Source organism: Achromobacter sp. RT286_PF (genome assembly GCF_059760425.1).
Genome location: NZ_JCBAMR010000025.1, coordinates 1 through 56,189, shown reverse-complemented (window position 1 = coordinate 56,189; position 56,189 = coordinate 1). Strand labels below are relative to the sequence as shown.

General features: G+C 64.9%; 52 protein-coding genes and 4 tRNA genes (1 of these 56 running past the window's edge). 17 read left to right on the top strand and 39 right to left on the bottom strand.

Annotated elements, in window-relative coordinates:
- Positions 1-912 carry the 5' portion of a DNA recombination protein RmuC gene (locus tag AC6LJY_RS18845; protein WP_498136538.1) on the bottom strand. The gene continues 510 nt to the left of window position 1, outside the view, so 912 of the gene's 1,422 nt are visible here — the first part of the coding sequence; the start codon lies at positions 910-912; the stop codon falls past the left edge of the window.
- Between the two features lie 134 nt (positions 913-1,046).
- On the opposite strand from AC6LJY_RS18845, the gene AC6LJY_RS18840 reads away from it, so the two are divergent.
- Positions 1,047-1,775 (top strand): PhoP regulatory network YrbL family protein, encoded by a 729-nt coding sequence (locus AC6LJY_RS18840; protein ID WP_485803898.1) that lies wholly within the window; start codon positions 1,047-1,049, stop codon positions 1,773-1,775.
- Here AC6LJY_RS18840 and AC6LJY_RS18835 read toward each other — a convergent pair.
- The 9 genes from AC6LJY_RS18835 to AC6LJY_RS18795 form a co-directional block, all read right to left on the bottom strand.
- Positions 1,772-2,545, bottom strand: a complete 774-nt coding sequence (locus AC6LJY_RS18835) for a DNA-3-methyladenine glycosylase (protein WP_498136537.1) — start codon at positions 2,543-2,545, stop codon at positions 1,772-1,774. The two genes, AC6LJY_RS18840 and AC6LJY_RS18835, sit on opposite strands and share 4 nt — an antisense overlap.
- Positions 2,546-2,561: 16 nt before the next feature.
- Positions 2,562-2,918: a Spx/MgsR family RNA polymerase-binding regulatory protein gene (locus tag AC6LJY_RS18830; protein ID WP_104143290.1), complete on the bottom strand. Its 357-nt coding sequence runs from the start codon at positions 2,916-2,918 to the stop codon at positions 2,562-2,564.
- On the bottom strand, positions 2,915-3,724 hold the full coding sequence (locus AC6LJY_RS18825) for an ABC transporter permease subunit (RefSeq protein ID WP_046805472.1): 810 nt from the start codon (positions 3,722-3,724) through the stop codon (positions 2,915-2,917). Before AC6LJY_RS18825 ends, AC6LJY_RS18830 begins: the two co-directional genes overlap by 4 nt.
- Positions 3,721-4,641: an ABC transporter permease subunit gene (locus AC6LJY_RS18820; RefSeq protein WP_054428121.1), complete on the bottom strand. Its 921-nt coding sequence runs from the start codon at positions 4,639-4,641 to the stop codon at positions 3,721-3,723. The genes AC6LJY_RS18825 and AC6LJY_RS18820 overlap by 4 nt, the downstream gene beginning before the upstream one ends.
- Positions 4,638-5,765 (bottom strand): ABC transporter ATP-binding protein, encoded by a 1,128-nt coding sequence (locus AC6LJY_RS18815; RefSeq protein ID WP_046805474.1) that lies wholly within the window; start codon positions 5,763-5,765, stop codon positions 4,638-4,640. The genes AC6LJY_RS18820 and AC6LJY_RS18815 overlap by 4 nt, the downstream gene beginning before the upstream one ends.
- Before the next feature lie 3 nt (positions 5,766-5,768).
- Positions 5,769-6,872 (bottom strand): polyamine ABC transporter substrate-binding protein, encoded by a 1,104-nt coding sequence (locus AC6LJY_RS18810; protein WP_046805475.1) that lies wholly within the window; start codon positions 6,870-6,872, stop codon positions 5,769-5,771.
- A gap of 139 nt (positions 6,873-7,011) precedes the next feature.
- Positions 7,012-7,743 (bottom strand): 3-deoxy-D-manno-octulosonic acid kinase, encoded by a 732-nt coding sequence (locus tag AC6LJY_RS18805; RefSeq protein WP_498136536.1) that lies wholly within the window; start codon positions 7,741-7,743, stop codon positions 7,012-7,014.
- On the bottom strand, positions 7,733-8,155 hold the full coding sequence (locus AC6LJY_RS18800; protein WP_082134514.1) for a group II truncated hemoglobin: 423 nt from the start codon (positions 8,153-8,155) through the stop codon (positions 7,733-7,735). Before AC6LJY_RS18800 ends, AC6LJY_RS18805 begins: the two co-directional genes overlap by 11 nt.
- Positions 8,155-10,686 carry an ABC transporter permease gene (locus tag AC6LJY_RS18795; protein WP_498136535.1) on the bottom strand — a complete coding sequence of 844 codons (2,532 nt, stop codon included), beginning with the start codon at positions 10,684-10,686 and terminating at the stop codon, positions 8,155-8,157. The genes AC6LJY_RS18800 and AC6LJY_RS18795 overlap by 1 nt, the downstream gene beginning before the upstream one ends.
- A 101-nt stretch (positions 10,687-10,787) precedes the next feature.
- Between AC6LJY_RS18795 and AC6LJY_RS18790 the strand changes: the two genes are divergently transcribed.
- The 3 genes from AC6LJY_RS18790 (at position 10,788) to AC6LJY_RS18780 (ending at position 13,679) form a co-directional block, all read left to right on the top strand.
- Positions 10,788-11,762: a TRAP transporter substrate-binding protein gene (locus AC6LJY_RS18790; RefSeq protein ID WP_046805478.1), complete on the top strand. Its 975-nt coding sequence runs from the start codon at positions 10,788-10,790 to the stop codon at positions 11,760-11,762.
- A gap of 103 nt (positions 11,763-11,865) precedes the next feature.
- Positions 11,866-12,366, top strand: a complete 501-nt coding sequence (locus tag AC6LJY_RS18785; RefSeq protein ID WP_046805550.1) for a TRAP transporter small permease — start codon at positions 11,866-11,868, stop codon at positions 12,364-12,366.
- Between the two features lie 35 nt (positions 12,367-12,401).
- Positions 12,402-13,679, top strand: a complete 1,278-nt coding sequence (locus AC6LJY_RS18780; protein WP_046805479.1) for a TRAP transporter large permease — start codon at positions 12,402-12,404, stop codon at positions 13,677-13,679.
- Between the two features lie 71 nt (positions 13,680-13,750).
- Here AC6LJY_RS18780 and AC6LJY_RS18775 read toward each other — a convergent pair whose 3' ends face one another.
- The 8 genes from AC6LJY_RS18775 to AC6LJY_RS18740 form a co-directional block, all read right to left on the bottom strand.
- On the bottom strand, positions 13,751-14,779 hold the full coding sequence (locus AC6LJY_RS18775) for an ABC transporter ATP-binding protein (RefSeq protein ID WP_498136534.1): 1,029 nt from the start codon (positions 14,777-14,779) through the stop codon (positions 13,751-13,753).
- Entirely contained in the window at positions 14,769-15,788 is a 1,020-nt protein-coding gene (locus tag AC6LJY_RS18770; RefSeq protein WP_498136533.1) for an ABC transporter ATP-binding protein, read from the bottom strand. The genes AC6LJY_RS18775 and AC6LJY_RS18770 overlap by 11 nt, the downstream gene beginning before the upstream one ends.
- On the bottom strand, positions 15,785-17,305 hold the full coding sequence (locus AC6LJY_RS18765; protein WP_498136532.1) for an amidohydrolase family protein: 1,521 nt from the start codon (positions 17,303-17,305) through the stop codon (positions 15,785-15,787). Before AC6LJY_RS18765 ends, AC6LJY_RS18770 begins: the two co-directional genes overlap by 4 nt.
- Positions 17,302-18,495, bottom strand: a complete 1,194-nt coding sequence (locus AC6LJY_RS18760; RefSeq protein WP_498136531.1) for an amidohydrolase family protein — start codon at positions 18,493-18,495, stop codon at positions 17,302-17,304. The genes AC6LJY_RS18765 and AC6LJY_RS18760 overlap by 4 nt, the downstream gene beginning before the upstream one ends.
- 27 nt (positions 18,496-18,522) lie before the next feature.
- Entirely contained in the window at positions 18,523-19,476 is a 954-nt protein-coding gene (locus AC6LJY_RS18755; RefSeq protein ID WP_052946039.1) for an ABC transporter permease, read from the bottom strand.
- Entirely contained in the window at positions 19,466-20,458 is a 993-nt protein-coding gene (locus AC6LJY_RS18750) for an ABC transporter permease (protein ID WP_046805483.1), read from the bottom strand. Before AC6LJY_RS18750 ends, AC6LJY_RS18755 begins: the two co-directional genes overlap by 11 nt.
- 83 nt (positions 20,459-20,541) lie before the next feature.
- On the bottom strand, positions 20,542-22,119 hold the full coding sequence (locus AC6LJY_RS18745) for an ABC transporter substrate-binding protein (RefSeq protein ID WP_498136530.1): 1,578 nt from the start codon (positions 22,117-22,119) through the stop codon (positions 20,542-20,544).
- Between the two features lie 95 nt (positions 22,120-22,214).
- A complete protein-coding gene (locus tag AC6LJY_RS18740; RefSeq protein WP_498136529.1) occupies positions 22,215-22,952 on the bottom strand; it encodes an aspartate/glutamate racemase family protein in 738 nt (245 codons plus the stop codon).
- A gap of 265 nt (positions 22,953-23,217) precedes the next feature.
- Here AC6LJY_RS18740 and AC6LJY_RS18735 point away from each other — a divergent pair, with 265 nt between their 5' ends.
- Complete coding sequence (locus AC6LJY_RS18735) at positions 23,218-23,937, top strand: GntR family transcriptional regulator (protein ID WP_104143274.1); 720 nt, start codon at positions 23,218-23,220, stop codon at positions 23,935-23,937.
- Between the two features lie 120 nt (positions 23,938-24,057).
- On the opposite strand, the gene AC6LJY_RS18730 is transcribed toward AC6LJY_RS18735, so the two are convergent.
- Entirely contained in the window at positions 24,058-24,348 is a 291-nt protein-coding gene (locus tag AC6LJY_RS18730; protein ID WP_013392635.1) for a DUF3579 domain-containing protein, read from the bottom strand.
- Positions 24,349-24,548: 200 nt separating this feature from the next.
- Here AC6LJY_RS18730 and AC6LJY_RS18725 point away from each other — a divergent pair, with 200 nt between their 5' ends.
- Together AC6LJY_RS18725 and argF are read left to right on the top strand one after the other, a co-directional pair.
- Positions 24,549-25,730 carry an aspartate aminotransferase family protein gene (locus tag AC6LJY_RS18725; RefSeq protein ID WP_046805487.1) on the top strand — a complete coding sequence of 394 codons (1,182 nt, stop codon included), beginning with the start codon at positions 24,549-24,551 and terminating at the stop codon, positions 25,728-25,730.
- 56 nt (positions 25,731-25,786) lie between these two features.
- Positions 25,787-26,728, top strand: coding sequence for an ornithine carbamoyltransferase (argF, locus tag AC6LJY_RS18720; protein WP_046805553.1), 942 nt, complete (start codon positions 25,787-25,789; stop codon positions 26,726-26,728).
- 126 nt (positions 26,729-26,854) lie between these two features.
- On the opposite strand, the gene AC6LJY_RS18715 is transcribed toward argF, so the two are convergent.
- The 5 genes from AC6LJY_RS18715 to AC6LJY_RS18695 are packed head-to-tail and all read right to left on the bottom strand — an operon-like array spanning position 26,855 to position 30,721.
- On the bottom strand, positions 26,855-27,706 hold the full coding sequence (locus AC6LJY_RS18715) for an alpha/beta fold hydrolase (protein WP_314364460.1): 852 nt from the start codon (positions 27,704-27,706) through the stop codon (positions 26,855-26,857).
- A gap of 34 nt (positions 27,707-27,740) precedes the next feature.
- On the bottom strand, positions 27,741-28,304 hold the full coding sequence (locus tag AC6LJY_RS18710; protein WP_082134516.1) for a DUF4286 family protein: 564 nt from the start codon (positions 28,302-28,304) through the stop codon (positions 27,741-27,743).
- Between the two features lie 11 nt (positions 28,305-28,315).
- Positions 28,316-28,846: a carboxymuconolactone decarboxylase family protein gene (locus tag AC6LJY_RS18705; RefSeq protein WP_314364465.1), complete on the bottom strand. Its 531-nt coding sequence runs from the start codon at positions 28,844-28,846 to the stop codon at positions 28,316-28,318.
- Between the two features lie 2 nt (positions 28,847-28,848).
- Positions 28,849-29,802, bottom strand: coding sequence for a Bug family tripartite tricarboxylate transporter substrate binding protein (locus tag AC6LJY_RS18700; RefSeq protein ID WP_046805490.1), 954 nt, complete (start codon positions 29,800-29,802; stop codon positions 28,849-28,851).
- Between the two features lie 52 nt (positions 29,803-29,854).
- Positions 29,855-30,721, bottom strand: a complete 867-nt coding sequence (locus tag AC6LJY_RS18695; protein WP_498136528.1) for an amidohydrolase family protein — start codon at positions 30,719-30,721, stop codon at positions 29,855-29,857.
- Positions 30,722-30,829: 108 nt separating this feature from the next.
- On the opposite strand from AC6LJY_RS18695, the gene AC6LJY_RS18690 reads away from it, so the two are divergent.
- On the top strand, positions 30,830-31,738 hold the full coding sequence (locus tag AC6LJY_RS18690; RefSeq protein ID WP_120154537.1) for a LysR family transcriptional regulator: 909 nt from the start codon (positions 30,830-30,832) through the stop codon (positions 31,736-31,738).
- Between the two features lie 124 nt (positions 31,739-31,862).
- Complete coding sequence (gene argG / locus AC6LJY_RS18685) at positions 31,863-33,203, top strand: argininosuccinate synthase (RefSeq protein WP_046805493.1); 1,341 nt, start codon at positions 31,863-31,865, stop codon at positions 33,201-33,203.
- Positions 33,204-33,285: 82 nt separating this feature from the next.
- Here the strand turns inward: argG and AC6LJY_RS18680 are convergent, their stop codons facing one another.
- The 12 genes from AC6LJY_RS18680 to rnr all read right to left on the bottom strand — a co-directional run bounded on the left by AC6LJY_RS18680 (position 33,286) and on the right by rnr (position 45,960).
- Positions 33,286-35,214: a KUP/HAK/KT family potassium transporter gene (locus AC6LJY_RS18680; RefSeq protein WP_314364474.1), complete on the bottom strand. Its 1,929-nt coding sequence runs from the start codon at positions 35,212-35,214 to the stop codon at positions 33,286-33,288.
- Positions 35,211-36,236, bottom strand: a complete 1,026-nt coding sequence (locus tag AC6LJY_RS18675; RefSeq protein ID WP_104143268.1) for a sensor histidine kinase — start codon at positions 36,234-36,236, stop codon at positions 35,211-35,213. Before AC6LJY_RS18675 ends, AC6LJY_RS18680 begins: the two co-directional genes overlap by 4 nt.
- A gap of 156 nt (positions 36,237-36,392) precedes the next feature.
- Positions 36,393-37,064, bottom strand: a complete 672-nt coding sequence (locus tag AC6LJY_RS18670; protein ID WP_006218435.1) for a response regulator transcription factor — start codon at positions 37,062-37,064, stop codon at positions 36,393-36,395.
- 65 nt (positions 37,065-37,129) lie between these two features.
- A complete protein-coding gene (locus AC6LJY_RS18665) occupies positions 37,130-37,627 on the bottom strand; it encodes an ExbD/TolR family protein (RefSeq protein ID WP_104143267.1) in 498 nt (165 codons plus the stop codon).
- The gene (locus tag AC6LJY_RS18660) at positions 37,627-38,565 is read right to left on the bottom strand and encodes a MotA/TolQ/ExbB proton channel family protein (protein WP_120154533.1); all 939 of its coding nucleotides are present in this window, start codon (positions 38,563-38,565) and stop codon (positions 37,627-37,629) included. The genes AC6LJY_RS18665 and AC6LJY_RS18660 overlap by 1 nt, the downstream gene beginning before the upstream one ends.
- Position 38,566: 1 nt before the next feature.
- Positions 38,567-39,367 carry an energy transducer TonB gene (locus tag AC6LJY_RS18655; RefSeq protein WP_104143265.1) on the bottom strand — a complete coding sequence of 267 codons (801 nt, stop codon included), beginning with the start codon at positions 39,365-39,367 and terminating at the stop codon, positions 38,567-38,569.
- A 373-nt stretch (positions 39,368-39,740) separates the two neighbouring features.
- Positions 39,741-39,816 (bottom strand) — tRNA-Val (locus tag AC6LJY_RS18650).
- Positions 39,817-39,985: 169 nt separating this feature from the next.
- A complete protein-coding gene (locus tag AC6LJY_RS18645) occupies positions 39,986-40,258 on the bottom strand; it encodes an HU family DNA-binding protein (RefSeq protein WP_003812968.1) in 273 nt (90 codons plus the stop codon).
- 359 nt (positions 40,259-40,617) lie between these two features.
- Positions 40,618-41,298: a Fe2+-dependent dioxygenase gene (locus AC6LJY_RS18640; RefSeq protein WP_314364616.1), complete on the bottom strand. Its 681-nt coding sequence runs from the start codon at positions 41,296-41,298 to the stop codon at positions 40,618-40,620.
- A 20-nt stretch (positions 41,299-41,318) separates the two neighbouring features.
- Positions 41,319-42,563 carry a cystathionine gamma-synthase family protein gene (locus AC6LJY_RS18635; protein ID WP_498136527.1) on the bottom strand — a complete coding sequence of 415 codons (1,245 nt, stop codon included), beginning with the start codon at positions 42,561-42,563 and terminating at the stop codon, positions 41,319-41,321.
- A gap of 52 nt (positions 42,564-42,615) precedes the next feature.
- Positions 42,616-43,353, bottom strand: coding sequence for a 23S rRNA (guanosine(2251)-2'-O)-methyltransferase RlmB (gene rlmB, locus AC6LJY_RS18630; protein ID WP_046805500.1), 738 nt, complete (start codon positions 43,351-43,353; stop codon positions 42,616-42,618).
- A 141-nt stretch (positions 43,354-43,494) separates the two neighbouring features.
- Positions 43,495-45,960 (bottom strand): ribonuclease R, encoded by a 2,466-nt coding sequence (gene rnr / locus AC6LJY_RS18625; RefSeq protein WP_498136526.1) that lies wholly within the window; start codon positions 45,958-45,960, stop codon positions 43,495-43,497.
- Positions 45,961-46,234: 274 nt separating this feature from the next.
- Between rnr and AC6LJY_RS18620 the strand changes: the two genes are divergently transcribed.
- A tRNA-Leu gene (locus AC6LJY_RS18620) sits at positions 46,235-46,319 on the top strand.
- A 131-nt stretch (positions 46,320-46,450) separates the two neighbouring features.
- Positions 46,451-46,535, top strand: a tRNA-Leu gene (locus AC6LJY_RS18615).
- Between the two features lie 258 nt (positions 46,536-46,793).
- On the opposite strand, the gene AC6LJY_RS18610 is transcribed toward AC6LJY_RS18615, so the two are convergent.
- On the bottom strand, positions 46,794-47,405 hold the full coding sequence (locus tag AC6LJY_RS18610) for a tRNA-uridine aminocarboxypropyltransferase (RefSeq protein ID WP_498136525.1): 612 nt from the start codon (positions 47,403-47,405) through the stop codon (positions 46,794-46,796).
- A gap of 161 nt (positions 47,406-47,566) precedes the next feature.
- Here AC6LJY_RS18610 and AC6LJY_RS18605 point away from each other — a divergent pair.
- Positions 47,567-47,651, top strand: a tRNA-Leu gene (locus AC6LJY_RS18605).
- Between the two features lie 124 nt (positions 47,652-47,775).
- Here AC6LJY_RS18605 and AC6LJY_RS18600 read toward each other — a convergent pair.
- Complete coding sequence (locus AC6LJY_RS18600; RefSeq protein WP_046805555.1) at positions 47,776-48,219, bottom strand: GNAT family N-acetyltransferase; 444 nt, start codon at positions 48,217-48,219, stop codon at positions 47,776-47,778.
- A gap of 120 nt (positions 48,220-48,339) precedes the next feature.
- Here AC6LJY_RS18600 and AC6LJY_RS18595 point away from each other — a divergent pair, with 120 nt between their 5' ends.
- The 5 genes from AC6LJY_RS18595 to AC6LJY_RS18575 all read left to right on the top strand — a co-directional run bounded on the left by AC6LJY_RS18595 (position 48,340) and on the right by AC6LJY_RS18575 (position 54,645).
- Positions 48,340-49,233 carry a DMT family transporter gene (locus AC6LJY_RS18595; protein ID WP_046805556.1) on the top strand — a complete coding sequence of 298 codons (894 nt, stop codon included), beginning with the start codon at positions 48,340-48,342 and terminating at the stop codon, positions 49,231-49,233.
- A 34-nt stretch (positions 49,234-49,267) separates the two neighbouring features.
- Positions 49,268-50,212, top strand: a complete 945-nt coding sequence (locus AC6LJY_RS18590) for an AEC family transporter (RefSeq protein WP_498136524.1) — start codon at positions 49,268-49,270, stop codon at positions 50,210-50,212.
- A 9-nt stretch (positions 50,213-50,221) separates the two neighbouring features.
- The gene (locus AC6LJY_RS18585; protein ID WP_498136523.1) at positions 50,222-51,502 is read left to right on the top strand and encodes an arsenic transporter; all 1,281 of its coding nucleotides are present in this window, start codon (positions 50,222-50,224) and stop codon (positions 51,500-51,502) included.
- A 163-nt stretch (positions 51,503-51,665) separates the two neighbouring features.
- Positions 51,666-52,889 carry a YeeE/YedE family protein gene (locus AC6LJY_RS18580; protein ID WP_498136522.1) on the top strand — a complete coding sequence of 408 codons (1,224 nt, stop codon included), beginning with the start codon at positions 51,666-51,668 and terminating at the stop codon, positions 52,887-52,889.
- A gap of 115 nt (positions 52,890-53,004) precedes the next feature.
- A complete protein-coding gene (locus AC6LJY_RS18575; RefSeq protein ID WP_046805505.1) occupies positions 53,005-54,645 on the top strand; it encodes an FMN-binding glutamate synthase family protein in 1,641 nt (546 codons plus the stop codon).
- Between the two features lie 53 nt (positions 54,646-54,698).
- Here AC6LJY_RS18575 and AC6LJY_RS18570 read toward each other — a convergent pair whose 3' ends face one another.
- Positions 54,699-56,180 (bottom strand): phospholipase D-like domain-containing protein, encoded by a 1,482-nt coding sequence (locus AC6LJY_RS18570; protein WP_498136542.1) that lies wholly within the window; start codon positions 56,178-56,180, stop codon positions 54,699-54,701.
- Positions 56,181-56,189: the final 9 nt, after the last annotated feature.

The following is a 56,189-nucleotide window of genomic DNA, read 5'->3' as shown; positions in this document are numbered from 1 at the left end:
AATCAGCCGCGCTTGCAGTTCCACGGCGCGGCCCAACGCGGCGCCCGCGGCCTTCACGCCTTCCGCGTCGGCCGCGTCCTGCGCATCCATCAGGCGTTCGTATTCTTCCTTGGGAAATTTGGCGTCGATCGGCAACCAGACGGGCTCGCCGCCATCGCCACGACCCGGCAAGCGGATGGCGAATTCGACCACCGCGTCGCTGCCCGGCACCGGCTTGATGTTGCTGGCGTATTGGTCGGGCGTCATGTTGTCTTCGATCAGCCGGGCCAACTGCACTTCACCCCAGGTGCCGCGCGACTTCACGTTGGTCAGCACGCGTTTCAGATCGCCCACGCCGGCGGCCAGGGCCTGCATTTCGCCCAGCCCCTTATGCACGGCTTCCAGGCGGTCGGACACCAGCTTGAAGGATTCGCCCAGGCGCTGCTCCAGCGTGGCGTGCAGTTTTTCGTCCACGGTGCGACGCATCTCGTCCAGCTTGGCGCTGTTGTCGGTTTGCAGGGATTGCAGGCGCTGGTCGACGGTGGCGCGCACCTCCATCAGGCGGCGTTCGTTGATCTGGATCAGCCCTTGCAACTGCTCGCCAAAGCCGGCCGCGAAACGGGCCAGCGACTCGGCCGATTCGGCGCGCGCGGCCTGCGCGTCGCGCGCCAGGCCGGCGCGCAGTTCGCCCTGCGACTGCCCCAGTTCCACTCGCAACGCGCGGGTCGACTCCGAAAATTCGCTGCGCAGGCCACGCTGGCCTTCCGCGATATCCGCGCGCAGCGCGCGTTCGGTTCTTTCCAGGCCTTCCAGCAGCGCATCCAGCCGCGCATGATCGGCCGACGGCCGCAGCCACGCCAACAAGGCCGCCACACAAGCCAGCACCGCGCCACCCGCGGCGACCCAAAGCAGAATGTCATTCAAAACAGGCATCTCCAAAGGCGCAAATTGTAGGCCGCATCATCGTCGCGTTGTAACCAAACGACAAGCGGTGTCGCATGCCGCCCAACGCCACCGTCCCAACGGGATTAAACTTCCCGAACCCTGAACACAACGTTCGACCCAATTTGAATTCCGCCAACCCCTTCTCCGCTCAGTCCGGTTCAAGCTTCCAATCCGTATTCGGCCCCCTGGACCTGGATACGCAAAAGCCGCTGGTCACCGGCGGTGATCGCCACATTTTCCAGCACCCGAACTTTCCCGCCTTGCTCGTCAAGGTCATGGACATGCAGGCCCGAGCGGTCTACCTGGAAACGCGGCCGTTCAAACGTTGGTACAAGCAGTACCAGCGGGAAAGCGCCTACCGCGTCTACCTGAACGAGATTGCCGAATACGTCACCACCACGACGCGCCCATCGGGCGTCTGGCAGGTGCCGATGGCGCGCATTCTGGGCGTGGCGCAGACCTCGCTGGGCCTGGGGCTGGTCGTCGAGAAAATCACGGACGCCGACGGCAATATGGCGCCCACCGTGGCGGACCTGGCCAGGCAAGGCCGCGTGGACGCCAAGTTTTTCGAGCAGCTGGACGAATTCTTCGACGACCTGGCCGACGCGCACGTCGTGCTGCACGACATATCGGCCAGCAATATCGCCTGTGGCCTGAACGCCGATGGCAAACCGGGCATGTATCTGGTGGACGGCTTCGGCGTGTTGCCGCTGGTGCCGGTCTACGCGTGGAGCAAAAGCCTTAACCGCAAGCGCATCGCCCGCAAGTACGGAAGAATGCGCAAGTCGTTGCAGGCGCGCATCGAGGCGGCAAACAAAGCCCGGGCCGCCTCGGGCACCCCAAACGCCTAGCGCACTCCGGCCGTTCCGGCCGTTCCGGGCATTCCGGGCGCTTCGGGCAGCACGATGCCCTGGCGATCCACCCACACATAGTCATGGCCGGCGCGCTGGCCCCGTCGCAACGGGTTGCGCGTGCAGAACGCGGCGTACGCCGGGTCCACAAAACGGTAATGCAGATGTTCGTCGCGCCCCGGCGGAATGCCCAGGCGCGTGGTGCAGATCAGCGCGTCGGGCGAATCGCCCACGTCTTGCACATACAACGCATCGGGATCAAACCGGCGCGCATCCCATTGCGGCACCTTCAGCCCCAACGACCGGCACAACAGCGTCTGCCCTGCGCACAGCCGCGATGGCGGGCGAGGCTGGCCTTGCGCATCGGGGTTCAACGCCTGCATCCGGGCCAGCGCGTCCGGGCCGGATAGTGCGTCCGTCCAGGGATACCCGGACTTGATCAGCACGGCGTTGCCCGGCCCCCCGGCGCTGAAATTGAGCGAATCGCCGCCCCGCGCGTAATACATATAGATGACGCCCCCGTCCATGAAGAGCGCGCGGCGTTTGTGGGTGTAGCCCAGGGACGCGTGGCTGCCCTTTTCTTCCAGGTAGTAAGCCTCGGTTTCAATGATGCGCACCGACAGCCACAGCCCGTCAACCCGATGGCGGATGACCTTGCCCAACAGTTCACGCGCCAGCGTGCAGGCATCGCGGTCAAAAAACGCATCGGGCAGCGCCTGGCCGGCGCCGCGCGATACCGAGCTGGGGGAAGCCGACTTTGCAGCCGTCATCACAAGCCGCCTGGCGTCAGGCGAAGCGCTCGCCGTAGCGCTTTTCGCTGAAGCCCACGGTGACTTCGCCGTCGGGTGTCACGGTGACGGGGCGGCGCACCAGCGCCGGGTATTCGGCGATCAGGTCGCTCCACTGCTTGTCGGTATGGGCCGACTTGCGGTCTTCCGGCAAGTTGCGCCACGTCATCGACGAACGGTTGACCAGCTTTTCCCAGCCGCCGACCTGCTCGGACCACGATTTCAGCGTGGCCGCATCCACGGGGTTATCCCGGTAGTCCACAAAGGCGTGGTCAACGCCATGTTCGGACAGCCAGTCGCGCGCCTTGACGCAGGTGCTGCATTTGGTCAGGCCATACAGGGTGGTTTGCTTCATTTGGATTCAGACTCCTTGCGCCATTGCAGGCGGTTGGCCAGGATCACGCACGTGCCCACGGCCAGGATGAACAAGGTGGCCAGCGCGTTGATCTCGGGCTTGAGCCCCAGCCGCACCCGCGAAAACACTTCCATCGGCAGCGTGCTGGAGCTGGGGCCGGACAGGAACGAGGCCAGCACCACGTCGTCCAGCGACAGCGTGAAAGACAGCAGCCAGGCCGACGCCAACGCCGGTGCGATCAAGGGCAGCGTGATCTTGAAAAACACGGTGATGGGGGTGGCGCCAAGATCCAGCGCGGCCTCTTCCAACGAACGGTCCAGGTCGCGAATACGGGTCTGGATGACCACGGCCACGAACGCCATGCACAGCGTCACATGTCCGACCCAGATGGTGAACACGCCGTTTTCCGACGGCCATCCCAGGCTGCCGCGCAGCTCCACGAACATCAGCAGCAGCGAAATGCCCAGCACGACTTCGGGTATGACAAGCGGGGCGCTCAACATGCCAACGTACAGCGCAAAGCCGCGAAACCGCCCCATGCGGCCCAGCACGTAGCCGGCCCACGTGCCGATGATGACGGCGGCGGTGGCCGTCATCGCGGCGATGCGAAACGACAGCCACGCCGCGCGCAGCAGCGCATCGTCATTGGCCAGCGCGTGATACCAGCGGAAAGAAAAGCCTGCCCACGACGTGACGGTGGGCGACTCGTTGAACGAGAACACCATCAGGCTGATGATGGGCACGTACAGGAAGAAATATCCCAGCCCCAGCACCACGGCGCGCAACGTTTTGTTGGGGCCCTTCATTTGCGGCCTCCGTTGGCCAGTTCCTGCTGCTTGACCTGGTTGTACTGGAAGACGACCAGCGGCACGAGCAAGAGCAACACCATCACGCAGGTCACCGCGGACGCCATCGGCCAATCGGCGTTGTTGAAGAATTCGTTCCACATGACGCGGCCCATCATCAGCGTATTGGCGCCACCCAGCATTTCAGGAATGACGTATTCGCCCACCGCAGGAATGAACACCAGCATGGCGCCGGCGATGACACCCTGGCGCGACAGCGGCACGGTGATTTGCCAGAACGCCTGCCACGGCTTGGCGCCCAGGTCGTAAGCGGCTTCGAGCAGGCGCAGGTCCATCTTCACCAGCGTGGCGTACAGCGGCAGGATGAAGAACGGCAGATACGCATAGACCATGCCGATATACACCGCCACATCGGTGCGATAGATTTCCAGCGGGCTGGAAATGATGCCCAGGCTTTGCAGCAGGTTGTTCAACAGCCCGTCGTTGCGCAGGATGCCGACCCAGGCGTAAACGCGCAGCAGCAGCGACGTCCAGAACGGCAGGATCACGCCCAGCAACAGCAGGTTGCGCACGCGCGGCGAAGAGCGCGCGATGTAATAGGCAATGGGGTAGCCGATCAGCACGCAGATCAGCGTGGTGATGCCGGCGATCTTGACCGAGCTGAGGTAGGTCTTGAAATACAGGCTGTCGGTGAACAACAGGATGTAGCCGCGCAGGTGCAGGCTGAACTGCACGGCTTCATCCTGGAATTCAGCCAGCGACGTATACGGCGGAATACCGAATTTGACTTCGGCAAAGCTGATCTTCAATACCAGCAGGAAGGGCAGCAGCAGGAACAGCACCAGCCAGGCAAACGGCGGCACCACCGCCAGCGCCCGGCCCGACGGCAACCAGTCGCGGGGCGAAAAACGAATCATGACGCCAGCACCGTCGCGCTGTCGGCGCCCCAGCTGACGAAGATTTCTTCGTCGATACCCGGGGCGTCCATCTGGGCCAGCAGCAGGCTGGGCACGCTGGCCTCAACCGTCTTGCCGGAATCCAGCCGGATCTGATACAGCGCGTAGCTGCCCATCCAGGCCATGTGGCTGACCATGCCGTGGGCCCAGTTGTATTCGCCGTCGGGTTGGTCGCGCGAGACCAGCAGGCGCTCGGGCCGGATGGACACGTGCACTTCCATGCCCAGCGGTTCGCTGACGCCGTGGTTCACGAAGAGCGGCCGCGTCAGCTCGGCGCATTCGATGGCGACGTGGTCGGGTTCGTCCACCACGATGGTGCCGGTGAACATATTGGTCGACCCGATGAAGCTGGCCACGAAACGCGAATTCGGAAAGGCGTAGACATCCTGCGGCGTGCCGCACTGGACGATCTGGCCTTCGGTCATGACGGCCAGGCGGTGCGCCATGGTCATGGCTTCTTCCTGGTCGTGCGTGACCATGATGCAGGTCACGCCCACCTGCTCAAGGATCTTCACCAGTTCAATCTGCGTCTTCTGGCGAATCTGCTTGTCCAGCGCGGACATCGGTTCGTCCAGCAACAACAGCTTGGGGCGCTTGACCAGACTGCGCGCCAGCGCCACGCGCTGCTGCTGGCCGCCGGACAGCTGGTGCGGCTTGCGGCGCGAATAGCCGGCCATCTGGACCAGGTCCAGCGCTTCGAACACGCGGTCGTGGATTTCGGCGCGGTCCACGCCTTCCTGCTTCAGCCCGAACGCCACGTTGGCCTCGACCGTCATGTGCGGGAACAACGCGTACGACTGGAACATCATGTTCACGGGCCGGCGGTAAGGCGGCACGCTGGTGATGTCCTCGCCGTCCAGCAGGATCTGACCCGAGGTGGCGTCCTCGAAACCGGCCAGCATGCGCAGCAAGGTCGACTTGCCGCTGCCGGAGCTTCCCAGCAGCGCGAAGATCTCGTTGCGCTTGACGGACAGGTTGACGGAACGCACGGCGACCACATCGCCAAAAATCTTGACCACATCGGACACCCGGACGAATTCGTCCGGGTCCACCGTATGCGGCGCCGAGTAACGGCTATCGCTCATGACTTATCTTCCAGACTTCAGCTCGGACCACATCCGGTTTTGCAGGCGTTGAATGTTCAAGGGCAGCGCCTTGATCACATACAAGGTCTTGGAGACCTCGGCCGGCGGATAGATCATGGGGTTCTCGGCCACGTCTTTCACCACGTACTGCCGCGCCTCTTTATTGGCGTTGGGGTAGAACATGGTGTTGGTGATGGCAGCGTGCACCTTCGGCGTTTCGATGTAGTTGATGAACGCCAGGGCCTCTTCGGGATGCGGCGCATCCTTGGGGATGACCATCAGGTCGAACCACGCGGGCGCGCCGCCCTTGGGGATGAAGTAGTTCACTTCATACGACTTCTTGGCTTCTTGCGCGCGCTTGCGGGAAATCATCACGTCGCCCGAAAACCCGTAGACCATGCACAGGTCGCCCACGGCAAGTTCGTCGATATAGCCCGACGAACTGAACTGGCGGATGTACGGGCGGATCTGCTTGAGCACGTCCAGCGCGGCCTTGTAGTCGTCCGCGTTGGTGCTGTTGGGGTCTTTGCCCAGGTACTTGAGCACGGCGGGGAACACCTGCGCTGCTTCGTCCAGCATCGAGATGCCGCACTCTTTCAGCTTGGCGGCGTTCTCGGGCTTGAAGATCATGTCCCAGTTGGCCAGGTCGACGTTGTCGCCCATGATCTGCTTGACCTTGGTGACGTTGTAGCCCAGGCCATTGGTGCCGTAGCCCCACGGAATGGCGTACTGGTTGCCGGGATCGACGGAGGCGACCAGCGCCATCACTTCGGGGTCCAGGTATTTCCAGTTGGGGATCTTGGACTTGTCCAGCTTCTGGAACAGCCCGGCCTCGATCTGGCGCGAGGCGTAATGGGTGGACGGTACAACGACGTCGTAACCGGACTTGCCGGCAAGCAGCTTGGCTTGCAGCGTGTCGTTGCTGTCGTAGACGTCATAGCGGACCTTGATGCCGGTTTCTTTTTCGAAACCCGGAATCGTGTCCGGCGCCGTGTACTCGGCCCAGTTGTAGACGTTGACGACCTTGTTCTGCGCGACCGCCGACGATGCCGATGCCGCGACCAACACCGCCCCAAGCGCCCAGCGCATTCCCGCCCTTAGTTCCATTACATGCCCCTTGCCGTATGCCGTGTATGTCAGGACTACCAAAAGGCGAAATGATAAAGCTTTTTAGCGATGACCTGCCCAACTTTACCGGCGAGTTCGCGCAATTAGCGGCCGACCGCGGGCGGGGCCAAGCCCTGGGTCAGGGCTGCACGCCCACGCCCCAGGCGGTCCAGTAGCTGTCGCGCAATTTCATCCAGTAGCGGTCGCCCTCTTCGCCGGCCACCTTGACGAGTGATCGGCGCAGGCGATCCAGGTTGCCCTGGCGCTGGCGCTCGAACAGGGCGCCCTGCGTGCCACGGTCGAAGTCGATCAGCCAGACCTGGTTGTCGGCGCCGATCAGGATGTTGAACGCATTGAGGTCCGCGTGCCAGACGCCCGCGCGATGCATGCGCACGATGGCCTGCCCGACGGCGCCCCACAGCGGCTCGGCCAGCGCATGGGCCAGGGGCCGCACGCCGGGGATGCGTTCCACGATGATGGCCGCGCGGTAGATGGGGCCCTGGCGCCAGTAGGCGGCGGCAAGCGGCGCGGGCACGGCCAGGCCCTGGGCGCGCATCGCGGCCAGCAGGCGGAATTCGCGGAAGCTGCGGGTGCGGTCTTCGCCGTTCCAGAGGTAAGCGTCGCGGCTGATGCGGGCGATCATGCCGCCGCGTCGGTAGCGCCGCAACACGCCCTGCCAGCCCTGCCCTTGCACGAACCAGGCTGCCTGGCGGCCGCCCGCGTCCACGGGCCGGGCGCGGTCGCCATAGTGGCCGGGGTTGAAGATGTCGGGCCCGGTGTTGCCCAGGCGCGCGTCGCTCAGCATGGCGCCGGCCAGCGGCGCGGGCCAGGCCTGGCGCACCGCGCCCGAGCGTGCGCCATCAGCCTTCACGATTGCGCATCCAGTCAGCCACGCCGTAGAACGATTCCAGCAGCCGCTCCACCAGCGCCGGGTCGATGCCCTGGTCTTCCATGGCGCGCCCGATGCACGTCACCCACTGGTCGCGTTCGACCTGGCCGATGGAAAACGGCAGGTGGCGCGCGCGCAAACGGGGGTGGCCGAAGCGTTCGATGTAATGGTCGGGGCCACCGAAATAGCCGCAGAGGAACCAGAACAGCTTGTTGCGGGCCTCGTCCAGGCTGGGGCCGTGCGCGGCGCGCAGTTCTTTCAGGTCAGGCTCCATGTCCATCAGGTCATAGAAGCGGTCGACCAGCGCGCGCACACCGGGTTCGCCACCCAGAAGGTCAAAGATACTGCGGGAATTTTCCACGGGTTCGCTAATGGTATGGACTCGGGTTGTCATCAGGTTTCTCGAAGGGTGACCAGCGGCGGTGTGCGCAACACGCCGCGCAGGGCCAGGGCGCCGCCGGCCCAGGCGCCCAGCATGCCTGCCCCGATGCCGGCCAGCCACGGCCACAGGCTCAGGGTAATGGTGAAGTCAAACACCTGGGTCGACAGCGCCCAGGCAATGGCGGTGGCGCCAGCGGCCGCCAACAGGCCGGCCAAGCCGCCCACGGCCCACAGCTCGATACGCTGCGACCGGGCCAGTTGCGAGCGCGTGGCGCCCAGCGCGCGCAGCACCGCCGCTTCCCGCATGCGCTCGTCGCGCGTGGCCGTCAGCGCGGCCGACAGCACCAGCACGCCCGCGGCCAGCGTGAACAGGAACAGCAGTTGCACGGCCTTGCCCACTTCGTTCAGCACGGATTGCAGCTGTTGCAGGATGGCGCCCACGTCGAACACGGTCAGGTTGGGAAACTGGCGCACCAGGGCGGGCAGCACGGCCGCTTTGTCGGGCGGCAGGTAAAAAGAGGTGATCCAGCTTTGGGGCATGTCGGCCAGCGCCGAGGGGGTCAGGATGGCGAAAAAGTTGACGCGCATCGTATCCCAATCCACCCGCCGGGTGCTGGTGACGGCGGCTTGGACCTGCTGGCCGGCCACGTCAAAGGTCATCTTGTCGCCCAGTTTCAGGCCCAGCGACTTGGCCAGTCCGGATTCCAGCGAGACCTCGGAAGCGCCTGGCTTCAGCCAGCGGCCTTGCTCGATCTTGTTGGACGACGGCATCTGGTCGCCGTACGACAGGTTGAATTCGCGGTCCACCAGGCGCTTGGCGCGCGGTTCTTCGTAGTCGTCCGGGCCGACCGGCTTGCCGTTGATGGCGATCAGCCGCCCGCGCACCATCGGTGACAGCGTGATGCCGCCCAGGCCTTCGCGGGTCAGCGCGTCGGTGACGGGCTGGCGCTGGTCGGGCTGCACGTTGATCAGGAAACGATTGGGCGCATCCGCCGGCATCGTGCGCTGCCAGCCCTGGATCAGGTCGGTGCGCGTCATGGTCAAGAGCAGCAGCGCCATCAGGCCCACCGCCAGCGCGCACACCTGCGTGATCGTCGCGGCGCGACGGCGCACCACGCCCGCCAGCGCAAAGCGCAGCGCGGGCAGGCCCGAGGCCAATCCGCGCACACGCGCCAGGCCCAGGATGCACAGCCAGGCCACCAGCGCGAACACGGCAAAGGCGCCCAGGAAGCCCCCGGCCACCACGGCGCCCAGCTTTGCATCGCCCGCGAACCACCAGATCAGCAAGGCGAAGCCGACCGCGCCCACCGCGTAGCCGACCGCGCTGCGGGCGCTGAGCGTGTCCGCGTCGCGGCGCAGCACCCGGGCGGGCGGCACATGGCGCAGCTGCGCCAGCGCGGGCAAGGCAAAACCCAGCAACAGCAACAGGCCCGTCAGCACCCCTTGCAACGCGGGTATCGCGGACGGCGCGGGCAGGCGCGTGTCGATCAGTGAGCCCAGCAGCATCACCAGCACCTGGTGCACGGCAAAGCCCAGCAGGCAACCCGCCGCCGACGCAAACAGGCCCACCAGCGCGAACTCCAGCGTCAGCATGCGCGAGACCTGCGATTGCACCGCCCCCAGGCAGCGCATGACGGCGATGCCGTCCCGGTGCCGCGTCATGTAGCGGCCGGCCGCCAGCGCGACAGCCACGGCCGAAATCAGCACCGCCAGCAGGGCGACCAGCGACAGAAAGCGCTGCGCGCGGTCCAGCGTGCGGCGCACTTCAGGCCGGCCCGATTCCAGCGTGGCCACTTTCTGGCCGCGCTTGATGTTCTGGTTCAGCCAGGTGGCATAACCGGCCACGGCGTCCGGCTGGCCGGCCACCAGCATGGCGTAGCCGATGCGGCTGCCGGGCGCGATCAGGCCCGTGGCGGGCAGGTCGCTGGCGCGCAGCAGCACGCGCGGGGCCACGTTGACGAACTGCATGCCACGATCCGGCTCGTACGTGATGACGCGGTCCACGCGCAGATGGGCGTCGCCCACGTTCAGCGTGTCGCCCACTTTCAGGTTCAACAGGGCCAGCAACTGGGCATCGACCCACACCGCGCCCTGGGGCGGGATGTCGCGAGTGGGCGCGTCCGGCGCGAACGGGGCGTTGGCCACGCGCAACGCGCCGCGCAGCGGGTAGCCGGGTTCCACGGCCTTGAGCGCGGCCAGCTGGGCGCCGTCGCCCGCCCCCACCATGGACGGAAACTGCCAGGTGCTGGACAGCGTCAGGCCCCGTTCGCGCGCCTGGTCCAGAAACGCGGCAGGCACGGGCTCGTCGGCGTCCAGCACCAGGTCGGCGCCCAGCATCTGGCCCGCATCGCGTTCCAGCGCCCGGCCGACGCGGTCGGCCAGAAAGCCCACGCTGGTCACGGCGGCCACGGCCACCACCAGGGCCAGCACCAACAGGCGCAGTTCGCCCGCCCGGGCGTCGCGCATCATCATCCTGGCGCCCAGGCGCAGGGTGGACCAGAAACCGGGGCGCTTGGCCTGTGACATATCAGGGAAATCCATCATTCATCAATGTTAAAAACCGCTTATTGGCCGTCCGAATCCCGATATCATCCCGGGGCGGGCGGCAACGCCGCCCATAAAGATACCTAATACCGGAGAAGACAATGCGTAAATCCTGGCTTGCGGCCACGATTCTGGCCGCCTGCGCGGCCGCCACCTCCCTGCCCTCGGCAGCCCAGACCACCCTGAAGATGGCCTACGCCCTGTCGACCTCGTCGCACTACGGCGCGGGCGCCGACGCCATGGCCAAGTCCATCGAGGCCTCGTCGAACGGAAAATACAAAGTACAGCAATTCGCCAACAGCGCGCTGGGCGGCGAACGCGAAGTGATCGAAGGCTTGCAGATCGGCACGATCGACCTGGCCATCGTTTCGACAGGGGCCACCCTGAACTTTGTTCCCGAGACGGGGGTTTTCGATATCCCCTTCCTGCTGCGCGACCTGCAACACGCGCGCGCCGTGCTGGACAGCAAGATCGGCCAGGACATGCTGGCCAAGTTTCCCAGCCGCGGCATCATTGCCCTGGCCTGGGGCGAGCAGGGCTTTCGCCATCTGACCAACAACGTGCGCCCGGTCAAGACCCCGGCCGACGCCAAGGGCCTGAAGATCCGTACCACGGAAAACCCGATCCACATCACGGCTTTCCGCCAGATCGGCATCCTGCCCACGCCCATGGCCTGGCCCGAAGTGGCCACCGCCTTGCAGCAAGGCACCATCGACGGCCAGGAAAACCCGTTGTCGGTCATCACGTCGGCCAAGCTGTCGCAAATGCAGAAGTACCTGTCGCTGACCGGCCACGTGTACGGCCCGGCGCTGGTGCTGATGTCGGCCAACGTCTATGACGGCCTGTCGGCCGCCGACAAGGCCAATTTCGACAAGGCCGGCAAGGAATCCGCCATGGCCATGCGCGCCTACGTGGACAACATCGAGAAAACCGGCGTTGAACAGCTGAAGAAAGAAGGCATGCAAGTGTCCGAAGTGGACCGCGCCGCCTTTGCCGCCGCCGTCGAGCCCGCCTACCCCGAGTACTACAAGAAGTTCGACAAGAAGCTGATCGACGCGATCCGCGACACCAAGTAAGCGGCGCGCGCCCCGTGCGGGCGCGGCGCCATCAGGCGGCGGGATGCTGATCCCGCCGCCTGCCGTTTTCCACCCTGTGCGTATCACGCCATCGGGATTCATCATGCGTTTGCTCTGCGCTTTCGACCGCGGCCTGTTCAAGCTGGTCTCGGTTCTTGCCCAACTTCTGCTGGTAGCCGCCGCGGCTGCCGCCTTCTACCAGGTCATTGCCCGCTTCGTCCTGCATTCGCCCGCCGACTGGAGCGAGGTGCTGACCCGCGCCCTGCTGATCTGGACCGTGCTGTTGGGCGTGGCGCTGGCCTTTCGCCACGGCGCGATGATCAGCGTTGAACTGCTGCGCAACCTGCTGGGCGGCGCCAAGCGCCGCGTGCTGGAAACCGTGATCGGCCTGATCTGCGCAAGCTTCCTGGGCTTTTTGGCCTGGATCGGCGGCAACATGACCTATCGCGTGCGCTTCCAGACGGTGCCCAGCCTGGACATCTCGATTTCCTGGATCTACCTGGCGATTCCCGTGGGCGCCACGCTGGCCGCCATCGCCGTGCTGGCCCGCTGGTGCGCCGGCGAAGAAGACGACGTGCCCGTGCGCAACGACGCACAAGGCTAAGCCGCCCCCATCGAACCTACGCAGCAGATATCGCCATGTCCCAATTAATGATTGTCTCGATGCTGATCTTCTTCGGGCTGTCCGTACCGGTCGCCGTGTCGATCGGCCTGGCCAGCCTGGCGGGCGTCGGCAGCTCCGGCCTGCCCTGGGTGGTGGTTGCCCAGCAGCTGTACGCCGCGCTGGACAAGTACCCGCTGGTCGCCATTCCCTTCTTCATCCTGGCCGGCAACCTGATGGAAGCCGGCGGCATTTCCGAGCGCATGGTGGAATTTGCCAAGAGCGTGGTGGGCGGCATCCAGGGCGGCCTGGCCTGCACCTGCGTGCTGACCTGCATGATCTTCGCGGCGGTGGCCGGCTCCAGCGTGGCGACCACCTTCGCCGTGGGCGCCATCCTGATCCCCGCCATGGTCCGGCACGGCTACCCGGCGCCGTTTGCCGCGTCGCTACAAGCCAGCGCGGCCGAATTAGGCGTGATCATTCCGCCGTCGATCCCGATGATTCTGTACGCCGTGTCCACCGACACATCCACCGGCGAACTGTTCATTGCCGGCGTGATGCCCGGCATCCTGATCGGCCTGGCGCTGATGTTCTACGTGTGGTTCTACGCCAAGCGCAACAACCTGGGCAAGCGCGACGGCGAAGGCCGCCTGCCGCTGTGGCCCGCGTTCAAGAGCGCCTGGCTGGCGCTGATGATGCCCGTCATCATCCTGGGCGGCATCTACGGCGGCGTGTTCACGCCGACCGAAGCGTCGGTGGTGGCCGTGATGTATGCGGTGGTGGTCGGCAAGTTCATTTACCGCCGCCTGAGCTTCAAGCAGCTGTCCGTTACGCTGCACAAATCCGTGGTGTCCACGGCCGTGATCATGTTCGTGATCGCCAACGCGGGCGTGTTCAGCTTCCTGCTCAATCGCGCCGGCATTCCGGATGCGCTGGGCACGTGGCTGTCGCAGATCTTCGAAACCAAGTTCTCGTTCCTGATGGGCGTGAATGCCGCGCTGTTCCTGATCGGGATGTTCATCGAGACGTCGGCGTCCATCGTCGTGCTGGCCCCGTTGCTGCTCCCCGTGGCGCTGAAGTTTGGCGTGGAACCGGTGCACTTCGGCATCATCATGGTGGTCAACCTGGCGCTGGGCATGATCACCCCGCCCTTCGGCGTGAACCTGTTCGCCGCCTGCGCGGTGGCCAAGCTGCCGCTGGAGCGGATAGTCAAGCCGCTGATTCCGTTCGTGGGCGTGGTGATCGTCTGCTTGCTGGTGATTACGTATTGGCCGGGCCTGTCGCTGAGTCTGCGCGACCTGGTCTACGCGAAGTAAAAAAAGGCGGGGTTACCGCCATCACCGCCCATCACCGCCCATCACCGCAGCGTGCGTGATGGGCGGGTCCTTCAGGCCGCCACCGCGCGTTCCCAGCGCACCGCGTGGCAGCGCAATTGCCGGCCACCGGTTTGCCGGCCACCGGTTTGCCGGCCACCGGTTTGCGTCCCCCCCGTTTGCGTGACCTGCGGCGCTTCGCTGCGGCATTCATCGCGCGCCTCCGGGCATCGCGGATGAAACGTACAGCCCGACGGCGGCCGGATCGGGTTGGGCACCTCGCCACCCATGGGTTCACGGTCGCGGCGGGGCTCGTCCAGGTCGGGAATCGTGTCCAGCAGCATCCGCGTGTAGGGATGCCGCGGCGATTCGAACAATTGATCGGCCGGCGCCTGCTCAACGATTCTGCCCAGGTACATCACCGCCACGCTGTCGGACACGTGCCGCACCACCGACAGGTTGTGGCTGATGAACACATACGTCAGGCCGAATTCCTTTTGCAGGTCGCCCATCAGGTTCAGGATTTGCGCCTGCACCGACACGTCCAGCGCCGAGGTCGGCTCATCGCACACCAGGAATTCCGCCTGGGTCGCCAGCGCCCGTGCAATCGAAATGCGCTGGCGCTGCCCGCCTGAGAACTCGTGCGGAAAGCGGCTGGCGTCACTGGCGGACAGGCCCACCAGCTCCAGCAGTTCGTCCACGCGTCGGCGCGTGTCGGCGGGCGTGCGGCGCAGGCCCAGGGTGATGATGGGTTCAGCCACGATGTTGCCGACGCGCCAGCGCGGGTTCAGGCTGGCGTAGGGATCTTGAAAAATCATTTGCGGATACAGCACGCCGCCCGCCCGGTTGCGCCCGTATTGCAGCGTGCCGCGCGTGGGCGCGACCAAGCCGACCAGCAGCTTGGCCAACGTGGATTTGCCGCAGCCAGATTCCCCAACGATGCTCAGGGTCGTGCCGCGCGGCACCGCCAGCGACACGCCATCCACCGCCTTCAACGTCTGCATGGGCTGGCGCGACAGCGTGCGTTCCAGCCAGGGTGGCGACACGTCGAACCAGCAGGCCAGGTCGTCGGCCCGCAACAGCACATCATCGTTACGCGGCATGGGCCACTCCTTCCTGGTGCAGCCAGCAGGCGCTGACGGTAGCGCCCGAAGGCGAAGCGGCCAGGGGCGGCCGGGAGTGGGCACAGCGCGGCCCGGCGGACGCGCAACGCGGGTGAAACGCACAGCCATCGGGCATGGCGTGCAGGCGCGGCATGGCGCCGTCGATCTGGTTCAAGCGGGCGGCTCGATGGCGCAGGCCCGGAATGGCGTTCATCAAGCCTTGCGTATAGGGGTGCCCGGGCCGACGCAGCACGTCCAGCACCGGCCCGATCTCGACGATGCGGCCGGCATACATCACCGCCACGCGGTCGGCGGTTTCCGCGATCACGCCCATGTCGTGCGTAACCAGCAGCACAGCCGTGCCCTGCTCGCGGCACAGCCGGCGCAGCAGCGCCGTGATCTGCGCCTGCACCGACACGTCAAGCGCGGTGGTGGGTTCGTCCGCGATGATGAGCTTGGGGCGCGCGGCCAGGGCCAGCGCGATCACCACGCGCTGGCGCATGCCGCCCGAGAACTGGTGAGGATAGTGGTCGATGCGCTTGTCGGCCGCCGGAATGCCCACCGCCAGCAGCAGCTCCAGCGCGCGGGCGCGGGCGGCCGGGGCGGACACCTTGTCGTGATGGCGGATGGTTTCGATCAGTTGGTCACCCACCGTGAACAGCGGGTGCAGGCTGGTCAGCGGGTCTTGAAAAATCGCGCCGATTTCTTTGCCACGCAAACGCTGCCGCGCCTTGGCTGGCAGGTTGTCGATGCGCTTGCCCGCCAGCAGGATTTCTCCGGCGCCCAGGCGGCCGGGCGGCTCCAGCAGGCCGATCACCGCCATGCCGGTCAAGGACTTGCCCGCGCCGGACTCGCCCACCATGCCCAGGATTTCGCCGGGCTGAATGTCAAAGCTGATGTCGCGCGTGGCCACCAGCGTGCCGTGGCGCGTGGGAAATTCCACCGACAGGCCGCGCACCGACAAGGTCGGCACGCCGACCGGCGCGGCGTTAAGGTCGATTGCCATCATGACGGGCTCCTGCTCCTTGCGGGACGCGGATAGCTGGAAGAGAAAATCTGCTGCACCGGGGGATGGCCCCAGGTGCGGTCGGGGTAGCGCGCAACCAGGCCGTCGAATTGCCGCTGTGCCTGCTCTTGCGCCAGGCGCGCGTCAAAGCCGGGAATGCGCCCGTCCACCATGACGAAACGCCCGTCGATGATCACTTGCGACACATCGCGGCCGCTGCCGCTGATCATCAGCGTCTGGATCGGGTCGATCATCTGGCCGTTGCGGTCATGCGAAAAATCGAAGACGGCGATGTCCGCCTTGGCTCCCACGGCCAGGCGGCCCAGGTCCGGCCGACCCAAGGCATCCGCGCCGCCGACGGTGGCAGCGTCGTAGTAGTCTTCGGCGCGCACGGCTTCGGTGGACCCTTCGAGCACGCGGCACAGCATCATGCCCACCTGCATGTTCTGCACCATGTCCGGCGGCCACGTGTCGGTGCCCATGCCGACGTTGATACCCAGCCTGCGATAACGCGCAAACGAGTCCAGCGTGGCGCCGTGCCGCGCCGACACCAGCGGACAGTGCACGATGCTGGCGCCCGCATCGCGGATGATGTCCAGGTCATTCCCGGGGCGAGCAATGTGACGCGAACCCGAGACATAGGTGCCATGCGGCAGCAAGGCGCGCGGCGACAGGAAGCCCAGGCTTTGCAACCATTCCGGCGGACTCATGCCGTGCTGTTCCAGCACCAGGTCGTATTCCAGGCGTGACTGGCAGCAATGCAGCCGGATGGGGATATCGCGTTCTTGCGCGGCTTGCGCCGATGCGCGCAGCAGGTCCGGCGTGCAGGTTTCGATACGGTCCGGCGCCAGCATGGCGCGCACCCGGCCGTTGTGACGTCCGTCGATCTCATCGCAGAACGCAACGGCGTCGGCCAGCCCCGCCATGCCGCGCGCCTCGTCGTAATGGCAGCGGATCTTGCCGTCGGCATCCACATAGGTGTGCCCGCTGCGGTAGGCCGGCCCCAGGTACACGCGCAGGCCAAGTTCGCCCGCCGCGTTGGCGGCCAACAGGAATTCGTCGCGCGTTTCGCCCCACACGCGGTAGAACAGCGACGCAATCGGCAAGGCGGTGGTGATGCCGTTGCGGATCAGCTGCGCAAACGCGTAGCGTTTCTGAAAGGCCAGTTCGGCGGGCGTGTACATCTCGTACGGCCCCTTCTGCATGTACGTCTCGGGCCAGATACGACCTTTGCGCCAGGCGGGTGAATTGTCGAAACCCAGGATGGTCGTGTCCAGGTCCGACAAGGCATCCAGGTCCACGAAGCCGGGGCCGATCACCGCGCGGCCGTAGTCATGGCGGCGCGCAACGCTGCCCGGATAGCGATGGCCCACGTAGACGATGCGGTCGCCGTCGAACACGACTTCGCCGTTCTCGTAGAGGCAATGGCGGCCGTTTTCATGGCCGACCACCCAGCGCGCGGTCAAGAGGATGGGGCCTTCCCTGTTGGGCATCATCGCGGACATCATCGGAGGCATCATGGCGCGCTCGCCAAGGCGCGTCCGTCGCGCGCCACCACGTGGCCGCGCTTGACGACCAGCTTGCGTACGGGCCGGGCCACGATGGCCTCGGCCACGGTCTCGGCATCGACCAGCACAAAGTCGGCATGGCAGCCCGGCGCCAGGCCATAGTCCTGCAACTGCATCACGCGCGCATTGCCGTAAGTGGCTACGTCCAGCGCCATCGCCAGTTCGTCGTCGCGCCGGAAGTTGTTGCGCAGGCCCACCAGCATGGTGCGCTCCAGCATGTCGGGCTTGCCGTACGGGCCCCAGGTATCGCGCATGCCGTCGTTGCCGGTGCAGACGGTGACGCCGGCCTGGCGCAGCCGCGCCACATTGGGCACCGGCCGCGACGCGGACCCGGTGGTCATGATGTGGATGCCGGCGGCCAGCAGCCCGTCCGTCAGCGCTTGCACCGCCTGCGTGTCCGGCATTCCCAGGCAGAACGAATGCGACAAGGTGACCTTGCCCTGCATGCCCAGCGCCAACACGCGGTCGATCGTCATCTGCATCGAAAACGCCCCCAGCTCGCCGGCCTCGTGCAGGTGGATGTCGATTGGCTTGCCATGCTTGTCGGCCAGCCCGAAGATGGCATCCAGGTGACCCTTGGGATCGCGGTCCATGCCCGCCGGGTCCAGCCCGCCCACCACCTCCGCGCCCATGCGCAGCGCCTCGTCCATCAGCGCCAGCGTGCCGGGCCGGATCAGCAGTCCGCTTTGCGGAAAGGCCACCAGTTCCACGTCGATCTGGTCGCGGTACTGCTCGCGCGCGCGCATCACGCCTTCGATGGCGCCCAGGCCGATGTCGGTGTCCACGTCCACATGGCTGCGGATGTGGCTGGTGCCGTCGGCAATCGACATCACCAGCTGCCGCGCCGATTGCCGATACGGGTCGATGCCCAGGCGCTTCTTTTCAGCGCGCTCGTTCTCGATCTTGTCGATCAGGCGCGGGCCGACCTCGTTGCGATACCAGGGCATGCCGTACATCGTCTTGTCCAGATGCGCGTGGGCGTCGATCAGCCCCGGCAGCATCAGCGCACCGCCCCCGTCCACCACCGGCACGCCTGAGGGCGCCTCAGCCCCCAGCGCGTGGATGCGGCCGTCCTTGACCAGCACCGTGGTGATCTCGCCACCCGCCGGGCGGACGTGGGTGTACAGCGTTGCGTTTTCCATGCTTGACCTCTATTGAAGATTGCGCCGTCAGCGCAGACGGGGATTGAGCGCGTCGCGCAGCCAATCGCCCAGCAGGTTCACCACCAGCACGATCAGGCTCAGATACAGCGCGGGGAACACCACCACCCACCACTGCCCCGAAAACAGGAACTGGTTGCCCAGCCGGATCAGCGTGCCCAGCGACGGTTCGGTAGGCGGCATGCCCACGCCCAGGAAGCTCAGCGTGGCCTCGATCAGCACGGCCAGCCCCAGGTTCAGCGTGGCCGTCACCATGACGGGGGTCAGCGTGTTGGGCAGGATGTGCGTGAGCATGATGCGCAGCGAACTGACCCGGATCAGCCGGGCCGCCTGCACATATTCCTTGCCACGCTCGACCAGCGCGGACGCCCGCACCGTGCGCGCGTACTGCACCCAGTTGGTCATGGAGATGGCCAGGATGAGGATTACGGCGGACAAGGTTTCGCGCAGGCCCGGCGGCAGCAGTTGGCGGAACACCGCGGTCACCAGAATGGCGACCAGAATGGTGGGAATACTGAGCAGCGTGTCGCCCACGCGCATCAAGGCGTTGTCGACCCAACCGCCGAAATAGCCCGCCGCCAGGCCCACAAGCAAGCCGATGGCCAGCGACAGCACCACCGTGGCCAGCCCGATCGCCAGCGACATGCGCGAGCCATACAGAATGGCCGACCACACATCGCGGCCCTGCGTGTCGGTGCCCAACAGGAACTGCGGGTCGGCCCCTTCCACCCAGAACGGCGGCAGCTCGGCGTTCAACAGATCCAGCTGCGCCAGGTCATAAGGATTTTGCGGCGCGATCCACGGCGCGAACACCGCCAGCAACACCACCACCAACAGCACGATGCCCGCGCCCATTGCCACATAATCGTGCCGCAGGCTCCACCACAAATCGCTTTGCAAAAAGCGCGACAGCCGGCTGCGCGCACCGCCCGAATACGGCGTAGAGAAAGGTTTAGTGGCCACTGGCGCCTCCTTTGACGTGCTGGCTGCGCAGGCGCGGATCGACCACGCCGTACATCATGTCCACCAACGTGTTCAGCGCCACGAAGATGAAGGACACGATCACCAGATAGGCGGCCATGACGGGAATGTCCACGAACATGACCGATTGGATGAACAGCAAGCCCATGCCCGGCCACTGGAACACGGTTTCGGTAATCAACGCGAAAGCGATCAGGTTGCCGATCTGCATGCCCGTCACGGTAATGACCGGCATCAGGCAGTTGCGCAGCGCCAGCCGAAAATGCACGATGCGATCCGGCAGGCCGCGAGCGCGCGCGAACTTGATGAATTCCGTGCGCAGCGTCTCCAGCATTTCGGCCCGCACCAGCCGCATGATCAATGTGATCTGGAACAGCGCCAGGGTGATCGACGGCAGCACCAGCGCGGCGCGGCCGGACGGCGTCAACAAGCCCGTTGACCACCCGCCGATCTTCACCGTGTCGCCCCGCCCGAAGCCCGGCAGCCAGCCCAGCTGCACCGAAAAAATCAGGATCAGCATGATGCCGACGACGAAGCTGGGCAACGAGATACCCAGGATGGACACGAACTGCAAGGCCTGCGCCATGCGTGACTTGCGATAGATGGCCGTCAGCACGCCCAGCGGCACGCCGATCGCAAGCGACAGCAGCGTGGCCATCATCACCAGTTCGAACGTGGCCGGGAAACGTTCGGCCACCAGCGCGAACACGTCTTGCTGGTTGCGGTAAGAAATGCCGAATTCGCCTTGCGCGGCGTTGGTGACGAAGTGCACGAACTGCATGCCCACCGACGCGTTCAAGCCCAGGCGTTCGCGCAGCTCGTCGCGCTGGGTTTGCGAAGCCTGCTCGTTAAGCATCATGTCGACGGGATCGCCGACAAAACGAAATATCACGAAGGCCAGCAACGCCACCGCCAGCATCACGCCGACTGCGTTAAAGACCCGTCTAACAATGAATGCCAGCATGTGCGGCCTCCTTCAGACCCGATGTCGGACTGTTGCAACCGCCGCCCTCGACCGGGGCGCGGCGGTCGCATGAACAGCTCGTGCTACTGCATGCGCACCGTCCACAGCCGCGCCTTGTTGTCCGGCATTTGCAGCACGTCGCCCACCTTGTCGCCCACGGCCCAGGCCATGGGCTGCTGGTGAAGCGGCAGGAAGCGCACATCGCCATGCAGCGTCTGCAACACTTCGGCCATCATCTTGATGCGCTTGTCGCGGTCCATCTCGGCGGCGGCCGCGTCGATCTTCGCGTCCAATGCCGGGTCGCCCCACTGCCCCCAGTTGAAGACGCCCGCCGGGCCGGTGCGGCTATGCATCACTTGCAGCAGGATCGACAGCGCATCGATCTGCGGCTCGTTGGCCCAGCCGTGGATGGTGATGTCGAACTCGCCACGCGAGCGCTTGGGGTTCTGCAACGACCGCGGCCCGCTGGCCAGCGACGCCTTGACGCCAATACGCGCCCACATCGACGCGGCGGCCTGACACAGTTCTTCTTCGTTCACGAACATGTCGTTCGAACACAGCAGCGACAAGGTGAAGCCGTCGGGGTAGCCGGCATCGGCCAACAACTTCTTGGCCTTGGCCGCATCGAACGGCAGGCGCTCTTCCTGCTTGATGTCGTAGCCGGGAATGGACGGGGCCACCAGCGCGCCGGTGGTGCGCGACAGGCCGCGCATGACGCGCTTTTGCAGCAGATCGGGCGACAGCGCCATGTACAGCGCCTGGCGCACGCGCAGGTCTTTCAGCGGATTCTTGTCGTTGATGTTCGAGCCGACCAGCTTGTCGCCCAGGTTCATGCCGAAGTACAGCGTGCGCAATTCCGTCGCCGCCAGCACCTTCACGTTGGACGCGGCGCGCAGGCGGTCCAGGTCTTGCAGCGGCGCGTTTTCGGTGAAGTTGATGTCGCCGGAAAGCAGCGCGGCCACGCGCGTGGGCGCCGACGCGATGGGCGTGAATTCGATGCGGTCCAGATTGTGGCGGGGCTTGTCCCACCAGTCTTTGTTCACGACCAGCACGGTGCGGGTATCGGGCCGGTATGACTCCACCTTGAAGGGGCCGGTGCCGTTGGCGTTGTGCGTGGCATAGCCTTCGATCTTCTTGGCGGCGTCGGTCGGACGCGTGCTGTTGTTATCGACCAGCCATTGGCGGTTGAAGATGAAGATATTGGTCAGGTCGTTGAGCATCAGCGGGTACGGATGCGTCATTTCGATGTCGACGGTCAGGTCGTCTACACGGCGCACGGCCTTGAACGCCGGCAGATTGCCCTTTAGCGGCGAGGCCTCGTCCGACACGCGCGTCATCGACGCCACGACGTCGTCCGCCGAAAAGGGCGCGCCGTTGTGGAACTTGACCCCCGGGCGCAGCTTGAAGCGCAGCACCGTGGGCGACACGGATTCCCAGGATTCGGCCAGCGCGGGCGTGATGTTGAACTTGTCGTCGTAGCGGATCAACGCTTCGTACACATGGTTCAGGAAAGCCAGGTTGAAGGTGCTGCCGTAGGAATACGGGTCCAGCGAATCCAGGTCGCGCGCGGCGCCCCACTTAAGCGTGTTGGCGGCCGAAGCCCCCGTGATGGCCGAAAGCGCGATCACCGCGCCGGCGGTCCATTTAAGCAACGTTTTCATGGCTGCAACTCTCCCTTGTCTATCGGGTTGATACCCGGTTTGATGTCGCCGGGTCGGGCCCGGCGCGGTAGGCATGGCGATCGGACCCGGCGGGGTCAGTTCAATGCGCACAAGCGCTGCGCGCGGTCCAGCGAGGCCAGGGCCAGCATTTGGGCCAGCGCGGCGCGATAGGAATCGATGATTGGAACGAGGGGCCGGCGCGGCAGCACCGGCAGGTAACCGGCCAGGGCGGCCCCGGCCACGATGACCACGTCGGCGCCCTGCGCCACCGCGGCTTCCAGCGCCAGGCTGACTTGCGCGGCGGATTCGGGCGAGCGCGACACGTAATCCAGCGCGTTGCCGGGCAAGGCGATGATGGCGGCGCAGCGGGCTTCCAGGCCTAGTTGGCGGATCTGTTCGCGCAACATGCCGGGCCAGCGCTGCCCAACGGTGACGATGGCGTAGCGGTCGCCGCGCTGCATGGCGGCCATGATCGACGCTTCGGCCATGCCCACGACGGGCACGTTCAGGCATTCGCGCACGGCGCCGATGCCGGGTTCGCCGAAACAGGCCAACAGGCAGGCATCGAACGGCGCTTCGGCCCGGGCCACTTCCTGCTCCACGGTTTCCAGCACGGCATGCGCGGCCACGGCGGCCTCGACGCGGCTGGCGATATAGGCGGGTCCGAACACGGCGGTGACGGCGTGTATGTGGGCCGCGCCATCGAAAAACGTGCGCGCCTGGGCGGCCAGGCTGCGGGTCAAGTCGGCCGTGGTGTTGCCGTTGACCACCAGCAGGCGGTATGGCGTGAAGGCGGGCCGGTCGACGGTGACGGCGTGGGGCATGGCGGGCATTGCTGGCATTGCTGGCATCAAACAACCTCGGCGGTTTGTATACAAACAATCCGTACGGATTCGTTCAACGAATTCCGTTTCGTATAAATGTTTGTATACGATTTATGCCGACAATGTACGCGCTTGAAATCTGGCTTCAAGCTATCGCTAACCCTTAGCGGGCGTTGTAGTATGCTTGCCCACACCCGCAGTGCGCAGCGGCGGCCGGTGCCGCGGCCTATCCCATTACAATGAAAACGCGCACGTCCAGGAGCCAAAGAAGACGATGAAACCTCTCGCGCCGCCGGCCAACGAGCCCGCCAAGAAAGACGTAAACCGCAGCGAAATCGTATACATAAATTTACGCCGCGCCATTATCGAACAGGCCTTGCTGCCGGGCGACAAGCTGCCCGAAGACATCATTGGCGAGCGTTTCGGGGTCAGCCGCACGATTGTGCGCGGCGTGTTGACGCGGCTGTTCAGCGAAGGGCTGGTGGATTTGCGCCCCAATCGCGGCGCGGCGGTGGCGCGGCCCAGCCTGGAAGAAGCGCACGATATCTTCGAGGCCCGGCGCTGCCTGGAACGCGACGTGGCCCGCCGGCTGCTGCAACACATCACCGAAGCCGGCCTGACGCGCCTGGCGCGTCACGTCGAAGAAGAGGAAGCGGCCCGCAAGCGCAACAGCACGAATGAATCCATCCGGCTGTCGGGCGAATTCCACATCCTGATGGCCGAGCTATCCGGCAACGCGGTCTATGCCCGCTACGTGAACGAAATCGTGTCGCGCTGCTCGCTGATCCTGGCGCTTTACGGGCGGCCGCATTCCAGCGAATGCGCGGTCAGCGAACACATGGACATAGTGGAAGGCCTGCGCGCGCGCGACGAAAAGCACGTGCTGCATCTGCTGGAACATCATCTGGAATCAGTGACGGCGCGCGCGCTGCTCAGCACCGACGGGTCGGGCGTGCGCGACATCCGCAAGATTCTTGACCGCTACGGCACCTGAGCCGCGCGGCCGACCTCGCCGCGCGCAGGCGCGGCGTAGGCGCTGGCCCGCCCATTCGGGCGTGCCGGTCCGGCACGAATGAGAAAAGCGCCCGGTCGGGGCGCTTTTTCGTTCGGGCACTTAGATTTCGCGTTCTTCCGTCTTGAGGTTGTTGTCGCGAGCGAAATCCACCACGAACTTGTACGCCAGCGGTTCCAGGTCGCGCAAACGCAGGTCGACCACGATTCCGCGCACGCCGTCGATCACGACAGGCAGCACATAGGGCGAATAAGTGAGGTGGTTACCAGCACAGCCGGCGGGCCGGAACTGTGCCATTACGCCAGCGAGCCGCTCCGCCCAATCGCTGGGGCGGAATCGGCTACCGCTTTCGGTAACGCCATGAATTACGAATTGTCTGACGCGAGTTGCCATGAGTTCTTCACTACAGCGCGCCTTTCACGAAAGCCGGATCTTCGGCGTGATCAAACATGCGCCCTGCGCCGCGAATTGTATATGATTGATCCTTTGCCCTCTTCCAAAAGCCGATTCCGCCCCGCTTTCGCCCGGGGTCCATCGAATTGAAGGCGGCTTTTTGAAGGCGGCTTTTTGGTAATCCCCCAGGAGGATCCGCAATGACCTCGCCTCTGGCCAATATCTATGCCCGCCTGCCGGTTGCGTTCACGCACGGCCACGGCGCATGGTTGTGGGATGCCCAAGGGCGCAAATACCTGGACGCACTGGCCGGCATCGGCGTGTCGTGCCTGGGACACGCCCATCCGAAACTGGTGGCGGCCATCAGCGAACAGGCCGCGCGCGTCATCCACACGTCGAACATCTACGAAATTCCCCAGCAGGCCGCGCTTGCCGCCCGCCTGAGCGCTTTGTCGGGCATGCAGGAAGCGCTGTTTTGCAACAGCGGCTCGGAAGCGAACGAGGCGGCCATCAAGCTGGCCCGCTACTACGCCTACCAGCGCGGCAACAAGCACGCCCACATCATCACCATGGATTCGTCCTGGCATGGCCGCACGCTGGCCACGCTGGCGGCCACGGGCAGCGACAAGGCCCGCAAGGGCTTCGAACCGCTGCCCAGCGGCTTCATCCAGGTGCCCTATAACGACCTGGACGCCGTGCGCGCCGCGGGCGACGCCGAGCCGCGCACCACCGCCGTGTTGCTTGAAGTGCTGCAAGGCGAAGGCGGCATCCGCCCATCCGACATCTCGTACCTGCAAGCGGTGCGCGCGCTGTGCACCGAGCGCGGCTGGCTACTGATGATCGACGAAGTGCAGTCCGGCATCGGCCGCACCGGCAAGTGGTTCGCGCATCAATGGGCCGACATCAAGCCTGACGTGATGACGCTGGCCAAGGGGCTGGCGGGCGGCGTGCCGATTGGCGCGATGCTGGCCGCAGGGCCTGCCGCCGGGGTGTTCACGCCCGGCAGCCATGGCACCACGTTCGGCGGCGGGCCGCTGGTCTGCGCCGCCGGCCTGGCCGTGCTGGACACGCTGGAAGACGACAAGCTGCTGGACAACGCCCACACGGTGGGCACCTACCTGAAGGACGCCCTGGCGCAAGCCTTGGCAGACACGGCGGGCGTTACCGAGGTGCGCGGGCGGGGCTTGATGCTGGGCATAGAACTGGCGCGCCCCTGCGGCGTGCTGGTGCTGCACGCCCTTGAAGCCGGCCTGCTCATCAACGTCACGCGCGACCGCGTCATCCGCATGCTGCCGCCCCTGATCCTTACCCAACAAGAGGCGGACCAGATCGTCGCCACCCTGGTCCCGCTCATCCAACGCTTCCTGTCCGAAAAACCATAATCAACGTACCGACCGGGCCACCAGCCCGGCCGGGCTCAATGACCTGCGACAACACCATGACTCCTCCCACGACTCAAAACGGCCCGTTGCGGCATTTTCTCCAGTTCAAGGATTTCTCTTCCGCTGAAATCGCCTACGTGCTGGACCGCGCGCGCCTGATCAAGGAAAAGTTCAAGCGCTACGAACCCCATATGCCGCTGCACGACCGCACGCTGGCGATGGTGTTTGAAAAGGCCAGCACCCGCACCCGCGTCTCGTTCGAGGCCGGCATGTACCAGATGGGCGGCTCGGTCATCAACCTGACCTCCAACGATTCGCAGCTGGGCCGCTCCGAGCCCATCGAAGACACGGCGCGCGTCATCTCGCGCATGGTCGACATCGTCATGATCCGTACGTTCGAGCAGACCCGCATCGAGCGCTTTGCGTCGCATTCGCGCGTGCCGGTCATCAACGGCCTGACCAACGAATTCCACCCCTGCCAGATCCTGGCCGATATCTTCACCTACATCGAACATCGCGGCCCGATCGCGGGCAAGACGGTGGCCTGGGTGGGCGATGCCAACAACATGGCATACACCTGGCTGCACGCAGCCGAGATGCTGGGCTTTACGCTGCACGTGTCCACGCCCGCGGGCTACGAACTTGAAGCCTCGCGCATCGGCTCGCCGTCGGACAAGGTGCTGCGCCAGTTCAAGGACCCCATGCAGGCGTGCCAGGGCGCGCACCTGGTCACGACCGACGTGTGGACCAGCATGGGCTACGAAGCCGAAAACGAAGAGCGCCGCGCGGCGTTTGCCGACTGGTGCGTTGACGCCGAAATGATGGCGGCCGCCGACCCCGAAGCCGTGTTCATGCACTGCCTGCCCGCCCACCGTGGCGAGGAAGTTACCGGCGAAGTCATCGACGGGCCGCAAAGCGTGGTCTGGGACGAAGCCGAAAACCGCCTGCACGTACAAAAGGCATTGATGGAATTCCTGCTGCTGGGCCAGATCAACTAAGCCTGCCGGGAAGCGCAAAGGGCCTGGATATCCTCGGATATCCAGGCCCTTTCATTTGGGCTGCCCTGGCGGCAATGCTACGGCTGGGTTGCGTGGCCGGCCCGCGCCGCATTCAATACACGGCAATCAACGCAGCGTACGTTCCCACGCCGCGATGGCGTCCACCACCGCCTGGGGCTTTTCGGGCACCAACGCGTGGCCCGCGCCGGGAACCACGACGACGGACACGCGGTCACCGAACTCATCGCGGATTTCATTGCGCGTAGCCGGCGGCTTGAACAGATCCAGCTCCGCTTGCAGGTCCAGCAACGGCTTGGCCCCGCCCGACCACCAATCGGACTGGCGCGTGGCCTTGCCGGCCAGGCGCTGGCTCTCGCTGACGTCCGGGTACCAGCCGTTCAACCAGACGCGCGCGTCGTTGCCGGGCGCAAAGAACGCGTACTGGATCGACTTCAGGCGTTCGGCGTCGGGCAACGACAGTTCGGCGCTGCGATCCACGTGTTCGCTCAGACCCTTGGGATATTGCTTGGCCGCCGCCGCCACAATCACCACGCCACGCACCAGCTCGGGGTGGTCGACGCCCGTGGCGCGCGCCACCCAGTTGCCGAAGGCATGACCCACCATCACCACCGGTTGGCGCGCCACGGTGCGAATCACGGCGGCCTGGTCGTCCGCCAGATCATGCAGCGTGATGCCCGACATCGGCCCGGTACTGCCGCCGATGCCGCGCGGCTGCGGACGCAGCACGCGATAGCCCGCTTGCACGAAGCGTTCGGCCAGTTCGTCGAAATCCTGCGCGCCGCGTCCCCGTGACGGCAGCAGCACCAGCGCGGGCCCCTGCCCCTGGTCCAGCACTTCAATCGACGCGCCGTTGCCGACCAGCACATTGACGCGTTTGGGTGCATCCGCCAGCACAGGCGTCGACGCCACGACCGCGCAGCCGATCGTCAGCCCCGTCAGCAGCTGTTTCATTTTCATCATGCCTCCTTGCCGGCCCATCGCCGGCCCGCCGTCACAGGATTTTCTTGAACATCGTGCGGCGCGTGTTGCGAAACGAAGGCCGCACGCGGCTGCTCCAGTCGGTGGCGCGCACGGCCAGCCACGGCGGGCTGCCGAAGGTTTCGCGGGTGTGCAAGTCGTAGCACGCCAGGTATCGCGGTGATTCATCGCGACATTCAAAGCGCATCGCGCGCACCGTGCCGGGCACGGACGCCAGCCCCGGCAGATGTTCCTGGTCATACCAGGCGTTCAAGTCCTGCTCGGCCTCGGGCAGCACATCGGTTTCAACGATGTAGTGCCACGGCGCGTCCTGGCCTGCCGACGCCCCCGGCAGGTCCAGCGTTTGATGCAACACGCGGGCGCGAGCGCCAGGGAAGCTCTCGGCCAGACGCGCCTGGATTTCGGCCAGCGCGTGGCTTGCGCCGCGCAGGTACACATACGTGTCCGCCTCTTCAACCGCGGCAAACGCGCTGACCTCAACCTTGTCCAGCCCGGCCGTCAGACGCTCTGCCATGTCGGCCGCGCGGGCCTTGTCAAAGCGTTCGCCCAGCGACACCAGCAATACGGATTCCTGCACTGTCATCTCCTTCAATGTCCGACGCGTAGCGCCACCAGGAAGCGCGACACCATGTTGTACGCGCCCACGGTGGCGGCCAGCTCGACCAGTTGCGCGTCATCGTAGCGTGCGCGCACGGGCGCGAACACCGCGTCGGGGACCTCGATGTCGCGCGTCATGGCGTCGGTCAACGCCAGCACCTCGGCTTCGCCGGGGGCCAGCCCCTGCACGTCGTGCGGCGCCGGGTTGGAGCGCAAGGCGTCAATCACCTCCTGCGGCATGCCGCCCGCCAAGGCGTGCGGCACGTGCGCGTCAAATTCGTAGGGCGCGTTGTTCAAGGTCGCCACGCGCAAGATGATCAGTTCACGCAGACGCGGCGACAGCGACGTCTTCTGGCGGATGGCGGTCAGCATGGCTTCCCAGCCATCCACGACGGCGGGGCTGTTCAGCAGCACCTGGTATAGCGGCGAGATCCGGCCGCGCGCGGCGCTGATACGCGCCTCGATCGCAGCCAGTTCCTGGCGGGTGCCCGGGACCACGGGGGTGACTCGGCTGGCGCTCATGCTTACTCCGGACGGATGTTCTTGCGCTGGATCAGCGCGGTCCACTTGTCGCGGTCGGACGCGATCAGCGCGGCCAGTTCCTGCGGCGAGCTGGGCGCTGCCTGGGCGCCAAACTTTTCCAGCTTGGCGCGTACGGCTTCATTGCCCAAGGCGGCGCGCACCGCCTGATTCAGCTTGTCGATGGTGGCGGCGGGCGTGGAGGCAGGCGCGACGATGCCGTACCAGTTATTCGATTCCACGCCGGCAATGCCCTGTTCGGCCAAGGTCTTCACATCGGGCAGCAGCGGGTGGCGCGTGGGCGCGGCGATACCCAAGGCCTTGAGCTTGCCGCCCTGGATATGGCCGATCAGGCCGGGCACGTCGCCGAAGAAGCCCGACACCTGGTTGCCCATCACATCGTTGATGACCGGCGCGGCCCCCTTGTACGGCACATGCAGCACGTTGGCCTTGCTGGCGTCGGCGAACATTTCCATCGTCAGGTGCGGAATGCTGCCAATGCCCGACGAGCCGATCGCCACGGATTGCGACGCCGCCTGCGACTTCTTCACGAAGTCCGCCGCGTCGCTAGCCGGGTTGGACGGGTTCACCACGAACACCGTGGCGTTGTTGACCACCTTGGACACCGGCGCAAAGTCGCGCACGGGGTCGTACGGCAGGTCTTTGTACAGCGCCGGGCTGATCGCCACCGCCCCCACGCTGGTCAGGAACAGCACCGAGCCATCGCCCGGCGCCTTGGCCACATAGGCGGCCGCGATGTTGCCATTGGCGCCCGCCTTGTTTTCGACAATGACGTTTTGCTTGAGCTCTTTGCCCAGCTGTTCGGCCAGCACGCGTCCGACCAGGTCCACCGGCCCGCCGGGCGGGAACGCAATGATCAGGCGCACCGGGCCGTCGGCATGGGCCGCGCCGAAAGCGGACAGACTCAGCACGGTGGCCGAAAGCAATTTCTTGAACATGGTGTCTCCTCGTTGAATCGAATTTTTTTAAGCGACGCGCAAGGTCGGGTGTCTACGCGAATCCGTACAGCTTTGCGGGGTTGTCCACCAGCACCCGCTGGCGTACGGCGGCATCGGGGCAGGCTTGAAAGAAGGTATCCACCAGCTCGCCGTCATCGGGCATATCGCCCGCCACGTTGGGATGTGGCCAGTCGGTGCCCCACAGGCAACGATCGGGCATGGCCTGCACCAACGCGCTCACAAAGGGTATGCCTTCGGCAAACGGGCGCTTGCCCGACGCGATGCGGTCGATGCCCGACACCTTGACCCAGGCCTGCGGCACATCGGCCAACGACAGCAATGCGCGCATCGCGGGCGAATCCAGGCCGTCGGCCGCCTTCAATCGGCCCATGTGATCCACCACGAAAGGCACGGGCAATGCCAACAGGCGCGGCAGCAGTTCGGGCAGCATCGCGCCGTCCACATGCAGGCACAGATGCCAGCCCAGCGGCGCAATCAGCGCCACCACGTGGTCGAACACGGCCGGGTCCGGCGCGCCGCCCAGGTGCGGCACGAAGTTGAAGCGCGCGGCGCGCACGCCGCCGTCGTGCAGTTGCCGGACACGCGCCGCCGTGGCATCCGCGCCCAGCAGCGCCACGCCGCGATAGCGGCCACCGCTTTGCGCCAGCGCATCCAGCAGCGCGCTATGGTCCGAGCCGTGGCAGTTGGCCTGCACCACCACTGCGCGCTCGATGCCCAGGTGCGCATGCAGCGCGGCCATGGCGGCATAGGGCGCATCGGGCGGCGTGTAGGAACGGCCCTCGGCATAGGGAAACACGTTGCCGGGCCCGAAGACATGGCAATGCGCGTCGCAGGCGCGGGGCGGCATGGCGCGGCGCGGACGGGACGGGGACGCAAGCGGTGGGCGGCAATCAGGCACAGTCGGTTCCTGCTGGGAAAACGACATCCTCGCGGATTGCGAGCCGACTAACAATGCTATATCTTTGATTTCAGATATAGAACATATACATAACAGCGCAGATGCATCGTGGATTTAAAGCAGATCGAATATTTCGTCAGCGTCGCCGAGCGGCGCAGCTTTTCGCGCGCGGCCGAGCTGCTGGACGTGGCCCAGCCCACCCTCAGCCGGCAGGTACGGCTGCTGGAGCTGGAGCTGGGCCAGCATCTGCTCTACCGCAACGGCCGCGGCGCCGAACCCACCGAGGCCGGACTGCGCTTTCTGGAACATGCGCGCGCGCTGCTGACGCTGGCCGAACGCGCCAAGGAAGACCTGCAAACGCTGCGCGCCACGCCAACCGGCAAGGTGGTGGTGGGCCTGCCCCCGCGCATTGCGCGCGTGTTGACGCCACCCTTGGTGCAGGCGTTTCGGCGTGGCTTTCCAGAGGCGTCCATTGCAGTGGCCGAAGGCCTTAGCGCCCAGGTGCGGGAATGGCTCTTGGCCGGCCGGGTCGATCTGGCCCTGCTTTACGATCCCGCGCCCTCGCCCCAGCTTGCGTATGAATCGCTGTTCCGCGAAGACCTGGTGCTGGCCGCTGCCGCCGGCCATCAACCGCCCCTGCCCGCCCGCGTTGCCGTGGCGCAGCTGGGCGACTACCCGCTGGTGCTGCCCAGCCTGCCCAACGCGATCCGGACCCTGGTGGAAAGCGTGTGCCGCGCGCAAGGCGTGCGCCTGAAGGTGGCGGCCGAGGTCGACGCCGTGCAGACCATCGTGGAACTGGCGGCGCAAGGCGACGCGTACGCCATCCTGCCGCGCTCGGCCGCGCGCGGACCTGCCGCCGAGCACGCCCTGTCCCTATCGGATATCGGCTCGCCCCGCATCACCAACAACCTGGTGCTGGCCAGCGCCCGCCACCGCCCCGCCACGCGCCTGGCCACCGCCACCGCGCAACTGATCCGACAACTGAAGCTTTCCGAACTGTTTGCCCCGGCCACGTGATGCGCCCGGCGGCCAAAAAGGCGCCGCGTCTGGCCGCACAAGGCAAAAGAGTTAAAATGCCGGCTACCTTTCTTGTTTGGCGGCTCGTTGCTGTCAAAGTCCTGTTGGCGTCTCACCTCAAACAATGACCACTATCCTCCCGAACCTTCCTACCGGCCAGAAGGTCGGCATCGCCTTTTCCGGCGGTCTCGACACCAGCGCAGCCCTGCTGTGGATGCGCAATAACGGCGCCATCCCCTACGCCTACACGGCAAACCTGGGCCAGCCGGACGAGTCCGACTACGATGAGATCCCGCGCAAGGCCTTGGCCTACGGCGCCGAAAATGCCCGCCTGATCGACTGCCGCGCGCAGTTGGTGGCTGAAGGCATCGCGGCCCTGCAATCGGGCGCGTTCCATATTTCGACCGCCGGCATCACGTACTTCAACACGACGCCCATCGGCCGCGCCGTCACCGGCACCATGCTGGTGGCCGCCATGAAGGAAGACGACGTCAACATCTGGGGCGACGGCAGCACGTTCAAGGGCAACGACATCGAGCGTTTCTACCGCTACGGCCTGTTGACCAACCCCGACCTGAAGATCTACAAGCCCTGGCTGGACCAGCGCTTCATCGACGAGCTGGGCGGCCGTTCGGAAATGTCCGAATACATGCGCCAAGCCGGCTTCGACTACAAGATGTCGGCCGAAAAAGCCTACTCGACGGACTCCAACCTGCTGGGCGCCACTCACGAAGCCAAGGACCTGGAACAGCTGAACTCCGGCATCCGCATCGTCAAGCCGATCATGGGCGTGGCGTTCTGGCGCGACGACGTGGCCGTCAAGGCCGAAGAAGTCACCGTGCGCTTCGAGGAAGGCCAGCCGGTCGCCCTGAACGGTGTGGAATACAGCGACCCGGTTGAACTGCTGCTGGAAGCGAACCGCATCGGCGGCCGCCACGGCCTGGGCATGAGCGACCAGATCGAAAACCGCATCATCGAAGCCAAGAGCCGCGGCATCTACGAAGCCCCGGGCCTGGCGCTGCTGTTCATCGCCTACGAACGCCTGGTCACCGGCATTCACAACGAAGACACCATCGAGCAGTACCGCGAAAACGGCCGCAAGCTGGGCCGCCTGCTGTATCAGGGCCGCTGGTTCGACCCGCAAGCCATCATGCTGCGCGAAACCGCCCAGCGCTGGGTGGCCCGCGCCATCACCGGCGAAGTCACCATCGAACTGCGTCGCGGCAATGACTATTCGCTGCTGAACACGGAATCGGCCAACCTGACGTACGCGCCCGAGCGCCTGTCGATGGAAAAGGTCGAAAACGCGCCGTTCACCCCGGCGGACCGTATCGGCCAGCTGACCATGCGCAATCTGGACATCGTCGACACGCGCGAAAAGCTGTTCACCTACGTCAAGACGGGCCTGCTGGCTTCCAGCGGCACGTCGCTGCCGCAGCTGAAAGACGCCGCGAAGAAGAAGTAAGCATTCTTGTCTTGCAGGCAAGGCAACAAAAAACCCCTCGGTCATCACACCGAGGGGTTTTTTTATGCCGCCGCGCCGGGGCCTAGAGCTCGACCTGCATCCCCATTTCCACCACGCGGTTGGCCGGGATCTTGAAGAACTTGGTGCTGCGCGTGGAGTTCCGGGCCATGAACGAAAACACCGCTCGGCGCCAACGCCATAGCGCCGGCTTGCGCGCCGCCACCACGGTCTGGCGCGACAGGAAGTACGACGTGCGCATCGGCTCCAGGTCCAGCTCCGGATACGCTTCGGCCACCAGGCGCAAGGCCTCGGGCACGTCCGGATCTTCCTTGAAGCCGTAGTTCACGGTGGCGGTCCAACTGGAGGCCGACAGCTTCTTCACCACGAAGCGTTCTTCAGGCGAAATGTAGGGCACGTCCGCCACCAGGATGGTCAGGAACAGCACGTGGTCGTGCAGCACCTTGTTGTGCTTCAGGTTATGCAGCAACGCGGGGGGCACGTTGCCGGAATTCATCGTCATGAAGATGGCGGTGCCCGGCACGCGCGATGGCGGATATTGTTCCAGCTGCTCCATGAATTCCTTGAGCGGCTGGCGGTCGCGCTGCTGCATGTCGGACAACAGGCGACGGCCACGGCGCCACGTCATCATCAGCGTGAACACAACGATGGCGACCAGCAGCGGCAGCCAGCCACCCTCGTGGATCTTGAACACGTTGGCCGAAAACAGCAGCACGTCGAACAGCAACAGAAAGCCCAGCACACCGAACCACAGCATGCGCTTCAGGCCCGTGGACCCGCGCGGCAAGACAGCAAACGCCAGCACCGAGGTGGTCAACATCGTGCCCGTCACCGCGAACCCATAGGCGGCGGCCAGGTTGTCGGAGTTGCGGAACAGCAGCACCAGCACCAGCACGGCGCACAGCAGCAGCGCGTTGACCTGCGGCAGATAGATCTGGCCCTTTTCCACCGCCGAGGTATGCAGGATCTGCATGCGCGGCCAGAAGCCCAGCTGCACCGCCTGGCGCGTGACCGAGTACGCGCCCGAGATCACGGCTTGCGATGCGACGATGGTGGCAATGGTGGCCAACGCCACCAGCGGCACCAGGCCCCAGTCGGGTGCCATCAGGAAGAACGGATTGCGGATGGCCTCGGGGTCGCGCAGCAGCAGCGCGCCCTGGCCGAAGTAGCACAGCGTCAACGCCGGCAACACCATGCTGAACCACGCGCTGCGAATCGCGGGGCGGCCAAAGTGGCCCATGTCGGCGTACAGCGCCTCGGCGCCCGTCAATGCCAACACCACGGCGCCCAGCAGCACGAAACTGATCAAGGGAAATTCAACGACGAACCGCAGGCCCCACATCGGGTTCAACGCCGCCAGGACTTCGGGCGTCTGCCAGATCTGCCAGCCGCCCAGCGCCGCCAGCGTGCCGAACCACACCAGCATCACGGGGCCAAATAGCTTGCCCATCAGGCCGGTGCCATGCGACTGGATGGCAAACAGCCCCACCAGCACGACCAGCGCAATGGGCACGACCCACGCGTCCAGGGTGTGGGACACGATGCCGATGCCTTCCAGCGCGGACAGCACCGAGATGGCGGGCGTAATCATGCTGTCGCCGTAGAACAGCGCCGCCCCGAAGATGCCCAGCACGATCAGCACCCACCGCATCTTGCCGTCGCGGTTGCGCACCGCCAGTTCCAACAGCGCCAGCGTGCCGCCTTCGCCGCGGTTATCGGCGCGCAGGACCAGCGTGACGTACTTCAAGGACACCACCACCATCAGCATCCAGAAAAGGATGGACAGCACCCCCAGCAAGTGCGCGGGCTCCAGGTCGGTGTGCACGCTAAGGCCCGTCAGGCAGGCGCGCAGCGTATACAGCGGGCTGGTGCCGATGTCGCCGTACACCACGCCCAACGCGCCCAGGATCAACGCGGCGCGCGACGACGGTGCATGCACGCCCCCCGCGTGGGGGCCGGTGGGAAGGGGGGCACCCGCCGTGGCTTGGCTCATGATGTGGGTTCTTGACGAGTTAGTTGCGCCCCTTTGCGGGGGCCGGGGAACACGACGGACAGCCGGGTTCCGGAGAAGTCGGGGCGACTGGTCAACTTCCACCAGGCGCCATGCGCGTGCGCGATCTCGCGCACGATGGCCAGGCCCAATCCCGAGCCGCCCGCCGTGGCGGTGGGCGATCGGTAAAAGGCTTCAAAGACGCGGTCGCGTTCTTCGGAGGGAATGCCGGGCCCGTCGTCCTCGACCGTCAGGGACGGCGGGTTGGCGCCCACAATCAACGTGATGCGGCCGGTCTCGTTGCCGTAGCGCAGCGCGTTGTCGATCAGGTTGCCCAGCAGTTCGGCCAGCAGCAAGGGGTCTGCATCGATCCAGATGGGCGCATCGGGCGCCACCAGGTCCAGCTCGTAGCGCGCCTCGCGCACCCGGGGAAACCATTCGGCGCCGTGCACGCGCACCCATTCACACAGGTCGATGCGCACAAAGCTGTCTTGCGGGCGGGCATTGGGGTCGGCGCGCGCCAGCACCAGCAACTGCTGACCCAGGCGGATCATCCGGTCGCTGACGGCCTTGATGCGTTCCGCCCGCGCCCGCACGTCGTCCGGCAGTGGGCGGGCCAACATCAATTCGGATTCCAGCCGCAGGCCGGACAAGGGGGTGCGCAGCTGGTGCGCCGCGTGGCCGATGAATCGGCGCTGGGCCGCCAGCGAGGCGTCCAGGCGCAGCAGCAGGTCGTTGGTGTGCGTGACCAGCGGTTCGATTTCGACCGGCACGCCCGCCACTTCCAGCGGCTGCATGTCGTCGATGGAACGCTGCCGGATCTCTTCGGACAGATGGTTCACGGACCGCAATCCGGATCGCACGCCCTGCACGACCACCCAGGTGAACAGCGCAATCAGCGCCACCTGCCCCACCACCATGAGCCAGAAGAAGTCTTCCAGCATCCACAGCGACATATCGATCTTGTGCGTGATCACCCAGGTTGCCGCCAGGTCCAGCAGGACAAGCAGCAGAATGGGCGGCATCAAGCGGATGACCAGATGCCGGGCAAGCGAGCGGGAGGGGAGCAAGGGGCGGGACGCCGTAGGAGCGGAAGGAGTGCGATCGTGCATCATGACGCGATACCCTCGCTTGGGTGCATGCAGAAGCGCAGCCGGCGCATACCGGCGGCGCCCGGGCCGTCAGGCCGTTTCCACATCCAGCATGTAGCCGAAGCCGCGCACCGTCTGGATGCTGGCGCCCGTACCTTCCAGGCGCTTGCGCAGGCGGTACACATAGACTTCGACGGCGTTTTCGCTGAAATCGGCATCCCAGGCGGACAGCGAATTCACGATTTGCCGCTTGGTGACGACGCGGCCCACGCGGGCCATCAACATTTCCAGCACGGAAAGTTCGCGCACCGACAGCGACAGGCGCTGGCCATTGGCGCGGACTTCGCGGCCGACCGTGTCGAACACCAGGGGGCCGACTTCGATCAACGGCTGTGCCTGCCCCGCGCGCCGCCGGCCGAAGGCACGCACGCGCGCCGCCAGCTCGGGCAGTTCAAAGGGTTTGGTGACGTAATCGTCGGCGCCGGCATCCAGGCCCGCAACGCGGTCTTCGATGCCGTCGCGCGCGGTAAGGATCAGGACCGGAACCTGATTGCCGTCTTGGCGCAATTGCCGCAGCACATCAAGCCCGCTCATGCCGGGAAGGTTCAGGTCGAGCAGCATCAGGTCATACGGCTGGCCAGCCAGGGCGCCCAGGACTCGGTCGCCTTCCGTCAGCCAGTCGACCGCATAACCCTGGTCGGCCAGGAATTCCTGGAGCGCATGGCCCAGGGTGGTGTCGTCTTCGATTACCAGAACTCGCATGCCGCGATTCTAGCGCGATCCGAAAAAAAAGGGGCGCGAAATGCGCCCCCTTCCGTGGGATTCGTTCACCGGCCGGACGGCGCCCCGGCGGGAGCCGGGGTTGCGGCGCCGGCGGCGGGTGCCTGGCCGCTCGCTGCGGCGCCCCCCGAAGGCGGCGTCGTGACAAAGCCGATGCGCGACATGCCCGAACGGCGCGCCGAGGCCATGACCTTGGCCAGGGTTTCGTAGCGCGTGTTCTGATCGGCGCGAATGCGGATCTCGGGTTGCGGCTTGGTGCCGGCGATCGACTTGAAGCGGTTGGGCAGGTCATCGATATTGACCGGCTTTTCGTCCCAGAACAATGCGCCGCTGGCGTCAATCGCCAGGTCGACCGTCTTGGGTTCTTCTTCGATCTGCTCGGCTGCCACCTGGGGCATGTTGATCTTGATCGAGTGCGCCAGCAGCGGCGCCGTGATGATGAAGATCACCAACAGCACCAGCATGACGTCGATCAGGGGCACCATGTTGATCTCGGAAACCGTATGGCTGCCGGATCCTTTTCCCTCGAAGCTGCCAAAGGCCATTATTCGCTCCCGCGTTGAACCGCGGCGCCGTTACCGTTCTGGCGGCGCAAGGCGCGAACCTTGCCGTCGGACAGCGCAACCTGCTGGCCGGTGGTCAGGAACGCGAACAGGTCGTGCGCGAAGGCGTCCAGGCGCGACAGGAACACGCGGTTGTTGCGCACAAACGTGTTGTACGCCAGCACGGCGGGGATGGCCACGGCCAGACCCAGGCCCGTCATGATCAGCGCTTCGCCCACGGGGCCGGCGATGCGGTTGATGGTCACGCCGTCGGACAAGCCGATGCCGACCAGCGCGTGGTACACGCCCCACACCGTACCGAACAGGCCGACGAACGGCGCCGTGGAACCCACCGAGGCCAACACCGTCAGGCCGTTTTCAAGCTTGGCGGTTTCTTCGTCGATCACCTTGCGCATCGTGCGCGTGACGAAGTCGGAATTGCTGCCGGACTCTTCCAGCTTGGTCGCGCCGAACTTGTTGTGGTGCGCCTGCGCGTGCATCGCGTGGCTGGCCAGGTGCGAGAACGGATCGCGCGCGCCGTGCGTGCTGATCTCGTGCTCGACCTGCTCCAGCGAGCTGGCGTTCCAGAACTTGTTCAGGAAATCGGCCGAACGCCTGCGCATGCTGACGTTGCTGGCGGCCTTGACCAGGATCAGGTACCAGGTCACCAGCGACATCAGGATCAGGATGATGAACAGGCTCTTGCCCACGAAGTCGCTCTGCGCGACAAAGTGCAGAAAGCCCATGTCGGGGGTCGCGATGGGCGCGGTCGGCGGCAGCGCGGCGGCGGCGCTTTGCAGCGCGTCAGCCGATTGCTGGACGACACCGGCACCGGTCGTGGCGGCTTGTTGGGCTGCGGGCGCAGCGGCGGCGGCAGCCGGAGCAGCCGGGCTGGTAGTCGCCTGCGCCACCAGGGTGGCGCCATGCAGTGCGTTGGACATCTCAGTTCCTCATTACGAAATCGAACGGAATTTTGGCTTTGGCGGGATAGGCCACGCCGTTACGGGTATAGGGCTTGAACTTGGCCTTGCGAGCCGCGGTCAACGCGGATTCGTCCAGCCTCGGAAAGCCCGAGGACGTGTCGATCGTTGCGCGGTCCACCAGACCCTGCGTGTTGATCTCCACCAGCACCAGCACCCGCCCTTCTTCCCGCATGCGGCGCGAGGCCATCGGGTAGCTGGGCATGGGGCGCGCGCCCTGGAATTCAATGCTGGACACCAAAACGGGCTGATCGGGCGGCGGGCCTTGTTGCGGGCTTTGCGTCGCCTGCGCGCCATCCACGGCGCCGGCGGGCGGCGTCTGCACGGGCGGCGTCTCGGGTTTGACTTCCTGCTTGGGCTGCGGTTTGGGTTGGGGCTTGGGTTTGGGCTTCGGCTTGGGCTTGGGGGCCGGCATCGGCGGCTTTTCAACCACGGGTTCCGGTTCCGGTTCAGGCTCGGGCTTCATTTCCGGTTCGGGCTCGGGGTCGGGCTCGACCACGGGTTCGGGCTCGGGCGGCGGCGGTTCCACGACGGGTTGCGGCGGCTCGGGCGTAGGCTCGGCCTTGGCCACCTGCGGAACGGGCGCGTCGATGAGGCTGACCATGACAGCCTCGGGCTCCTCAAGCTCAGGACGATTCGCGGGTGCCATGAAAATGGCCCCGATTACCGCCGCGTGTAGGGCGACAACCGCCAGACCGGCGCCAGCGCGTATACCAAATGAAGACGGCGAAGAAGAAGTCCAACCGCGTTGAAAACTAGGCATGAATCAGCCAGGGTGCATTGACTTATCCGGCCAGCTTGACGAAAACGCGCGCCAAAAAAAAGCGGCGTGAGCCAGCCGGTACAAGCCGATCATAATATCTTAAATGCGAATGATTCGCACGTCCTATTTCGTCTGGAATAGCGTAACACTGCCCTACCGGGCTCAACCAGAAAGCACAAGACGGCATCAAGAAAGCTTGCGCCAGCGCAAGGCCGCAGCGCGTGGAGCGCGCAAGGAACGGGGGGGGCGAGAAGGGGCGTGCAACGCGCGCGGGAAACGCCAAAACAAAAAACCCGCCACGGTAAGGTGTGCGGGTTTTGCGGGTGATCTGCAAGAAGTACGTTCAAATTCGCGAACGCAACGCATGGGCTTTTGGTGGGTGCTACAGGGGTCGAACCTGTGACCTACGCCTTGTAAGGGCGCCGCTCTACCAACTGAGCTAAGCACCCGATCCTGACACTTTCAGCGCCGCTTCAATGCGATGATTCGCTTGAAGCAGTGACTAACTCGCAGCCAACTCGGGGTACTCAAAAGCAATACGCGGGCCGGAGTATACCGGACCGCGTCATTGTCGGCAAATCGCTTCGGGCCGATGCCCCGCGATCGCCATGCCGTCCATTAGTTGACGGCGTCCTTCAGGGCCTTGCCCGGACGGAACTTCGGCACCTTGGCCTTCTTGATCTTGATCGTTTCGCCCGTACGCGGGTTGCGGCCAGTGCGAGCTGCGCGAGCCGACACGGCAAACGTGCCAAAGCCAACCAGCGTTACCGTACCGCCCTTCTTCAGCGTGGTCTTGACGGCACCGATCAGGGCGTCGAGCGAACGGCCGGCGGCAGCCTTGGAGATATCGGCCTTGCTGGCGATGTGATCGATGAGTTCGGTTTTGTTCATTCAGGAGTACCCCTCACAAGGTATTGAGTCTGGCGAGGCCGTGCGGTTCATGGCTGTCATGCAGGGACGCCACCAACAAAACGCAAGGCCCGGCAAACGACGAACAGACAGTGGATGGACTTTTTTCTTGCGCTGCAAAGCACAACTTTTAAACTGCTGCGCCGCTTAGGATTCGATGGCATAAATGCCTTCAAACCGTCAGCGACGCAGACGTGTATTAGGCCTTGGCGTAGAGCGGCTGTCAAGCAAAAACCTCACCACAACCCGCGCCAATACTAGCTTTTAGCCATTTTCGCAATAAACAAAAACGCGCATTTCGGGGTTTGCGCGACACCGAAAAAAATCACTTCAAGCCTGAATCAAACATCGGCCCAGCGGCGCAGCAAATTGTGATAAATGCCGGTCAGTTGCACGATCGACGCATGTCCCGCCACGTCCTGATTCAAACGCTGGATGGCCACGTCCATGTCAAGCAACAATGCGCGCTGGCTGTCTTCGCGCACCAGACTCTGCATCCAGAAAAACGAACTGATCCGCGCGCCACGTGTCACCGGATTCACCTTGTGCAGGCTGGTGCCGGGATACAGCACCATGTGCCCCGCGGGCAGCTTCACGGCGCGCGGCCCGTAGGTGTCATCGATGACAAGCTCGCCGCCATCGTAGGAATCAGGGTCCGAGAAGAACAGCGTGGCCGACAAGTCAGTGCGCACGCGCTCGGCCGTGCCGGTGATGCCGCGCACCGCGTTGTCGACGTGATAGCCAAAGGCTTCGCCGCCTTCATAGCGATTGAACAGCGGCGGGAATATCTTGCGCGGCAAGGCGGCCGACATGAACAGGTTGTTGGCGGCCAGCCGTTGCAGGATCAGGTTGCCCAGCTCTTGTGCCAACGGATGCTGCTCGGGCAACTGGCGGTTGCGCTTGACCTCGGCGGACTGGTAGCCCGCAGTGACCTTGCCATCCACCCACTCCGAGGCGTCCAGCCGCTGGCGGATATCCGCCGCCTCTTGCGGCGTGAATACATCTGCGATCTGTATAAGCATGTGCCTGATCCTTTGGCGGATTATCCCTTCAGGCAACCATTAAGCGCCTGATCGAAATCAAACAGCAGGTCGGCTTCGTCTTCGATGCCGACGGACACGCGGATCAGGCTGTCCGCGATGCCCATTTGTTTGCGGCGCTCGGCGCCCATCTCGTAATAGATGGTGTGCGCGGCGGGCAATGCCAGGCTGCGCGTGTCACCCAGGTGCGTAGCCATCAGCACGATGCGCAGGCGGTTCAGGAAATCGAAGCAGTCCACGCCTTCGGCAAGCTCCACACCCAACAGGCCGCCGAAGCGCGAGCCAAAAAGCGCCGCGGCGCGTGCATGCTGCGCGTGGCCGGCCAGGCCGGGGTAATGAACCTTGGCCACGCCGGGATGCTCATCCAGAAAGCGCGCCAGCGCCAGCGCGTTGGCGCAGTGCTTGGCCATGCGCAGCGCCAGCGTTTCAGCGCCCACGGCGATGCGGTGCGCGGGCTCGGCGGCCAACGTGCCGCCCATGTCGCGCAAGCCCTTCTTCTTGATCTGGGTCAGACCCCAACTGGTGGACGCCCCCTTGCGGTAGGCGTCGTAGATGTTGGAATAGTTGGCCCAGTCGTACAGGCCCGTATCCGTGACGGCGCCGCCCAGCGCGTTGCCGTGGCCGCCGATGTACTTCGACAGCGAATTCATCACCAGCGATGCATGCACGGTGGACGGGCGGAACATCCACGGCGACGTCAACGTGTTATCGACGACGTAGACCAGGCTTTTCTCGCGGCAGATTTCACCGATGACCGCCAGGTCGGCCACTTGCGTGCCCGGGTTGGCAATCGTTTCAGTGAAGACCATGCGCGTGTTGGGCTGGATCGCGGCGCGCACTTGCTCGGCGTCTGTTGCATCGACGAAGGTGATTTCGACACCCAGCTCCAGCAGCGTGCCAAGCAGGCTGTTGGTGTTGCCGAACACAAACTGGCTGGACACCAGATGATCGCCCCGACGCAGCAAGGTCGTGAAAATGGCGGACAACGCCGCCATGCCGGTGGCGAAGCTGACGGTGCCCTTGCCGCCTTCCATGTGGTTGATCTTGGCTTCCAGCGCCGTGGTCGTGGGCGTGCCCTGGCGCGCATAGGTAAAGCCCGCCTTGCCCTGGAATACCGCCGCCAGCTCGCGCGCGTCGTCGTAGGCGAATTCCGACGAGGGATGCATCGGCTTGTGCACCGCTCCGTGCTCGACGGATTGTTGGCGGTCGGAATGGAGGATCGTGGTGGTAAAGCCGTTCTGGTGCATGATGGGCAGACGCGTAAAGGGAAGAGCTACAAGGTAGTCGGGTCGGACAAGGTCAGGCTTGACGCTGGCGCACGGTTTCGTACAGGCACACGGCGCTGGCCACGCTGACGTTCAGGCTTTCAACCGAACCCAACATGGGGATGTTGACGAGCTGGTCGCAGGTTTCGCGGGTCAGGCGTCGCATGCCCTCGCCTTCGGCGCCCATGACCCACGCCATCGGCTGGCGGGCGTCAATCTTGTGCATGCTGTCGGTGGCCTGGTCATCGGTACCCACCAGCCACACGCCACGGTCTTTCAGGCTGCGCATGGTGCGCGCCAGGTTCGTGACCATCAGATAAGGCACGGTATCGGCCGCGCCGCACGCCACGCGCTGCACGGTGGCGTTCAAGCCGACGGCGCGGTCGCGCGGGGCAATCACGGCATGCACGCCCGCCGCATCGGCGGTGCGCAGGCAGGCGCCCAGATTGTGGGGGTCGGTCACGCCGTCCAGGATCAGCAGCAGCGGCGGGCCCTCGATAACGTCGAGCACTTCGTCCACATCCACCGCCAGTTGGCGCTCGTCGGCCAAGGCGACCACGCCCTGGTGCCGCGTTCCGCGCGACAGACCGTCCAGGCGTTCCATCGGCACGGGATGCACGCGGCGGCCCGCCTTTTCGGCCTGCTCGATGAACGTCTGCATGCGCTTGTCGCGGCGCGAGGCCTCGACATAGATTTCCTTGATTGAGTCGGGCGCGTGGCGCAGCCGCGCGACAACCGCGTGAAACCCGGCTAGAACTTGGGTCGACGCCATAGATGCAATACCTTTAGATAAACGAATACCCGCCCCAGAGGGGGCGGGCCACCGGACCAAGCCGGCCATCTGCGCAATGTTACCCCTTATGGCCGCGCCGCCCTACAGCGGGCGGGCCATAAAGGCGTCACAAAGCGCGTGTCAATGACGCTTGTGCGTCGCCTTTTTGGCGGGCGATGCGCGCTTGGACGCACGGGGCGGCTTGCCGGCCTTCTTGGCGTCGGCGCGGCGTTCCTTGGCGGTCTGGCCCTTCAGCGCGGCCGGCTTCGGGGCTGCCGCCTTCTTCACGCGGCGCACGGGCTCGTCGGGCCCACGGGCCGCCGCCTTGCGCAAGGCGTCGAAGCTGGTGCCCTGCACCAGGCGGAACTCAATGCGGCGCGCTTCGAGGTCGACGCGCGCCACCTGCACCTGGACCTTGTCGGTCAGGCGGTAGCGCATGCCGGTGCGCTCACCGCGCAACTCATGCAGCCCATCATTGAACTGGAAGTATTCGCCGCCAAGTTCAGACACGTGCACCAGCCCTTCGACGTGCAAGGTATCCAGCGTGACGAAGATACCGAAGCTGGCCACGCCGGTGACGGTGCCGCTGAAGTCTTCGCCCACGCGTTCCTTGACGAACCAGCACTTGAGCCAGGCCTCGACGTCGCGCGATGCTTCGTCGGCGCGGCGCTCGGTGGCCGACAACACCAGACCCATCTTTTCCCAGATGGCGTGCTCGTGTTCTTTCTGCGTGCGACCGATGACGACCGCGTGGTCATCCAGGCTGGGCACATAGCGCTGGCCGGCCAGCAAGGCCTTGATGACGCGATGGGTCAACAGATCGGGGTAGCGGCGAATGGGCGACGTGAAGTGGCTGTAGCCGGGGTAGGCCAAACCGAAGTGGCCCATGTTGTCAGGGCTGTAGACGGCCTGCTGCATGGAGCGCAGGCACATCGACTGCAACAGCTGGTAGTCGGGACGGCCGCGCACGGTGTCAAGGAAGTCACCGTAGTCCTTGGCCGTGGGCGTGTCGCCCCCGCCCAGCGACAAGCCCATCGTGCGCAGGAATTCACGCAGCGATTGCAGGCGTTCCGGCGTGGGCCCTTCGTGGATGCGGTACAGGCCGGGATGCTTGCTGCGCGTCATGAAGTCGGCCGCGCAGGTGTTGGCGGCCAGCATGCATTCTTCAATGAGCTTGTGGGCGTCGTTGCGCACGGACGGCACGATCTGTTCGATACGACCCAGTTCGTTGCAGACGATCTTGGTTTCGACGGTGTCGAAATCAATGGCGCCGCGCTTCTTGCGGCCTTGCACCAGCAGCTGGAACAGTTCGTACAGATGCTGCACATGCGGCATCACGCCGCGCATGGCCGCGGCGGCGGGGCCGCCCGGCTGCTGCAAGGCGGCCCAGATATTCGTGTACGTGGTGCGGGCATGCGAATGCATCACCGCGTTATAGAACTGGTAGGCGGTGACCGTGCCGGCCTTGGCGCCCGTGGCCGGAATGACCATGTCGCAGACCAGCACCAGGCGGTCGACGTCGGGGTTCAGCGAGCACAGGCCGTTGGACAGCGATTCGGGCAGCATCGGGATGACGCGGCGCGGGAAGTACACGCTGGTGCCGCGCTCGATGGCGTCGTCGTCCAGGGCGTCGCCGGGACGCACGTAATGGCTGACGTCGGCAATGGCGACCAACAGGCGCCAGCCTGGACGCTTGCGCTGGCTGGTGCCCAGTTCGACGGGCTCGCAATACACCGCATCGTCGAAGTCGCGCGCGTCTTCGCCGTCGATGGTGATCAGCGGCACGTCGCGCAGGTCGACGCGGTCTTTCAAGTCGGTTTTGCGGACAGTATCGGGGATGCGCGCGGCTTGCTTGCGAGCGGCTTCCGAGAATTCGACGGGCACGTCGAACTTGCGCACGGCGATCTCGATTTCCATGCCGGGGTCGTCGATTTCGCCCAGCACCTCGGCCACGCGGCCCAGGGGCTGCGTATGGCGCGTGGGCTGTTCCATGATTTCAACCGCAACCACTTGCCCATGCTGGGCGCCGTTGGTGTCGCTGGGCGGAATCAGGATGTCGTGTTTGATGCGTTGATCTTCGGGCACGACGATGGACAGGCCATGCTCGTGCAGAAAACGCCCCACCAGCTTATTGGTGCGGCGTTCAATGACTTCAACGATGGTGCCTTCGGGCTTGCCACGGTATTCGCCCGTGGGCTTGACCAGCACGCGGTCGCCATGCAGGACCTTGAGCATTTCGCGCGGCGACAGGAACAGGTCGGGGCCGCCGTCATCACGCAGCAGGAAACCGAACCCGTCACGGTGACCCAGCACCTTGCCGGCGACAAAATCCAATTTGGTCGCCAGCAACAAAACGCCCTTGCGATTGGGCATCAACTGGCCGTCGCGTTCCATGGCGCCCAGGCGGCGCTCGAAACCCACCATCGTCGCGGCTCGCTCAACGCCCATGCGTTCGGCCAGTTCCACCGGAGACAACGGCGAGCCCGCGGCTCGCAGTGCGGTCAGGATGGCTTCACGGGACGGGACATCGGGATCGAAGTCCGGCGGCGCTTCGGGCAAGGGTGTTGATCTGTTGTTTTTCGATTCGTTATTCGATCGTTTTGCCAAAGCTGAAAGTTCCGTATATAATGCGCAGCTTCTGTGGTTCGCCCAAGGCTGAACACTGAAGCAGAAATGGTCAGAAGGGGTTGAAAACCAAAGCGGTTGCTAACCCCAGGTCGAAAGACCCATTGTAAAACCAAGTGCGCTCAGGACGCATGTTTTAGTTAAGTTTTGGTTAAGTCAGTATGTTGAAAACAACGTACGCGCTTAATAGAACAGGGCTAAAACAATGCAACTAGAGCGGCAGCGTATCACAGTGTTCTGACAAGCATGTCTCAGTGCCCAGGTGGCGGAATTGGTAGACGCGCACGGTTCAGGTCCGTGTGCCGCAAGGTGTGGAGGTTCGAGTCCTCTCCTGGGCACCACGGAATTTAAATCGAACTTGCTTGCCGACTACGGTCGCGAACAAGTTGGATAGTAAAAATGCAGTAAAGACGGCCAAAGCAGTATCAGCAGTACTTGCAGTAAACCTGCTAGAGCTCATGGCTCTTACAGTGCCCAGGTGGCGGAATTGGTAGACGCGCACGGTTCAGGTCCGTGTGCCGAAAGGTGTGGAGGTTCGAGTCCTCTCCTGGGCACCACCCGCATAGATGACGAAGCCGCGTTGCGCGGATTCGATAGCAAGACAGAAAGCCCCGAACATCGGAAGATATTCGGGGCTTTTGCTTTGTTGTCGGTGTTTTTACTTGTCGCCGATTTAACTGCACGCCGGGCTATTTCATTTTGGTTCGGCTTTATGTTTCCGGGTCGCCAACGTGGCCGGTTTAGCTTGTTAATCGCCACGCCGATATGCCGGCTTCGCGGTATTAATCCCCTACCCTTTTTCATACCGCGCCCGCTTAGCGCCACGGCACCTTGCGCTGCAAATGATGGCGGGCGTACAGATCTTCACCCATGCCCTCGATCTGTCCGTCGATCAACGCCTCGAAGGGACGCAACAAGGCATCGACGTTCATGGGCGCTTCAATGGCGTTCAGGGCATGCGTGACCGCTTCGATTGTCGACAGCGCACCAGGAATATCGGCATGACGAACGCGATAGCGGGTCACCAAGCCGGCGGGCAACATCACGCGCGGCAGCGCAGCCAATTCGGGGTTGATATGCAGCAGCTTGCGCGCGTGGCCCCACGTGCCGTCCGGCACGATCAGTTGAATTGGCAGGTCCAGGTCTCGCCCATAACCGGGAGTCAGGACGTCGGCGGCCGGCCCCGGAAACAATAGGCGCGGCGTGTAGCCGGGCTCAGCCCAATCGCTGGTCGTAAAACGTTCGCCCACCACGCGGCGCGCGCCGGTCAAGCCCAGCACGGCCAGCCGGGCCGTGTTCAAGGCGTGGCGCGCTTCGCTTGGATGTTGAAGCACCACGACGCGGGTGCGGCATGACAAGGAAGGAATCAGCGCACACAGGCAATGGGATTCCGGACGCAGGCAGCGCGTGCAAAGGGTACGTGACATGGGGCGACACTATAGCGAAAGCCGCCAACGCCAGGCGCGCGAAAAAGTGAAAAAAAGGCAGGACACCCGCTTGCACACGCAAAAGAAAGTGTGCATAATCTCGCTTCTCTGCTGCTGAACAAGAAACGACGCGCAAGCGACGCAACACGTGAAGCATCAGCGCCCAGGTGGCGGAATTGGTAGACGCGCACGGTTCAGGTCCGTGTGCCGCAAGGTGTGGAGGTTCGAGTCCTCTCCTGGGCACCAATTATTACATCACGAGGTACCTGTCGTGATGCGCCAAGAAAAACCCCGATCGTGAAAACGACCGGGGTTTTTTCTTTTGCATGCGGCCGGCGTCAAGACAATACGCACGGCATTATGCGCCGCACTACTTCAGCTCGCGCGTCATCACGACGTGCGGAATTCCAGCTTCCACGAATTCCTCGCCTTCGACGACAAAGCCGTGCGCCTGATAGAAGCCGGCGGCATGCGTCTGCGCATGCAACACCAGCATGCGGTGGCCATCGCCATGGCCCTGCTCGATCAGGGCATCCAGCAACAGCCCGCCCACGCCCATGCCGCGCGCCCGCTTCTGCACGGCCATGCGGCCGATGTGCCCGTCGGGCAGCAAGCGCCCCGTACCCATTGGCGTGCCGTCCGGCCCGTACGCCACGGCGTGCACCGATAGCGCGTCGTCGTCATCCAGCTCAACCTCGGGCGGCACCTTTTGCTCGACGACGAATACCTCGTAGCGAACCGCACTGGCGTCTTCGCGCAGCCGGTCCCAGGTGCCCAATGCAATACGCACCGCTGATTTTTTTTGGGTCGACATCTTCATTTCCCTCGCGAGCGGCAATCAACAATAAATATCCTACGCCGCATTCTCAAGCGGGAATGATACCGGCACGAAAAGGGGTACGATCGCGGCTTGCCCCCGTTGCCCGCATCCAACATGACACCCGCCGCTCCGCCCTGGTTGAAAGCCGCTCCCGCGCTTTTCCTGTTGCTGTGGTCTAGCGGTTTCGTCGTGTTGAAAATCGGTCTGGCCTATGCCGACCCGCTGACGTTCCTGGCCGTGCGCTACGCCTGCGTGGTGCTGATCCTGGCGCCGTTCATGCTGGTGCTGCGTCCCGCCTTGCCCCGTGGCGCGCGCGCCTGGGGGCATCTGGCGATGGTGGGCCTGCTGCTGCAAGCCGGCTATTTCTGCTGCACCTATCTATCGCTGAAACTGGGCATGTCAGCCGGCGGGCTGGCCCTGATCGCGTCATTGCAACCCATCCTGATCGGCCTGCTGGCCCCATTGATCGCTCACGAGCGCGTCGACGCGCGGCGCTGGGCCGGGCTGGGGCTGGGCGTGGCGGGCGCTGTGCTGGTGATCGTGGCCAAGGCATCCATCGACGTGCTGGCGCCACTGGGGCTGCTGTTCGCCGTTGGCGCGCTGCTTTGCATCACCAGCGGCACGCTTTACGAAAAGCGTTTTGGCGTGGCCACGCATCCGGTCACGTCCAACCTGCTGCAATACGCCGTCGGCCTGGCAGTGACCGCGCCGCTGGCATTCTGGCTGGAACCCATGCGCATCGAATGGACCGGTCCGCTGCTTGCCGCGCTGGTTTATCTCGTAGTGGGCAATTCGCTGGTGGCCATCACCTTGTTGTTGACCATGATCCGCCACGGTGAAGCGTCCCGCGTGTCGGCCCTTTTCTTCATGGTGCCGCCTTGCACCGCCGTGTTTGCGTTGATGGCCCTGGGCGAACCGATACCCATGTTGGCGTGGCCCGGCATGGCGCTGGCCGCCCTTGGCATCCTGCTGGTCACCCGCAACCCGCGCCCGCGCCAAGTAGAATGAGCGCCTTCCCGCGCCCACGCCCCCATCCCCACCGATGAACGCCGTCATTACCGCCGCCCTGCCGGTCTTTGCGCTGATCCTGACCGGCTGGCTGGCCGCCCGCGGCAAGGTGCTGGGACCCGGCGCCACCGACGCGCTGAACCGCTATGTCGTCTACCTGTCGCTGCCGGCGCTGCTGTTTCGGGCAATGACGCAGGTAGACCTGACGCACATGGCGCATTGGGGTTTTGTCGCCGCCTTCGCGGGCGGCATCGCCGTGACCTTCCTGGTGTCTTTCCTGCCCGGCCGTGGCGGGCGCCGCGCACTGACCGACCGCAGCATCGAAGGCCTGGCCGCGTCGTATGCAAATGCCGGCTACATGGGCATCCCGCTGTGCGTGGCGCTGTTCGGCGCGGAAAGCCTGGCGCCGGCCGCCTTCACCACCCTGCTGACCGCCAGCGTGCTGTTTGGCTTTGCCATCGCGCTGATCGAATTCGACCGGCAACAAGCCCCGAACCCCGCCGCCACGCTGTTCAAGGTAGGCCGCTCCTTGATGCGCAACCCCTTGCTGGCCGCGCCGGTCCTCGGGCTGGCATGGGCCGCCACCGGCCTGACCCTGCCCGAAGGCATAGACCGCTACGTCGCGCTGCTGGGCGCGTCCGCCAGCCCCTGCGCGCTGGTCACCATCGGCCTGTTCCTGGCGCAGACTGAAACCGCCACCGCCGGCCCCGGCGTGCTGCGCCTGGTGACCGGGAAGTTGTTGCTGCAACCGGCCGTCACCGCGGTGCTGGCCTTTTACGTTTTTTCGATGCCACCGCTGTGGGCATGGACGGCCGTGCTGATGAGCGCGCTGCCCATCGGCACCGGCCCCTTCATGCTGGCCAAGATGTACGGGCGCGATGCCCGCCTGACTTCGCGCGCCATCCTGGTTTCCACCGTCGCCTCCGTGTTGACCGTCAGCCTGCTGGTCGCGTGGATCAGTGCCCACCCCATTTCTTGATTGATCGTCATGCTGCTTGCCGCCGCCATCTTCATTCTTACCATCACGCTGGTCATCTGGCAGCCGAGAGGCTTGTCCATAGGCTGGAGCGCCGTCATCGGCGCTGGCCTGGCGCTGGCCACGGGCGTGGTGCACCTGGCTGACATCGCGGACGTCTGGCGCATTGTCTGGAACGCCACCGCCACCTTTATCGCCATCATCGTCACCAGCCTGATCCTGGACGAAGCCGGCTTCTTTGAATGGTCGGCCTTGCACGTCGCGCGTTGGGGCGGCGGGCGCGGACGGCTGCTGTTTGTGTTGATCGTGCTGCTGGGCGCGGCGGTGTCGGCGCTGTTCGCCAATGACGGCGCAGCGCTGATCCTGACGCCTATCGTCATGGAAATGCTGCTTGCGCTGGGCTTCGGGCCGGGCGCGTCACTGGCCTTTGTGATGGCGGCGGGGTTTATTGCCGACACGGGCAGCATCGCGCTCATTGTCTCGAATCTGGTGAACATCGTGTCGGCCGATTTCTTCGGCATCGGCTTTGGCGAATATGCGTCGGTGATGCTGCCCGTCAACCTGATGGCCGTGGGCTCCACGCTGGTGGTGCTGCTGCTGTTTTTCCGCAAGAGCATTCCGCCGCGCTACGACGTCAGCCAATTGCCGAGCCCGGCGTCCGCCATTCGCGACCCCATCACCTTTCGTGCCGGCTGGATCGTGCTGGCCTTGCTGCTTGCCGGCTTCTTCGTGCTGGAGCCCATGGGCATTCCGGTCAGCGCCATCGCCGCGGCCGGTGCGTTGGGCCTGCTGGTCATCGCCGGCCGCCAGCACATCGTGGGCACGCGCAAGATCATGCGCGAGGCGCCCTGGCACATCGTGATTTTTTCCTTGGGCATGTACCTGGTCGTCTACGGCCTGCGCAACGCCGGCCTGACCGCGCATCTGGCGCAGGTGCTGGACCGCTGCGCCGAATACGGACTGTGGGGCGCGGCGATGGGCACGGGCCTGATCACCGCGTTCCTGTCGTCCATCATGAACAACCTGCCCACGGTGCTGGTGGGCGCGCTGTCCATTGCGGACACCAGCGCCACCGGTCCGCTGAAAGACGCCATGATCTACGCCAACATCATCGGCAGCGACCTGGGGCCGAAAATCACGCCGATCGGCAGCCTGGCGACGCTGCTCTGGCTGCATGTGCTGGCGCGCAAAGGGCTGCGGATCACGTGGGGCTATTACTTCAAGGTGGGCATTGTGCTGACGTTGCCGGTACTGCTGCTGACGCTGGCCGCGCTGGTATGGCGGCTGCAATAGCGCAGCGACTGCCCCTCTGCTTTTAATAACTTTTAGTTATTACGCAAGCACAAATAGATGGTTTGAGCCATTAAACCGCCGCCGTAAACTTTCAAGCATCTCCACGGGCGCCCCTACACGCGCCCGTTTGCTTTGAACCGATTCAATCCCCCCGGGATGCCCCATGAGTTCCAACGCCTCGACCTTGCCCCTGCCCTCGGCCCTGCCGCCACTGCACATCAACCGCAAGCCCTTGTGGATTGCGCTGCTGCTGTTGCTGGCCGGCGCGCTCTATCTGCTTCAAACCGTCAGCTGGCGCCAAGGTGCGCTGTGGGTGATTGGCGCTCTGCTGGGCGTCACGCTGTATCACGCATCTTTCGGCTTTACGCAGGCTTGGCGCGTGTTCGTGTCCGACCGCCGCGGCGCGGGCCTGCGCGCGCAGATGCTGATGTTGGGCGTGGGCGTGCTGCTGTTCTTCCCGTTCCTGGCCGCCGGCACGCTGTTCGGCCAACCCGTCACCGGCTTCGTATCGCCCCCGGGCGTGTCCGTGGTGCTGGGCGCGTTCCTGTTCGGCATCGGCATGCAGCTGGGCGGCGGTTGCGCGTCGGGCACGCTGTTCGCCGTGGGCGGCGGCAACACGCGCATGCTGGTCACGCTGCTGTTCTTCATTGTGGGCTCGGTCGTTGCCACGGCCAATTTCAGCTGGTGGTCGACGCTGCCCGCATTGGCGCCCACATCGTTGATCAAGACCTGGGGCCTGGCGCCCGCGTTGATTGCCAACCTGGTGGTTTTTGCCTTGATCGCCTGGGGTACCACCGCGCTTGAAAAGCGTCGCCACGGCCACGTGATTTCCTTTGCCTCGCGCACCTCGCGCCCCGTTTCCCTGCTGCAAGGCCCGTGGCCGCTGATCTGGGGCGGCGTTGCGCTGGTCGTGTTGAACTTCGCCACGCTGGCGCTGGCCGGCCGCCCGTGGGGCATCACATCCGCCTTTGCCTTGTGGGGCGCCAAAGCCTTGAACGCTGTCAGCGGCGATGTGGCCAGCTGGACGTACTGGAGCAAGCAGCCTTCGCTGGGCGCGCCGTTGCGCCAGGACGTCACCACCGTCATGGACATCGGCCTGATGCTGGGCGCCCTGGCCGCCGCCAGCGCCGCCGGTAAATTTGCCCCCGTCTGGAAGGTGCCCGCACGCTCGCTGGCCGGCGCCGTCATCGGCGGGCTGTTGCTGGGATATGGCGCTCGCTTGGCCTTCGGCTGCAACATCGGCGCGTACTTCAGCGGCATCCTGTCGGGCAGCCTGCATGCCTGGCTGTGGCTGCCGGCCGCCTTCGCGGGCAGCGCGCTGGGCGTGCGCTTGCGCCCCGCCTTCGGCCTGGCCGTCGAGAAAACGCCCCCGGCTTCCAGCTGCTGACGGCCCGCTGCTGAAAAACTGTGTTCCACGCATCGCCCCCTTTTCAGGGGGCTTTTCTTTTTTCCGCCGCGCCGGCTGGTGTATGGTGGCGTCACTTGCGCACCCCGGAGAGAACATGAGCTGGATGCTTGGCCGTTACACGGCCTTTTTATTGACCCTTGCCGGCGCTGCCGTCACCGCTTTCCTGGCGGCTACCGATTCACTGTGGTGGCTATGGGCCGCCGTTCCGCTGGCGATGCTGGGCGCGCTTGGCGTCTACGACCTGATCCAGACGCGCCACGCCATCCGGCGCAACTATCCCGTCATCGGCAACCTGCGCTTTCTGTTCGAGTTCATCCGACCCGAGATCCGCCAGTATTTCCTGGAAGACGACACGCAGGCCGCGCCCTTCTCGCGCGCGCAACGTTCCATTGTTTATCAGCGCGCCAAGCGCGAAATCGACAAGCGCCCCTTCGGCACGCAGGAAGACGTGTACGGCGACCGCTACGAATGGATCAACCATTCCATGTCGCCCTCGCACATCAATGACACGGACTTTCGTGTCACGGTGGGCGGCCCGGACTGCACGCAGCCCTATTCGATGTCTGCCTTCAACGTGTCGGCCATGAGCTTTGGCGCGCTGTCGGCCAACGCCGTGCTGGCATTGAACGAAGGCGCGCGCCAAGGGGATTTTGCGCACGACACTGGCGAAGGCGGCATCAGCCGCTACCACCGCCAGCCGGGGGGCAGCCTGGTGTGGAACATCGGGTCGGGTTACTTCGGATGCCGCGACGAACAGGGGGCATTCTCCGAAGAAGCTTTCATCAAGAACGCCTGTACGCCGCAGGTGAAGATGATTGAAATCAAGCTGTCGCAGGGCGCCAAGCCCGGCCACGGCGGTATCTTGCCCGCCGGCAAGGTCACGCCTGAAATCGCCGAGGCACGCGGCGTGGCCGCGTGGCAGGATTGCAATTCCCCAGCCAGCCATTCGGCTTTCGACACGCCTATCGGCTTGATGAAATTCGTGGCGCGGCTACGAGAACTGTCGGGCGGCAAACCGGTAGGATTCAAGTTCTGCGTGGGCCACCCCTGGGAATGGTTCGCCATCGTCAAGGCCATGCTGGAAACCGGCATCACGCCGGATTTCATCGTGGTGGACGGCGCGGAAGGCGGCACGGGCGCGGCGCCGGTTGAATTCGTGGACCACGTAGGCACGCCGCTACGCGAAGCGTTGCGCCTGGTGCACAACACCTTGATCGGCGTAAACCTGCGCGACCGCATCAAGATCGGCGCATCCGGAAAAATCATTACGGCCTTCGACATGGCACGCGTCATGGCGATGGGCGCCGACTGGTGCAATGCGGCTCGCGGTTTCATGTTCGCCATCGGTTGCATCCAGGCTCAGGCCTGCCATACCGGCAAATGCCCCACCGGCGTCACCACACAAGACCCGCTGCGCCAGCGCGCGCTGGTGGTGCCCGACAAGGCGCAGCGCGTGGCCAACTTTCATCGCAATACGCTGCATGCGCTGGCCGAGCTTCTGGCGGCGGCGGGCCTGACGCACCCGGGCCAACTGCGCCCGCATCACATCGCACGCCGCATCTCGTCCAGCGAAATCCGTTTGTTGTCGGCGCTGTTTCCGGAGTTGGCGCCAGGTGAACTGCTGCGAGGCGAATTCCGGCATCAGGTGTTTCGCGTGGGCTGGGCCATGGCCCAGGCGCAATCGTTCCAACCCACGCAAGACATCACCACGGCGCTGGCCGAGCACCGCGCCTAGCCACGCAGCGCTGACCGCTTGAGACAGCTAGGGCCGATGTTCGAACGCGGGCGCTACAGCCAGCGTTCGAACATCCGCGAAAAGAACTCCATGAACCGATCGTCCACCCCACGCTGCCGCCAGGTTTCCGGGGTGATGGGCACGGAATCGGCAACGTCGCGCTGGAACAACGCTTCCATTTCGCCGGCGAACTCCGGGCCCAGCACGACCGCGTTGATCTCGTAGTTCAGCGCGAAACTGCGCCAGTCCATATTGCTGGACCCCACCGTGGACCAGACGCCGTCCACCACCGCCGTCTTGGCATGCAACAAGGCATCGCGGCGCTCGTAGAGCTTGACGCCGGCTTCCAGCAGATCGGTGTAATGCGAGCGGCCGGCGTTAAAGACCAGCGACGAATCGCTGAACCCCGGCAACACCAACACCACATCGACACCGCGCCGCGCGGCGGCCGACAACACGTCGATAAAGGCCGGGTCGGGCACGAAGTACGCCATGGTGATGTGGATGGATTTCTGCGCGCTTTCAAATGCCGACATCAGCGTCAGATAGACGGTATAGCCGTCGCTGCGATCGGGTTGATTCGCCAGGATGCGCACGGTGGTCGACCCCGTCGGCGGCGCGACATGCGTGCCGCCGCCCTTGATCGGTTCATCCGATTGCGACGCCCAGCCCGCCTGAATCACCTGTTCCAGCTGCGCCACGGCCGGCCCTTCGATGCGCAAGTGCGTATCGCGCCATGGCGCGGCCTTGGCATCGCCCTTGGCCTTCGGGCCGTCTTGTTTTGCATCATCGGGCTTGGCATCAGCCTCTTTACCCGCGCCGCTGCCCGAGCCGCCACTGGATTTACCACCCGACCCGGGGGTCGAGCCCGAGGCCGATCCCGGCGACGACTCATAAACGCTGCTGACATTGATGCCGCCCAGGTAGCCGACCTTGCCGTCAACCACCAGCACCTTGCGGTGATTACGCTGGTTCGGTGACCACCCCGCGCGCGCGGCGACCGGGTTGACGGGGTTGAACACCGCCACCTGAACGCCTGCGTCGCGCAAGCGTTGAAACAGGGCGTCGGGCGTCTTGATGGTGCCCACCGCGTCGACCATCAAAGACACTTCGGCGCCGCGATTGCGCGCGGCGATAAGCGCCTCGGCAAAGCGCGCGCCTTCGGCATCGTCTTCAAAAATATAGGTCTCCATGTGCACATAGCGGCGCGCCTGTGCAATGGATTTCAGCATCGCTTGATAGGTCGTGGGCCCGTCGGCCAGCAACTTGACCTGATTGCCGGGCGACAGAGGCGCGCCGCTGACGGCTTGCTCGACCGCCAGGTGACGCGCCAGGAAATCATCCTTCGGCGTGTTGGGGTCGGCAACAATGCCTTGTCCGCGCCGGTAGCTTTCGCGTGCGGCCTCGGCGGACAGCCCGGCCTGTTCTTTACGGGCCTGGCGTTCATCGGCGTCCGGCACGCGGGCGCAGGCCGCCAGCAGCGTGGCCGCGCACGCCAGCACCAATGCGTGCGCCCAACGACGCGCGCCGGGCAGCCACGAAGG

Bases quoted from the DNA above. Each gene is read 5' to 3' on its own strand.
- AC6LJY_RS18835 (WP_498136537.1), bottom strand. From the start codon at position 2,545: ATGACGGCTGCAAAGTCGGCTTCCCCCAGCTCGGTATCGCGCGGCGCC.
- AC6LJY_RS18830 (WP_104143290.1), bottom strand. From the start codon at position 2,918: ATGAAGCAAACCACCCTGTATGGCCTGACCAAATGCAGCACCTGCGTC.
- AC6LJY_RS18825 (WP_046805472.1), bottom strand. From the start codon at position 3,724: ATGAAGGGCCCCAACAAAACGTTGCGCGCCGTGGTGCTGGGGCTGGGA.
- AC6LJY_RS18820 (WP_054428121.1), bottom strand. From the start codon at position 4,641: ATGATTCGTTTTTCGCCCCGCGACTGGTTGCCGTCGGGCCGGGCGCTG.
- AC6LJY_RS18815 (WP_046805474.1), bottom strand. From the start codon at position 5,765: ATGAGCGATAGCCGTTACTCGGCGCCGCATACGGTGGACCCGGACGAA.
- AC6LJY_RS18810 (WP_046805475.1), bottom strand. From the start codon at position 6,872: ATGGAACTAAGGGCGGGAATGCGCTGGGCGCTTGGGGCGGTGTTGGTC.
- AC6LJY_RS18800 (WP_082134514.1), bottom strand. From the start codon at position 8,155: ATGACAACCCGAGTCCATACCATTAGCGAACCCGTGGAAAATTCCCGC.
- AC6LJY_RS18795 (WP_498136535.1), bottom strand. From the start codon at position 10,686: ATGATGGATTTCCCTGATATGTCACAGGCCAAGCGCCCCGGTTTCTGG.
- AC6LJY_RS18790 (WP_046805478.1), top strand. From the start codon at position 10,788: ATGCGTAAATCCTGGCTTGCGGCCACGATTCTGGCCGCCTGCGCGGCC.
- AC6LJY_RS18785 (WP_046805550.1), top strand. From the start codon at position 11,866: ATGCGTTTGCTCTGCGCTTTCGACCGCGGCCTGTTCAAGCTGGTCTCG.
- AC6LJY_RS18780 (WP_046805479.1), top strand. From the start codon at position 12,402: ATGTCCCAATTAATGATTGTCTCGATGCTGATCTTCTTCGGGCTGTCC.
- AC6LJY_RS18775 (WP_498136534.1), bottom strand. From the start codon at position 14,779: ATGCCGCGTAACGATGATGTGCTGTTGCGGGCCGACGACCTGGCCTGC.
- AC6LJY_RS18770 (WP_498136533.1), bottom strand. From the start codon at position 15,788: ATGATGGCAATCGACCTTAACGCCGCGCCGGTCGGCGTGCCGACCTTG.
- AC6LJY_RS18765 (WP_498136532.1), bottom strand. From the start codon at position 17,305: ATGATGCCTCCGATGATGTCCGCGATGATGCCCAACAGGGAAGGCCCC.
- AC6LJY_RS18760 (WP_498136531.1), bottom strand. From the start codon at position 18,495: ATGGAAAACGCAACGCTGTACACCCACGTCCGCCCGGCGGGTGGCGAG.
- AC6LJY_RS18750 (WP_046805483.1), bottom strand. From the start codon at position 20,458: ATGCTGGCATTCATTGTTAGACGGGTCTTTAACGCAGTCGGCGTGATG.
- AC6LJY_RS18745 (WP_498136530.1), bottom strand. From the start codon at position 22,119: ATGAAAACGTTGCTTAAATGGACCGCCGGCGCGGTGATCGCGCTTTCG.
- AC6LJY_RS18740 (WP_498136529.1), bottom strand. From the start codon at position 22,952: ATGCCCGCCATGCCCCACGCCGTCACCGTCGACCGGCCCGCCTTCACG.
- AC6LJY_RS18735 (WP_104143274.1), top strand. From the start codon at position 23,218: ATGAAACCTCTCGCGCCGCCGGCCAACGAGCCCGCCAAGAAAGACGTA.
- AC6LJY_RS18730 (WP_013392635.1), bottom strand. From the start codon at position 24,348: ATGGCAACTCGCGTCAGACAATTCGTAATTCATGGCGTTACCGAAAGC.
- AC6LJY_RS18725 (WP_046805487.1), top strand. From the start codon at position 24,549: ATGACCTCGCCTCTGGCCAATATCTATGCCCGCCTGCCGGTTGCGTTC.
- argF (WP_046805553.1), top strand. From the start codon at position 25,787: ATGACTCCTCCCACGACTCAAAACGGCCCGTTGCGGCATTTTCTCCAG.
- AC6LJY_RS18715 (WP_314364460.1), bottom strand. From the start codon at position 27,706: ATGAAAATGAAACAGCTGCTGACGGGGCTGACGATCGGCTGCGCGGTC.
- AC6LJY_RS18705 (WP_314364465.1), bottom strand. From the start codon at position 28,846: ATGAGCGCCAGCCGAGTCACCCCCGTGGTCCCGGGCACCCGCCAGGAA.
- AC6LJY_RS18700 (WP_046805490.1), bottom strand. From the start codon at position 29,802: ATGTTCAAGAAATTGCTTTCGGCCACCGTGCTGAGTCTGTCCGCTTTC.
- argG (WP_046805493.1), top strand. From the start codon at position 31,863: ATGACCACTATCCTCCCGAACCTTCCTACCGGCCAGAAGGTCGGCATC.
- AC6LJY_RS18680 (WP_314364474.1), bottom strand. From the start codon at position 35,214: ATGAGCCAAGCCACGGCGGGTGCCCCCCTTCCCACCGGCCCCCACGCG.
- AC6LJY_RS18675 (WP_104143268.1), bottom strand. From the start codon at position 36,236: ATGCCGCCCATTCTGCTGCTTGTCCTGCTGGACCTGGCGGCAACCTGG.
- AC6LJY_RS18670 (WP_006218435.1), bottom strand. From the start codon at position 37,064: ATGCGAGTTCTGGTAATCGAAGACGACACCACCCTGGGCCATGCGCTC.
- AC6LJY_RS18665 (WP_104143267.1), bottom strand. From the start codon at position 37,627: ATGGCCTTTGGCAGCTTCGAGGGAAAAGGATCCGGCAGCCATACGGTT.
- AC6LJY_RS18660 (WP_120154533.1), bottom strand. From the start codon at position 38,565: ATGTCCAACGCACTGCATGGCGCCACCCTGGTGGCGCAGGCGACTACC.
- AC6LJY_RS18655 (WP_104143265.1), bottom strand. From the start codon at position 39,367: ATGCCTAGTTTTCAACGCGGTTGGACTTCTTCTTCGCCGTCTTCATTT.
- AC6LJY_RS18645 (WP_003812968.1), bottom strand. From the start codon at position 40,258: ATGAACAAAACCGAACTCATCGATCACATCGCCAGCAAGGCCGATATC.
- AC6LJY_RS18640 (WP_314364616.1), bottom strand. From the start codon at position 41,298: ATGCTTATACAGATCGCAGATGTATTCACGCCGCAAGAGGCGGCGGAT.
- AC6LJY_RS18635 (WP_498136527.1), bottom strand. From the start codon at position 42,563: ATGCACCAGAACGGCTTTACCACCACGATCCTCCATTCCGACCGCCAA.
- rlmB (WP_046805500.1), bottom strand. From the start codon at position 43,353: ATGGCGTCGACCCAAGTTCTAGCCGGGTTTCACGCGGTTGTCGCGCGG.
- AC6LJY_RS18610 (WP_498136525.1), bottom strand. From the start codon at position 47,405: ATGTCACGTACCCTTTGCACGCGCTGCCTGCGTCCGGAATCCCATTGC.
- AC6LJY_RS18600 (WP_046805555.1), bottom strand. From the start codon at position 48,219: ATGTCGACCCAAAAAAAATCAGCGGTGCGTATTGCATTGGGCACCTGG.
- AC6LJY_RS18595 (WP_046805556.1), top strand. From the start codon at position 48,340: ATGACACCCGCCGCTCCGCCCTGGTTGAAAGCCGCTCCCGCGCTTTTC.
- AC6LJY_RS18590 (WP_498136524.1), top strand. From the start codon at position 49,268: ATGAACGCCGTCATTACCGCCGCCCTGCCGGTCTTTGCGCTGATCCTG.
- AC6LJY_RS18585 (WP_498136523.1), top strand. From the start codon at position 50,222: ATGCTGCTTGCCGCCGCCATCTTCATTCTTACCATCACGCTGGTCATC.
- AC6LJY_RS18580 (WP_498136522.1), top strand. From the start codon at position 51,666: ATGAGTTCCAACGCCTCGACCTTGCCCCTGCCCTCGGCCCTGCCGCCA.
- AC6LJY_RS18575 (WP_046805505.1), top strand. From the start codon at position 53,005: ATGAGCTGGATGCTTGGCCGTTACACGGCCTTTTTATTGACCCTTGCC.